This window comes from Kribbella sp. NPDC054772, assembly GCF_053611945.1.
Window position 1 is genome coordinate 1 of sequence record NZ_JBSHBJ010000006.1, and the last position, 56,280, is coordinate 56,280.

55 protein-coding genes (1 of these 55 only partly in view) are annotated in these 56,280 nt (G+C 68.8%); 27 read left to right on the forward strand and 28 right to left on the reverse strand.

Annotated features, from left to right (window positions below; genetic code table 11):
• Positions 1–101: 101 nt before the first annotated feature.
• From ACWGID_RS12130 to ACWGID_RS12140, 3 genes are all read right to left on the reverse strand, one after another.
• Positions 102–1,025 carry an endonuclease/exonuclease/phosphatase family protein gene (locus tag ACWGID_RS12130; protein WP_452196469.1) on the reverse strand — a complete coding sequence of 308 codons (924 nt, stop codon included), beginning with the start codon at positions 1,023–1,025 and terminating at the stop codon, positions 102–104.
• A gap of 111 nt (positions 1,026–1,136) precedes the next feature.
• Positions 1,137–1,862, reverse strand: coding sequence for an HAD family hydrolase (locus ACWGID_RS12135; protein WP_452196470.1), 726 nt, complete (start codon positions 1,860–1,862; stop codon positions 1,137–1,139).
• A 74-nt stretch (positions 1,863–1,936) separates the two neighbouring features.
• The gene (locus ACWGID_RS12140) at positions 1,937–3,154 is read right to left on the reverse strand and encodes a CPBP family intramembrane glutamic endopeptidase (protein WP_452196471.1); all 1,218 of its coding nucleotides are present in this window, start codon (positions 3,152–3,154) and stop codon (positions 1,937–1,939) included.
• A 46-nt stretch (positions 3,155–3,200) separates the two neighbouring features.
• Between ACWGID_RS12140 and ACWGID_RS12145 the strand changes: the two genes are divergently transcribed.
• The gene (locus tag ACWGID_RS12145) at positions 3,201–4,169 is read left to right on the forward strand and encodes a Dyp-type peroxidase (protein ID WP_452196472.1); all 969 of its coding nucleotides are present in this window, start codon (positions 3,201–3,203) and stop codon (positions 4,167–4,169) included.
• Between the two features lie 3 nt (positions 4,170–4,172).
• On the opposite strand, the gene ACWGID_RS12150 is transcribed toward ACWGID_RS12145, so the two are convergent.
• Both ACWGID_RS12150 and ACWGID_RS12155 read right to left on the reverse strand, forming a co-directional pair.
• Positions 4,173–4,817 (reverse strand): hypothetical protein, encoded by a 645-nt coding sequence (locus ACWGID_RS12150; protein ID WP_452196473.1) that lies wholly within the window; start codon positions 4,815–4,817, stop codon positions 4,173–4,175.
• A gap of 21 nt (positions 4,818–4,838) precedes the next feature.
• Complete coding sequence (locus ACWGID_RS12155; protein WP_452196474.1) at positions 4,839–5,096, reverse strand: hypothetical protein; 258 nt, start codon at positions 5,094–5,096, stop codon at positions 4,839–4,841.
• Between the two features lie 93 nt (positions 5,097–5,189).
• On the opposite strand from ACWGID_RS12155, the gene ACWGID_RS12160 reads away from it, so the two are divergent.
• The 5 genes from ACWGID_RS12160 to ACWGID_RS12180 all read left to right on the forward strand — a co-directional run bounded on the left by ACWGID_RS12160 (position 5,190) and on the right by ACWGID_RS12180 (position 9,770).
• Positions 5,190–6,758: an ATP-dependent DNA ligase gene (locus ACWGID_RS12160; RefSeq protein WP_452196475.1), complete on the forward strand. Its 1,569-nt coding sequence runs from the start codon at positions 5,190–5,192 to the stop codon at positions 6,756–6,758.
• On the forward strand, positions 6,751–7,425 hold the full coding sequence (locus ACWGID_RS12165; protein WP_452196476.1) for a class I SAM-dependent methyltransferase: 675 nt from the start codon (positions 6,751–6,753) through the stop codon (positions 7,423–7,425). Before ACWGID_RS12160 ends, ACWGID_RS12165 begins: the two co-directional genes overlap by 8 nt.
• A 4-nt stretch (positions 7,426–7,429) precedes the next feature.
• Positions 7,430–8,047: an O-methyltransferase gene (locus tag ACWGID_RS12170; RefSeq protein WP_452196477.1), complete on the forward strand. Its 618-nt coding sequence runs from the start codon at positions 7,430–7,432 to the stop codon at positions 8,045–8,047.
• Between the two features lie 446 nt (positions 8,048–8,493).
• Complete coding sequence (locus ACWGID_RS12175) at positions 8,494–9,288, forward strand: hypothetical protein (protein WP_452196478.1); 795 nt, start codon at positions 8,494–8,496, stop codon at positions 9,286–9,288.
• 302 nt (positions 9,289–9,590) lie between these two features.
• On the forward strand, positions 9,591–9,770 hold the full coding sequence (locus tag ACWGID_RS12180) for a hypothetical protein (protein WP_452196479.1): 180 nt from the start codon (positions 9,591–9,593) through the stop codon (positions 9,768–9,770).
• A 502-nt stretch (positions 9,771–10,272) separates the two neighbouring features.
• Here ACWGID_RS12180 and ACWGID_RS12185 read toward each other — a convergent pair.
• On the reverse strand, positions 10,273–10,977 hold the full coding sequence (locus ACWGID_RS12185; protein WP_452196480.1) for a hypothetical protein: 705 nt from the start codon (positions 10,975–10,977) through the stop codon (positions 10,273–10,275).
• A gap of 185 nt (positions 10,978–11,162) precedes the next feature.
• Between ACWGID_RS12185 and ACWGID_RS12190 the strand changes: the two genes are divergently transcribed.
• Together ACWGID_RS12190 and ACWGID_RS12195 are read left to right on the forward strand one after the other, a co-directional pair.
• Entirely contained in the window at positions 11,163–11,588 is a 426-nt protein-coding gene (locus ACWGID_RS12190; RefSeq protein WP_452196481.1) for a hypothetical protein, read from the forward strand.
• Between the two features lie 158 nt (positions 11,589–11,746).
• Entirely contained in the window at positions 11,747–12,619 is an 873-nt protein-coding gene (locus tag ACWGID_RS12195) for a helix-turn-helix domain-containing protein (RefSeq protein ID WP_452196482.1), read from the forward strand.
• 17 nt (positions 12,620–12,636) lie between these two features.
• On the opposite strand, the gene ctaD is transcribed toward ACWGID_RS12195, so the two are convergent.
• From ctaD to ACWGID_RS12210, 3 genes are all read right to left on the reverse strand, one after another.
• Positions 12,637–14,370 carry an aa3-type cytochrome oxidase subunit I gene (gene ctaD, locus ACWGID_RS12200; protein WP_452196483.1) on the reverse strand — a complete coding sequence of 578 codons (1,734 nt, stop codon included), beginning with the start codon at positions 14,368–14,370 and terminating at the stop codon, positions 12,637–12,639.
• 75 nt (positions 14,371–14,445) lie between these two features.
• Positions 14,446–15,246 carry an LLM class flavin-dependent oxidoreductase gene (locus ACWGID_RS12205; RefSeq protein ID WP_452196484.1) on the reverse strand — a complete coding sequence of 267 codons (801 nt, stop codon included), beginning with the start codon at positions 15,244–15,246 and terminating at the stop codon, positions 14,446–14,448.
• Positions 15,246–16,073, reverse strand: coding sequence for an alpha/beta fold hydrolase (locus tag ACWGID_RS12210; protein ID WP_452196485.1), 828 nt, complete (start codon positions 16,071–16,073; stop codon positions 15,246–15,248). Before ACWGID_RS12210 ends, ACWGID_RS12205 begins: the two co-directional genes overlap by 1 nt.
• Positions 16,074–16,156: 83 nt before the next feature.
• Here ACWGID_RS12210 and ACWGID_RS12215 point away from each other — a divergent pair, with 83 nt between their 5' ends.
• Positions 16,157–17,029, forward strand: a complete 873-nt coding sequence (locus ACWGID_RS12215) for a LysR family transcriptional regulator (RefSeq protein ID WP_452196486.1) — start codon at positions 16,157–16,159, stop codon at positions 17,027–17,029.
• Here ACWGID_RS12215 and ACWGID_RS12220 read toward each other — a convergent pair.
• Positions 17,026–19,041, reverse strand: coding sequence for a glycoside hydrolase domain-containing protein (locus ACWGID_RS12220; protein ID WP_452196487.1), 2,016 nt, complete (start codon positions 19,039–19,041; stop codon positions 17,026–17,028). The two genes, ACWGID_RS12215 and ACWGID_RS12220, sit on opposite strands and share 4 nt — an antisense overlap.
• A gap of 178 nt (positions 19,042–19,219) precedes the next feature.
• On the opposite strand from ACWGID_RS12220, the gene ACWGID_RS12225 reads away from it, so the two are divergent.
• Together ACWGID_RS12225 and ACWGID_RS12230 are read left to right on the forward strand one after the other, a co-directional pair.
• Positions 19,220–19,795, forward strand: a complete 576-nt coding sequence (locus ACWGID_RS12225) for a TetR/AcrR family transcriptional regulator (RefSeq protein ID WP_452196488.1) — start codon at positions 19,220–19,222, stop codon at positions 19,793–19,795.
• A gap of 70 nt (positions 19,796–19,865) precedes the next feature.
• Entirely contained in the window at positions 19,866–21,059 is a 1,194-nt protein-coding gene (locus tag ACWGID_RS12230) for a Cmx/CmrA family chloramphenicol efflux MFS transporter (RefSeq protein WP_452196489.1), read from the forward strand.
• 186 nt (positions 21,060–21,245) lie between these two features.
• Here the strand turns inward: ACWGID_RS12230 and dnaE are convergent, their stop codons facing one another.
• A complete protein-coding gene (gene dnaE / locus ACWGID_RS12235) occupies positions 21,246–24,752 on the reverse strand; it encodes a DNA polymerase III subunit alpha (protein WP_452196490.1) in 3,507 nt (1,168 codons plus the stop codon).
• A gap of 113 nt (positions 24,753–24,865) precedes the next feature.
• Between dnaE and ACWGID_RS12240 the strand changes: the two genes are divergently transcribed.
• Positions 24,866–25,783, forward strand: a complete 918-nt coding sequence (locus ACWGID_RS12240) for a LysR family transcriptional regulator (RefSeq protein WP_452196491.1) — start codon at positions 24,866–24,868, stop codon at positions 25,781–25,783.
• 67 nt (positions 25,784–25,850) lie between these two features.
• Positions 25,851–26,504 (forward strand): transcriptional repressor LexA, encoded by a 654-nt coding sequence (lexA, locus tag ACWGID_RS12245; protein ID WP_452196492.1) that lies wholly within the window; start codon positions 25,851–25,853, stop codon positions 26,502–26,504.
• Here lexA and ACWGID_RS12250 read toward each other — a convergent pair.
• The 4 genes from ACWGID_RS12250 to ACWGID_RS12265 are packed head-to-tail and all read right to left on the reverse strand — an operon-like array spanning position 26,501 to position 28,943.
• On the reverse strand, positions 26,501–26,953 hold the full coding sequence (locus ACWGID_RS12250) for an SRPBCC family protein (RefSeq protein WP_452196493.1): 453 nt from the start codon (positions 26,951–26,953) through the stop codon (positions 26,501–26,503). The genes lexA and ACWGID_RS12250 overlap by 4 nt on opposite strands.
• A 27-nt stretch (positions 26,954–26,980) precedes the next feature.
• A complete protein-coding gene (locus tag ACWGID_RS12255) occupies positions 26,981–28,171 on the reverse strand; it encodes an RNA polymerase sigma factor (RefSeq protein ID WP_452196494.1) in 1,191 nt (396 codons plus the stop codon).
• A 1-nt stretch (position 28,172) separates the two neighbouring features.
• On the reverse strand, positions 28,173–28,517 hold the full coding sequence (locus ACWGID_RS12260) for a YciI family protein (protein WP_452196495.1): 345 nt from the start codon (positions 28,515–28,517) through the stop codon (positions 28,173–28,175).
• A 27-nt stretch (positions 28,518–28,544) separates the two neighbouring features.
• Complete coding sequence (locus ACWGID_RS12265) at positions 28,545–28,943, reverse strand: VOC family protein (RefSeq protein ID WP_452196496.1); 399 nt, start codon at positions 28,941–28,943, stop codon at positions 28,545–28,547.
• Between the two features lie 88 nt (positions 28,944–29,031).
• Here ACWGID_RS12265 and ACWGID_RS12270 point away from each other — a divergent pair, with 88 nt between their 5' ends.
• Positions 29,032–29,670, forward strand: coding sequence for a class I SAM-dependent methyltransferase (locus ACWGID_RS12270; RefSeq protein ID WP_452196497.1), 639 nt, complete (start codon positions 29,032–29,034; stop codon positions 29,668–29,670).
• 6 nt (positions 29,671–29,676) lie between these two features.
• Here ACWGID_RS12270 and ACWGID_RS12275 read toward each other — a convergent pair whose 3' ends face one another.
• Genes ACWGID_RS12275 through ACWGID_RS12285 form a run of 3 tightly spaced genes read right to left on the reverse strand, consistent with a single transcriptional unit; the run spans position 29,677 to position 32,179 of the window.
• Positions 29,677–30,174 carry a hypothetical protein gene (locus ACWGID_RS12275; protein WP_452196498.1) on the reverse strand — a complete coding sequence of 166 codons (498 nt, stop codon included), beginning with the start codon at positions 30,172–30,174 and terminating at the stop codon, positions 29,677–29,679.
• A gap of 56 nt (positions 30,175–30,230) precedes the next feature.
• A complete protein-coding gene (locus tag ACWGID_RS12280) occupies positions 30,231–30,863 on the reverse strand; it encodes a response regulator (protein WP_452196499.1) in 633 nt (210 codons plus the stop codon).
• Positions 30,860–32,179 carry a sensor histidine kinase gene (locus tag ACWGID_RS12285; protein ID WP_452196500.1) on the reverse strand — a complete coding sequence of 440 codons (1,320 nt, stop codon included), beginning with the start codon at positions 32,177–32,179 and terminating at the stop codon, positions 30,860–30,862. Before ACWGID_RS12285 ends, ACWGID_RS12280 begins: the two co-directional genes overlap by 4 nt.
• 105 nt (positions 32,180–32,284) lie before the next feature.
• Between ACWGID_RS12285 and ACWGID_RS12290 the strand changes: the two genes are divergently transcribed.
• Complete coding sequence (locus ACWGID_RS12290; protein ID WP_452196501.1) at positions 32,285–33,958, forward strand: ABC transporter ATP-binding protein; 1,674 nt, start codon at positions 32,285–32,287, stop codon at positions 33,956–33,958.
• 188 nt (positions 33,959–34,146) lie between these two features.
• On the opposite strand, the gene ACWGID_RS12295 is transcribed toward ACWGID_RS12290, so the two are convergent.
• Positions 34,147–34,587, reverse strand: coding sequence for a YybH family protein (locus ACWGID_RS12295; RefSeq protein WP_452196502.1), 441 nt, complete (start codon positions 34,585–34,587; stop codon positions 34,147–34,149).
• Positions 34,588–34,679: 92 nt separating this feature from the next.
• On the opposite strand from ACWGID_RS12295, the gene sigJ reads away from it, so the two are divergent.
• Entirely contained in the window at positions 34,680–35,585 is a 906-nt protein-coding gene (sigJ, locus tag ACWGID_RS12300; RefSeq protein WP_452196503.1) for an RNA polymerase sigma factor SigJ, read from the forward strand.
• Here the strand turns inward: sigJ and ACWGID_RS12305 are convergent.
• Together ACWGID_RS12305 and ACWGID_RS12310 are read right to left on the reverse strand one after the other, a co-directional pair.
• On the reverse strand, positions 35,548–36,783 hold the full coding sequence (locus ACWGID_RS12305) for an FAD-dependent oxidoreductase (protein ID WP_452196504.1): 1,236 nt from the start codon (positions 36,781–36,783) through the stop codon (positions 35,548–35,550). The two genes, sigJ and ACWGID_RS12305, sit on opposite strands and share 38 nt — an antisense overlap.
• Positions 36,780–37,646, reverse strand: coding sequence for an AurF N-oxygenase family protein (locus tag ACWGID_RS12310; RefSeq protein WP_452196505.1), 867 nt, complete (start codon positions 37,644–37,646; stop codon positions 36,780–36,782). Before ACWGID_RS12310 ends, ACWGID_RS12305 begins: the two co-directional genes overlap by 4 nt.
• A 100-nt stretch (positions 37,647–37,746) precedes the next feature.
• On the opposite strand from ACWGID_RS12310, the gene ACWGID_RS12315 reads away from it, so the two are divergent.
• Entirely contained in the window at positions 37,747–38,298 is a 552-nt protein-coding gene (locus ACWGID_RS12315) for a Chromate resistance protein ChrB (RefSeq protein ID WP_452196506.1), read from the forward strand.
• 5 nt (positions 38,299–38,303) lie between these two features.
• Entirely contained in the window at positions 38,304–39,428 is a 1,125-nt protein-coding gene (locus ACWGID_RS12320) for an MFS transporter (protein WP_452196793.1), read from the forward strand.
• Here ACWGID_RS12320 and ACWGID_RS12325 read toward each other — a convergent pair.
• Positions 39,403–40,029: an SAM-dependent methyltransferase gene (locus ACWGID_RS12325; RefSeq protein WP_452196507.1), complete on the reverse strand. Its 627-nt coding sequence runs from the start codon at positions 40,027–40,029 to the stop codon at positions 39,403–39,405. The two genes, ACWGID_RS12320 and ACWGID_RS12325, sit on opposite strands and share 26 nt — an antisense overlap.
• Positions 40,030–40,183: 154 nt before the next feature.
• On the opposite strand from ACWGID_RS12325, the gene ACWGID_RS12330 reads away from it, so the two are divergent.
• From ACWGID_RS12330 to ACWGID_RS12345, 4 genes are read left to right on the forward strand one after another with little or no spacing between them, the layout of a single operon-like run.
• Positions 40,184–41,092 carry a DUF929 family protein gene (locus ACWGID_RS12330; RefSeq protein WP_452196508.1) on the forward strand — a complete coding sequence of 303 codons (909 nt, stop codon included), beginning with the start codon at positions 40,184–40,186 and terminating at the stop codon, positions 41,090–41,092.
• A 1-nt stretch (position 41,093) separates the two neighbouring features.
• Entirely contained in the window at positions 41,094–41,573 is a 480-nt protein-coding gene (locus tag ACWGID_RS12335) for a vitamin K epoxide reductase family protein (RefSeq protein WP_452196509.1), read from the forward strand.
• A 28-nt stretch (positions 41,574–41,601) separates the two neighbouring features.
• Positions 41,602–42,264: a DUF6766 family protein gene (locus ACWGID_RS12340; protein WP_452196510.1), complete on the forward strand. Its 663-nt coding sequence runs from the start codon at positions 41,602–41,604 to the stop codon at positions 42,262–42,264.
• Positions 42,264–42,881 (forward strand): UdgX family uracil-DNA binding protein, encoded by a 618-nt coding sequence (locus ACWGID_RS12345; protein WP_452196511.1) that lies wholly within the window; start codon positions 42,264–42,266, stop codon positions 42,879–42,881. The genes ACWGID_RS12340 and ACWGID_RS12345 overlap by 1 nt, the downstream gene beginning before the upstream one ends.
• Here ACWGID_RS12345 and ACWGID_RS12350 read toward each other — a convergent pair.
• Entirely contained in the window at positions 42,844–45,240 is a 2,397-nt protein-coding gene (locus ACWGID_RS12350; RefSeq protein WP_452196512.1) for a phosphoketolase family protein, read from the reverse strand. The two genes, ACWGID_RS12345 and ACWGID_RS12350, sit on opposite strands and share 38 nt — an antisense overlap.
• A 243-nt stretch (positions 45,241–45,483) precedes the next feature.
• On the opposite strand from ACWGID_RS12350, the gene ACWGID_RS12355 reads away from it, so the two are divergent.
• A complete protein-coding gene (locus tag ACWGID_RS12355) occupies positions 45,484–47,637 on the forward strand; it encodes a DEAD/DEAH box helicase (protein ID WP_452196513.1) in 2,154 nt (717 codons plus the stop codon).
• Here the strand turns inward: ACWGID_RS12355 and ACWGID_RS12360 are convergent.
• Complete coding sequence (locus ACWGID_RS12360) at positions 47,629–48,243, reverse strand: DUF1684 domain-containing protein (protein ID WP_452196514.1); 615 nt, start codon at positions 48,241–48,243, stop codon at positions 47,629–47,631. The two genes, ACWGID_RS12355 and ACWGID_RS12360, sit on opposite strands and share 9 nt — an antisense overlap.
• A gap of 11 nt (positions 48,244–48,254) precedes the next feature.
• Positions 48,255–48,914: a transglycosylase SLT domain-containing protein gene (locus tag ACWGID_RS12365; protein WP_452196515.1), complete on the reverse strand. Its 660-nt coding sequence runs from the start codon at positions 48,912–48,914 to the stop codon at positions 48,255–48,257.
• A 163-nt stretch (positions 48,915–49,077) separates the two neighbouring features.
• Here ACWGID_RS12365 and ACWGID_RS12370 point away from each other — a divergent pair, with 163 nt between their 5' ends.
• Positions 49,078–49,779: a GAF and ANTAR domain-containing protein gene (locus ACWGID_RS12370; protein WP_452196516.1), complete on the forward strand. Its 702-nt coding sequence runs from the start codon at positions 49,078–49,080 to the stop codon at positions 49,777–49,779.
• On the opposite strand, the gene ACWGID_RS12375 is transcribed toward ACWGID_RS12370, so the two are convergent.
• Both ACWGID_RS12375 and ACWGID_RS12380 read right to left on the reverse strand, forming a co-directional pair.
• A complete protein-coding gene (locus tag ACWGID_RS12375; protein WP_452196517.1) occupies positions 49,776–50,720 on the reverse strand; it encodes a helix-turn-helix domain-containing protein in 945 nt (314 codons plus the stop codon). The two genes, ACWGID_RS12370 and ACWGID_RS12375, sit on opposite strands and share 4 nt — an antisense overlap.
• A 94-nt stretch (positions 50,721–50,814) precedes the next feature.
• The gene (locus ACWGID_RS12380; RefSeq protein ID WP_452196518.1) at positions 50,815–52,224 is read right to left on the reverse strand and encodes an alkaline phosphatase; all 1,410 of its coding nucleotides are present in this window, start codon (positions 52,222–52,224) and stop codon (positions 50,815–50,817) included.
• Between the two features lie 156 nt (positions 52,225–52,380).
• On the opposite strand from ACWGID_RS12380, the gene ACWGID_RS12385 reads away from it, so the two are divergent.
• Complete coding sequence (locus tag ACWGID_RS12385) at positions 52,381–53,031, forward strand: VOC family protein (protein ID WP_452196519.1); 651 nt, start codon at positions 52,381–52,383, stop codon at positions 53,029–53,031.
• 149 nt (positions 53,032–53,180) lie between these two features.
• Here ACWGID_RS12385 and ACWGID_RS12390 read toward each other — a convergent pair whose 3' ends face one another.
• Positions 53,181–54,059, reverse strand: coding sequence for a helix-turn-helix transcriptional regulator (locus ACWGID_RS12390; protein ID WP_452196520.1), 879 nt, complete (start codon positions 54,057–54,059; stop codon positions 53,181–53,183).
• Positions 54,060–54,162: 103 nt separating this feature from the next.
• On the opposite strand from ACWGID_RS12390, the gene ACWGID_RS12395 reads away from it, so the two are divergent.
• On the forward strand, positions 54,163–55,557 hold the full coding sequence (locus ACWGID_RS12395) for an MFS transporter (protein WP_452196521.1): 1,395 nt from the start codon (positions 54,163–54,165) through the stop codon (positions 55,555–55,557).
• Positions 55,554–56,280, forward strand: the 5' portion of a protein-coding gene (locus ACWGID_RS12400; protein ID WP_452196522.1) for an aldo/keto reductase. It continues 143 nt past the right edge of the window; 727 of the gene's 870 nt are visible here — the first part of the coding sequence; the start codon lies at positions 55,554–55,556; its stop codon lies off the right edge, out of view. Before ACWGID_RS12395 ends, ACWGID_RS12400 begins: the two co-directional genes overlap by 4 nt.

The following is a 56,280-nucleotide window of genomic DNA, read 5'->3' on the forward strand; positions in this document are numbered from 1 at the left end:
CCCACGAGATCTCCACCCCAAAGATCGTCTGCAGCGTACTTTGTTTAGATGAGACAGATTCTGGGGCCGGCCCCTCAAACGTCGCACGGGGTGCCGGAAGGTCAGCCGAGGTTGATCCAGGATTCGACCGGGAGGTGGTCGCTCGGGAACTGGCCGTCCTTGCTGAAGGTGTTGATGTTCGCCTTCGGCACGCGGAGGCCAGGCGTGGTGAGGATCCAGTCGATCCGGTCACCGTTCGGCGTCAGTGGCTTGTACCCGTGGAACGTCGCGAACAGCGGGCTACGCTGCTCGGCGGTCACCCAGCTGTCCGCGAACTTCCCGCTCGTGACGAGCTTGTCGTACACGGTCAGCCCGGGCTTCGCGGCCTCGTTGTAGTCGGCCGTCAGGACGACCGGGAGCGCCGGGTCGAAGCCGGCGATCCGCTGCAGGATCAGATCCGCGGACTTCGACCGCGCGGTCGCGTCGTACGCCTCCAGGTGCGTGTTTACGGCGTAGAACTCCTTCGCCGTCGCCCGGTCCTTGAACCGGACCCAGGTGACCATCCGCGGGCAGCAGCCGCCCCACGTCTGGGAACCGATCACGTTCGGGGTGTCCGACAGCCAGAAGTGGTCGTACTCGAGCGGCTGCAGCCGGCGCTGGTCGAAGAAGGTCATCATGAACTCCCCCTTGCTGCCGCCCTCCCGCCCGACACCGATCGAGTCGTACGACGGCCCGAGGTCGGACCGGATGTCCTGGAGCTGCGAGTACAGACCCTCCTGGGTGCCGAGCAGCTGCGGACGAGCCTTCCGCAGTTGCTCACGCATCACCGGTCGCCGCTCGGCCCACGAGTTCGGCGGGGTGGCGCTGGCGTAGCGCAGGTTGTACGACATCACGTGCAGCGGTCCCCCGGCGGTCGTCGTACTGGCCGCTGTGCTGGCTGTCGTACTGGCTGAGGGCGGTGCGGCCTGGGAGATGCCGCTGGTGAGCGTCAGACCGGCTGCGGCCGCCGCGACGAGCGCGGCGAACCGACGGCGCGTGGTGAGCATGTGAAGAACCTCCAAGGGCGGTTTGGCAGGAGGTTGGACGTTAACCAGACTCGGTGACGCGTCGCTAGCCGTAGCGCGTCGGGCGCATGACGTAACGGTGCTAGACAGCTCTCAGGCTGCGGCCTCGTTCCAGCTGTCGACCAGGGCGATCAGTTCGGTCAGGCGTTGGACGGTCGCGTCCGGCGTACCTTCCGTGTGGCCGATCTGCTCGGTCGGGATCGCGCTGTGCGGCAGGTGCGCCGCGCGCATCCCGGCGTTCTGCGCTCCCCAGACGTCGTCGAACAGCCGGTCGCCGACGAAAAGGCACCGGGACGGCTCCGCCACTCCGACCGCCTGCATCGCGGCCAGGAACGCCTCCGGGTGCGGCTTGGTGTGCGCGATCTCGCTGGTGTACACCGCCCCGTCGAGCAGATCGAGTACGCCGTCCCGCGCGAAGACCTCCTCGTGGCGCCGACGCGGCCAGATCGTGTTCGACAGGACACCGATCTTCAGCCCGCGGGACTTCAGCGCGGCCAGGGTCTCCATCGCGTCCGGCTCCAGCACGGTGTGCGGATCCCACTGCCGCTCGTACTCCGCACGAGCCGCCGACGTCAGCTCGACTCCTGCCAACGCGCACACCTCCTCGAGCGTGCTGCTCCGGTGCTCGTCGCGTGACCGCCGCCAGACCGATCCCTCGGCCGCAACCAGCCGGGTCGCCAACTCGTCGGCCTCCGCGGAGTCCGACGCGTCGAGGTGGCCGGTCACCGCCCGCCAGGTGTCGTACAGGGAGATGTCGTGCCAGGTTGCCAGGGTGCCGCCCCAGTCGAACAGGACGGCCTCGATCTTCGCGTTCGTCACGCCGCACAGCCTGCCAGAGCGGACCGACAGTTCTCGCCTGCTTTTAGCCGAGCCTGCTTTTAGCTGAGCCTGCTTCAGCTGACCCGGGCGATCTCTCGCCGGCGCGCCAGCCAGGTGATCGCGAACGCGTAGAACGCCAGGCACGGGATGTCCGAGATCAGCAGCGTCCACGGCGCGCCACCCTGCTGGTCCCAACCGGACAGCTGACCAGTTGCCGCAGGCAACATGAAGGCCAGCAGGTTGTTCAGCGCGTGCAGCGCGATACCGGCCTCCAGTCCCCCGGTCCGTACCGTCAGCCAGCCGACCGTCACCGCAAACAGGAAGATGTCGGCCATCGCCCAGCCGGTGTACCCGTGCGCCGATACGAACGCCGCACCGCCGACCACGATCCCCGGCCAGGGCGACCGGAACAGGACCCGCAGCCAGCGCGCCCGCCCGTTCGGGTTGTCCGGGCCGTACGCTCCGACCGCCTGGATCAGCCACCCGCGGAACATGAACTCCTCCGCCGCCGACTGGAACGGCACGAGCAACAGGATCACCAGCGCCGGTACGACGAACGCGCTGAAGCCGACCCACGAACCACCAGAGGATCCGGTCGCATCGCCGGCCGGGAACAGCGCGTCGACCAGCACACTCATCCCGTACGACAGCGCGAGGTACCCCAGCGCCGGCACGCAGCACAGCAACAGCCAGCGCCAACGGATGCGGTTGAGCACCGACGCGACGCTCCAGAACGGCCGGCGCTGGACCAGCCACGCGGCCAGACCGACGCACGGCGTGAGGACGCCGAGCATCACCAGGGTGAGCGCGAGGTTCTCGGTGTCGCTCGGGAAGATGTTCGTTCCCCTGGGCGACGGGAACGGGCCGGCGAGGACCCGGTGCGCGATCGCCCAGGCGACCACGACGGCCGACGTCAGGAAGAAGACGCAGGCGCCGAGCAGCAGTGTCCCGAGCAGGGGGCGCCACCAGGTGTTCTTCGGCGTACGGGCCAGGCGATGGAACGGCGTACCTGGTGGGGCCGGGACGATGCGGGGCTCGCGGTAGGCATACGGAGCCGGGTACGGCGCCGGCGCGCCCCAAGGCTGCGGATACGGCCACGGCTGCTGCGGATGCGGGCCCTGCTGGGGATGCGGGCCCTGCTGCGGATGCGGGGCCTGCTGTGGGTAGGGGCCTTGTTGGGGGTATGGACCCGGTGGTGGGTAGGGGCCAGGGCGGGGCGGCGGCGGTGGCTGCTGTCCCGGCTGGGAGTATGGGCCCGGTCGCGGAGACGGCCCGGGCTGTTGCGGGTCCATGACTGGACTCTAGAAGATCGGGCCAACTGGACGGAGGGAGAACACGGTGGTGACTGAACCGGTGCCGGCGGCGGACAGGTCGACGGACGCGCTGCCGCAGTCTGTACTGATGCCGTTGAGCGGTTCGGCGATCTTCTTGATCGTGCGGATCGAGGAGGGCGGCGAGGCCCAGGCCCGCGACCTGCTGGAGCGCCTGAGCGGTCTCGTCCGCTCGGTCGGGTTCCGCGTCCCGGCCGGCAATCTGTCCTGCGTCACCAGCATCGGCTCGGACGTCTGGGACCGCCTGTTCAGCGGCCCCCGCCCCGCCGAGCTGCACCCGTTCGTCGAGTTGCAGGGCGCCACTCACCACGCGCCGTCGACACCCGGCGACCTGCTGTTCCACATCCGCGCCGCGCACCAGGACCAGTGCTTCGAGCTGGCCGCCCAGATCATGAATGTCCTCGACGGCGCCGCCACGGTCGTCGACGAGGTGCATGGCTTCAAGTACTTCGAGATGCGCGACCTGCTCGGCTTCGTCGACGGCACCGAGAACCCGACTGGTTCCGAGGCCCAGGCCGCCGTACTGATCGGTGACGAGGACCCCGACTTCCAGGGTGGCAGCTACGTGATCGTGCAGAAGTACCTGCACAACCTGAAGGCGTGGAACGCGCTCAGCGTCGAGCAGCAGGAGCTCGCCGTCGGCCGGACGAAGCTCGACGACATCGAGCTCGACGACGCGAAGAAGCCGGGCAACGCGCACATCGTGCTCAACGTCGTCGAGGACGAGGACGGCAACGAGCTGCAGATCCTGCGCGACAACATGCCGTTCGGGACGATCGGCGAGCAGGAGTTCGGCACGTACTTCATCGGGTACGCCAAGACACCGTCGGTCACCGAGCTGATGCTCCGGCGGATGTTCATCGGCGTACCCGAAGGCAACCACGACCGGCTGCTCGACTTCTCGACCGCGGTCACCGGTTGCCTGTTCTTCACGCCGACCGCGGACTTCCTCGACGACCTGCCACCGGCGCCCTGAGACCTATTCGCCGAACAGCGGGGCGTCCACGACGCTCGCCCAGCTGAAGTTCACCGGGTCGCTGAAGGTCGCGGGGACCTTGCCGAGGCTGTTGATGACCGTCGCAGTCCCGTTGGCGTGCCCAACGGCGTACAGGTATCCGGAGCCGGTGTCCTTGTCGATGCCGAGCAGGAGTGTGCCGTACTGACCACAGCGGCTGGTCAGCAGCGTCTCGAAACCTTGCCAGGTGCTGCTGCGCACCGTCTTCACGATCGGCTTCATCGGCGAGGTCAGCGGGATCCGGATGGTGTACAGCGCACCGCCCTGGGTCGTCGCGAGCAGCGTGTCGTACGACGACGTACGGCTGAGCAACGCGACGGTCTTGACCGCTGAGAAGCCCGCATACGACCCGGCCGCGCGCCAGACCTCCTTGCCGGTCTTGTCCAGGCTGACGAACCAGCGCAGCAGTACGCCGTCGTTGCGCAGCGCGTACGTCCGCCAGGTCGGCTGGTCGAGTGACCAGGACCTGGTCAGCGTACGGAAGCTGCCCCAGCCGCCACCGATGCGGTTGAGCGTGCTGCTGACGACCTTGCCTCCGGTGCCCTTCTGGACCAGCTGGCCGGCTTGGTACAGCGCGCCGCCGGTGACGATGTTGCCGCTCAGGGACATGTCGTCGCCGAAGTCGTCGTCTCAGGTCCACTCGCTGCTGAGCGAGACCGCGCGGTCGCCGTACGGCGCCTTGGCCATCGTGGAGACCGGCTTGACCGAGATCGGCGCGGTGGCGTTCACGTACCGGTCAACCGAATCCTTGCCGGTCGTCAGCGCCCCGGCCTGTACGTAGCAGGCGTTGGCGGTCTGTGTCGTTGGTGTAGCTGAGGCTGGGCTGATCGTTGTCAGGACAGGCAGCGCCAGCAGGACGCCGGCGGCGGCCGCGAGCGTACGTCGCATGTTCTCCCCCAGGGTGGATCGACGGGCTAAAGCTCTCGTACAGCTCGATGCCTCTGCGAGGGCGAAAGTTCTGTCCGTAGTTCTGTCCGTGGGATGAGCAAGACTGGGTGCATGTTGCTCACCGAGGTGGTCGAGACGTCGGCCGCGCTGGCCGGGACCCGGTCGCGGCTGAAGAAGGCCGAGTTCATCGCGGGTTTGTTGTCGAAGGCCACCGAGCCCGCCGAGATCGAGATCGTCGTGACCTACCTGTCCGGCGAGCTGCTGCAGCGGCGGACCGGGGTGGGCTGGCGGACGCTGATGGAGGCCCCGGAGCCGGCCGCCGAGCCGTCGTTGACGGTGTCGGAGGTGAACCAGGCGTTCGCGGAGCTGGCCGAGATGTCGGGCGCCGGTGTGCAGGCCCGACGGCGCGCCGCGGTGGCTGCGTTGTTCGGTCGCGCGACCGCGGACGAGCAGCGGTTCCTGCGTCAGTTGGTCGGCGGTGAGCTGCGGCAGGGCGCGCTCGACGGTGTGATGGCGGACGCGGTCGCGCGGGCGACCGGCATTCCGCTCGCGAAGATCCGGGCCGCGGCGATGTTGCGCGGGGCGACGGCGCCGGTCGCGGTCGCCGTACTGACCGAGGGTGAGGCGGGGCTGGCACAGTTCGGGCTCGAGGTCGGGCGCGGGGTGCAACCGATGTTGGCGCAGTCGGCGACGACGGTGGCGGAGGCGCTGGAGAAGACGGGTACGCCGGCCGCGCTCGAGTGGAAGCTCGACGGGATCCGGATCCAGGTGCACCGGGATGGCGAGACGGTGGTCGTCTACACGCGGACGCTCGACGACATCACTGCGCGAGTGCCCGAGGTCGTGAGCGCCGTGCTCGCGCTGGATGCGCAGCAGGTGGTGCTCGACGGTGAGCTGATCGCGCTGCGGCCGGATGGGCGTCCCGAGCCGTTCCAGGTGACCGGGTCCAGGACTGCCACGCGGGCCGCGACCGGGCCGGAGTCGGTACCGCTGACGCCGTACTTCTTCGACATCCTTCACCAGGACGGCGAGGACCTGCTGGGGCTCGACGGTGCGACGCGGCACGATCGGCTCGCGAAGCTCGTGCCTGAGGAGCGGCGGGTGCCGCGACTGGTGACCGATGACGCCGAGGCCGGGCAGGAGTTCTTCGCGGACGCGGTGCGCCGGGGGCACGAGGGCGTGGTGGTGAAGGCGTTGACCGTGCCGTACGAGGCCGGCCGGCGCGGGTCCGGATGGGTCAAGGTCAAGCAGACCCACACGCTCGACCTGCTCGTGCTCGCGGCCGAGTGGGGCCACGGGCGTCGTACGGGCTGGCTGTCGAACCTGCATCTGGGCGCGCGGGACGAGGACACCGGCGAGTTCGTGATGCTCGGGAAGACGTTCAAGGGGCTGACGGACGAGCTGCTCCGCTGGCAGACCGAGCGCTTCCAGGAGCTCGCCGTCGAGCGGGACGACTGGGTCGTGCACATCCGTCCCGAGGTGGTCGTCGAGATCGCGTTCGACGGTGTGCAAACCTCGCCGCGGTACCCGGCCGGTATGGCGCTGCGGTTCGCGCGGGTGATCCGGTATCGCGAGGACAAGGCGCCCGCGGACGTCGACACCGTGCAGGCGGTGCGCGCGATTCATGCCGGTCCCGAGGAGATAGGTTTGGCCGATGACTGAGGACCCGGACGTCGTGTCCCGGCGGATCGCGCGCGAGTCCCTCGACCGCGACGACCCGACCGGCTGGTTCGAGAATCTGTACGCCGCGGCCGCCGACGGCGACGCGGTGGTCCCCTGGGATCGGGGTACGGCGCATCAACTGCTGACCGACTGGATCAACGAAGCGGAGCCCGACGGCACCGGGAAGACCGCGCTCGTCGTCGGCGCCGGCACCGGGTGGGACGCCGAGCTGATCGTCGACCGCGGGTACGACACGACCGGGTTCGACATCTCGCCGAGCGCGATCGAGACCGCGCATCGCAATCACCCGGACTCGAAGGCGCACTACCTGGTCGCCGACCTCTTCGCGCCGCCCGCCGACTGGCACCGGGCGTTCGACCTGGTCGTCGAGATCTACACCGTGCAGGCCCTGCCGATCGCGCTCCAACCACAAGCCATCAAGCAGGTCACCGAGCTGGTCGCGCCCGGCGGAACGCTCCTGGTCATCGCCGCCGCCCGAGCTGACGACGTACCCGACGACCAGGTCCAGGGCCCACCCTGGCCCCTGACCCGCGCCGCCATCCAATCCTTCACCGCCCCAGACCTACACCTCATCCAACTCGACCAATCCCCCAGCCCCGCAGCCCCCACCCTCCTCCGCTGGCGCGCCGAATACCTCCGCGACTAGCCGCATGGCCGCAGGAGGCACCGCCGATCTGCCACCGCTGGTCAGGCGTGCGCGGGAAGCGGCCATCGAGATCGGGATGCCACTGGCCCGCGCGGGCACCGGCCCGTCGTGCTGCTCGCCGGAGGCGGGGCGGTTCCTCGCCGTGATGGCGGCGGCCTGCGTCGGCGGCCGCATCGGCGAGATGGGCACCGGTGTCGGCTTCGGCACGGCGTGGATGGCGTCCGCCATGCCTGCCGACTGCCACCTGGTGACGGTCGAGCTGGACGAGGCGCGTGTCGCGGCAGCTCGCCGAGTGCTCGCCGACCAGCCCCGCGTCGAAGTGGTGCATGGCGACGCGTACGACGAGTTGTCCCGCCGAGCGCCGTTCGACCTGGTCTTCGCCGACGGCGGTGGGCACTCGCGCGAACTGGTGGAGCTGCTCCGGATCGGCGGGCGGTTGGTGGTCGATGACGTGACGCCGATCGCGGCGTTGCCGGTGGATTCGCCGTACCGGACGCATGATCCGAAGCGGGAGGTCTTCTTCGGGGACCGGCGGCTGGTGGCGACCGAGGTGGTACTGCCGGACCTGCAGAACTCGCTGCTGGTGGCGACCAGGATGCGTCATGTCTCAGGACAGCGGTGACGAATCTGTACCAGGACATCGGTGAAGCTTCCGGGGCGCTTGGTGTGACACTTCTGCGGCCCGACGTGCAAGGCATATCCTTCCGGATCTGCCGATGTCAGTGACACTCCCGCCGTGCGGGTCACTGGTATCTAGAGCGTGATGGCCTCGGCAGCGCCCTCGAAACGCATGCTTGCTCCGACAACTGTCAGGGCACCAAGCGTGGCCCTAACTTCGCAGACCAGTGCGGCTCGGTCCGGCGAGCCATCGAACTCGAGGTCTAGGTTGGAGCCACCAAGTCCGGTGCCGGCCACCCGGCATCGCGTCAGCGGATCCCATCCCGCACGCTCGGCGTAGCTCAGCTGACTTTGCTGGAATGACCATCAGCAGCGTCGGCGGGGAACGATGGGCGCGCTTTTACAGAAAAATGGTGGTCCACGGGTGCCGGCGTTGGCAGACTCCGTCGGGTGACGTCGGCGGAGGTGCTCGGGATTGGTGTCGATGAGGCCCTGATCGACCGGTGGCGCGACTGGTTCGCTCCGTCGGTACAGCCCTTCCGGACCGACGTGCTTCCGCCTCAAGTCGCTGCCGCTGTCCCCTTCAGGCAGGTCGAGCCGACACCGGAGTGGACCGACACGTTCTTCATGTACAGCGGAACCTGGACGTGGCTCTGCGAGGAAGAGTTCGATTCGCTGCGCCCGAGCCTTCGACGCAGCCTGCTCGCCGCTCGGCGGCGAACGGTGCACCCCAAGTTGATGCCCGTATGGCCGTCGGAGTTGGCGCGATCCGGCGACGATCTGATGTTCCGATGGGTTGCGTCGGGGGCGGTCCGACCGAGTCGGCACCGAGATGTGCCCGGCGGAGTGTGGGGTCGCGCTCAGGCGGTACTGCCACAGGCCGAGCGACTGGCCGGTACCTTCCCGACCAGCGGTTCAGGACCCAACTGCTTCGGCACCGTGCTGGCCGCCGCCGGCCTCGATGTCACCGACGGCCTGATTGCCCCAGATAGGTTTCGGGTCTGGCTGGACGAGCACACCGAACCCATCAACAGCACCGAGTGCGATGACGACCCGGGCGTCGTGTTCGTCTGGACAGAGCACGGAGACCTCGCCCACGCGACCGTGACCATCGGTGGCGGTTGGATGCTCACCAAGCCGTCACAGTCCTGGTCGAGTCCCCGATTGATCTACACCGTGCGAGAAGCCGTCAACTCATGGCGGTTCCCTGACACCAGACTGTCTCGCTACCGACTACTTCGGTGACAGGCAGGTCGGGGCCGAACGAGAGAGCCGACAGCTCGCCTGTCCGTCGAAGGATCCCAACCGGCCGCGAGCGCGGTGCCGTCGGCCACAAAATGCTCTCTTGATCACGACCAAGAATCAGCCAGGGACTGATTGAACTGCTCGACGATGTATGAGAGGTGGCACGAATTGGCAGCCCTTCGCTGAACCTCGGCAGGAACGCCAATGCGGGCCATCAGCACAAGGCTGACGAACATGATGTTGATCTCGAGGACGTAGTAGGACTTGCCAGCGTCCTGGGGCAATAGGGGGTCCCGGATTGCGTGCGCAACGCCGTCGCGGGCGTCGCGTACGAGCTTCGTGACGTGGACCGCATCTATGTCTTCGACCAGGGCCACATCGTGCAGCAAGGCGACTACCACCAGCTGCTGCAGCGGTCCGGCCGCTTCGCCGAGCTGCTCTCCGAGCAACTAGCCGGCACCCAGTCGCTGCCATCGGGATGACTGATCCGAGTCCGGACACCCAGTGCGCAAGCCGGTCGCCGGCCCGCCCGGTCGGGGCCGCCCGCGAGCCGCCCGGTCAAGGAGCCCTGCTGCGTGATCACCGGGCGCCCGTCCATCCATTTTGCCGAGCCCGGATCCGGATCCCCTTTCGGCACACCCCGGCCGAAGGCAGAGACGGGTGCTCTGTCGGTCGGTCGAGGACGTGACTGCGACGGCCCTGCGCACGTTCGTCTTGCATAGCTATGCAGAGCCGCCGCAGCTCTCGAACATCCGCATCTGCCGCGATCCGCGGGACTGCCCCGACGCGTGGCCGCCAACCATTTACTCACCGGAGAGCACCTGAGCCGAGTCCTCGGCCGACCACCGCGGATGCCGCGATCCGCACGTCCGGATTTGGCGCGGACAGTAAGGCGCTGTCATGCCGATGAGCGGTCGTGTCACTTCGGCTCGCCCAGATGGACGCAATCTTTGTATCGGGGCTGCCGCGTGGCGGGAACGGTTCCTAGGCAGCGCCGACCTTCCTTGGCGTCAGAACCAGCCGTACCCCGGTCACCAGCAGCCACACGAGCCAGGCGGCGTAGCCGAGCAGCCCCACGAACAGGATCGGCGAGCCGTCAGCGATCGCGAGGTTGGCCACCCCGGCGGCGATCGCCAGGCTTCCCCCGGCCACGCCGAGCACACGCTGCCACGGCGCCGCCAGCCGACTCGCATGCGCCGCCAGCGCCGCGCCGATGAAGGTGGTGCCGAGCGCCGACAGCGCCAGAGCGAATGCTCCTGCATGCAGCTGCCAGACGAGCTTGAACAGCGGGCTCGGCTCGGCGAGCTCGCCGGCGGACAATACGACTCCGTTCCACAGAACGGCGTAGAGCGCGAGGACCGCCGCGAGAGTCGCGCCCGCGGCCACCGCGAGGCGCGACCAGTCGGCGCCCGCACCCCCGCGACGCCCGACCAGCCCGTGGAGACCGGTCACGAACACGAGCAGTAGCGGCAGGTTCAGCGCCTCTGAGCCGACCGCGATCGCGACCGCGCCCCGGTGAACCGCGTGCCAGGCGAGCACCTTCTCGATCGGGTCGCCGTAGCCGGGCGCTCGGGCCCAGACGAGCACAGCATTCTGAATGACCAACGACGCTACCAATGCGATCGCCGCCGCGCCCACGACCCGCTCCCCGAGCGCCGGGGTCGGCGCCGTCAGCGAAACCTTGTTCACGGCCACAGCATGCGCCTGTGTAGCCGCAATCATCAACGGGGATCACCCCGATCTACGCCCTGGCCCACCCTGGCGCTGCTGTGGCGCTACTAAACGCTGACTCGGGAAACGCACTCATCTGCCGCGATCCGCGCAGTCGTGCCGTCGAGTACGCTTGTGCGGCGATCCCTGGCAGTATCGGCGCTGTGAGTGACGCTGCCCGGTTGCCAGTCCTGCTCGATGACATGGAACGACGCTTTCTACGGGCCGCGTTGCTGGACTGGGGCGGCCCCGCGCAGCCCACGGATGAACTCGCCGTCGCCATAGGCTTCACAAGCGCCGACAGCCTGTCGAGCGAGGCCTGGGCGCTTTGGAAGCGGATCGAAGCAGGCCAGACGATGACAGCAGACGACTGGAGACGAGTCCTGCTATCAGTCGAGATCGTGTTTGCGAGCGATGTCGTCGGTTCCGGCCTCGACTGGCGGATCACGTCCGGCATCTCGGACGAGGAGTCCGTCGGCCTTCTCCGAGGGCTTCAGCGCAAGTTGCCCAGATGGCGCGGCAGCGTGCAGTTCACAGTGCAGGAGAGCGGCCGCGTCGATATCACGGACCCCGAACGCCCCGATCTCTAACGCACTGACATGCCGCCGAGCGAGCGCGTCCGGGTCAGGCCGAGCAGATGCCTTGGTTGACCATGAGTCTCACCGATGTCCTGAGACATCACAGTGGCGACCAGGAGAAGCTGAGATCGCATGGGAACATTTGTTCGATAATGATGTAGGCTTGGGGTATGGCGGGGCGAAACGTGGTGGGGCCGACGGCCTTGCGGATGATGTTGGGGAGTCATCTGCGGGAGCTGCGGGAGCGCGCCGGTGTGAGCCGTACGGACGCGGGCTGGGCGATCCGATCCTCGGAGTCGAAGATCAGCCGGCTCGAGCTCGGCCGGGTCGGGTTCAAGGAGCGTGACGTCGCCGACCTCCTCACGCTGTACGGCGTGCAGGAGGCCCACGAGCGTGACCGTCTGCTGCAGCTCGCCCGCGAAGCCAACGACCCCGGCTGGTGGCATCGGTACGGCGACGTCACGCCGGACTGGTTCGATGCCTACCTCGGCCTCGAAGCGTCCGCCGAGCTGATCCGGACGTACGAGATCCAGTTCGTGCCCGGCCTCCTGCAGACCGCCGACTACGCCCGCGCGGTCGCGCAGCTGTCCCAGAACGGAGCGCGGAGCGCCGCCGAGGTCGAGCGAGTCGTCGCGCTCCGCAGGCGCCGCCAACGGGTCCTCGACCGGGAGCCGCCGCTCAAGCTGTGGGCCGTGATCGAAGAGGCGGTGCTGCATCGTCCGATCGGCGGGCTGGAGGTGCTGCGGGATCAGCTCGGCGCGCTGCGCGAAGCCGTCGCCCGGCCGAATGTGACCGTTCAGATCATCCCGCTGGAGAGCGCCGGCCACGCCGCCACTGGCGGCGCTTTCAGCCTGCTCCGCTTCCCGCAGCGGGATCTGCCCGATGTCGTCTATCTGGAGCATCTGACCAGCGCGCTCTACCTCGACAAGCGCGACGACGTCGAGGCCTACACCCAAGCGCTGGACCTGCTCGCCTCCACCAGCCCGTCACCCCAGCACACTGCGCAGGAACTAACCCGCCTCCTCGACCGTCTACCGAGCTGACTACCGGGTCGAGCTGACTACCGGTCAAGCTCACCCTCATCGTCGTCCGGGTCCGCCAACAGGTTGTTCTTCGACGCCCGTACGCCGTTGTGCGCCATCGCGAGATCCGGGTGGTGCATGTCGAACGCCGGCGACTCGGACCGGATCCGCGGCAGGCTGTTGAAGTTGTGCCGCGGCGGCGGGCAACTCGTCGCCCACTCCAGCGAGCGGCCCCAGCCCCACGGATCATCCACGTTCACCCGCGGGTTCCGGCGCGACTTGTACAGGTTGTAGAAGAACGGCAGCATCGACAGGCCCAGGATGAACGCGCCGACACTCGAGACATCGTTCAGCGTCTGGAAACCGTCGTGCGGAGCGTAGTCGGCGTACCGCCGCGGCATCCCCTCGACGCCCAGCCAGTGCTGCACCATGAACGTGGTGTGGAAGCCGATGAACAGCAGCCAGAAGTGCAGCTTGCCGAGCCGTTCGTCGAGCATCCGGCCGGTCATCTTCGGCCACCAGAAATAGAAGCCCGCGAACATCGCGAACACCACCGTGCCGAACACGACGTAATGGAAGTGCGCGACCACGAAGTAGGTATCGGACAGCTGGAAGTCCAGCGGCGGCGAGGCCAGGATGACACCGGTCAGCCCGCCGAACAGGAACGTCACCAAGAACCCGATCGACCAGAGCATGGGTGTCTCGAAGGAGAGCTGACCACCCCACATCGTGCCTATCCAGTTGAAGAACTTCACCCCGGTCGGGACCGCGATCAAGAACGTCATGAACGAGAAGAACGGCAGATTCACCGCGCCGGTGACGAACATGTGGTGCGCCCACACCGCGATCGACAGGGCCCCGATCCCCATCGTGGCCGCCACCAGACCGACGTACCCGAAGATCGGTTTGCGGCTGAAGACCGGCAGGATCTCGGTGATGATGCCGAAGAACGGCAGCGCGATGATGTACACCTCGGGATGCCCGAAGAACCAGAACAGGTGCTGCCACAGGATGGGCCCACCGTTCGCCGCGTCGAAGACATGCGCGCCGAGTCTTCGGTCCGCCTCCAGGACCAGCAACGACGCCGCGAGAATCGGGAAGGCGATCAGCACCAGGATCGACGTGACCAGGATGTTCCAGCAGAAGATCGGCATCCGGAACATCGTCATCCCGGGAGCGCGCATGGTGATGATCGTGGTGACGAAGTTGACGCCGCCGAGGATGGTTCCCAGACCGGCCATCCACAGACCCATGATCCACAGGTCTCCGCCGATACCGGGTGACCGTTCACCGTTGGACAGCGGCGAGTACGCCGTCCAGCCGAAGTCGGCCGCTCCGCCCGGGGTCAGGAACGCGCTGATCGTGATCAGTCCACCGAACAGGAACAGCCAGTAGCTGAACATGTTCAGCCGCGGGAACGCCACATCCGGGGCACCGATCTGCACCGGCATGATGACATTGGCGAACCCAACGAACAGCGGGGTCGCGAACAGCAGCAGCATGATCGTGCCGTGCATCGTGAAGAGCTGGTTGTACACCTCCTCGTCCACGAACTGCAGGCCCGGCTTGGCCAGCTCGGCGCGGATCACCAGCGCCATCACGCCGCCGATCAGGAAGAACGCGAACGATGTGATCAGGTACAGGTGGCCGATCAGCTTGTGATCGGTCGTTGTGAGTACCCGCCCGAGCAGCCGGCCCAACGGCCGCCGTGACCGAACGGCGTTCGGTCCGGTGCGCTCGGTAACCCCAGCCTGTCCACCAACACTGACCATGCGACCTCTCCCCTGCTACCGCATTCCTTTGATTAGACACCTAGGCCCGCGACAGCAACACCCCGTCACGCCCGGCTACTTCGGAGGACCGGCGGCGATCACCGCACGAACGTCGGCCAGGCGCAGGGTTTCCGGCTCGATGTCTGTGAGGGACCAGGTCGCGCCGGCGTCGGCGTACGGGCGGGGGTCGGCGGACGGGAGAACTTCCACCGCGATGTCATAGTCGTCGAGGTTTCCTCGCAGGTCACGGAGTACGGCGGTGGCCTCGGACAGCTGGTCCACCGACGTCAGGTTGACCGGGAAAAAGCCGTCGTACTTCGCTGCGCGCCGGACCGGTTTGGCGTTGCCGGGGAAGCCCGCGACCCATATCGGAACGCGGCCGTTCACCGGGCACGGCAGGAACTGCACGTCGTCGACCGTGTAGTGCCGGCCGTGGTGACGGACCGGCTCCCCCGTCCAGCCGTCGGTCAGGATGTCGAGGGTCTCGTCCATCTGCTCCGCACGGATCCGGTCATTCAGCTCCTCGCCGGTCTTGGAATACTCCTGCGCGAACCGATCGCTCCCCAGCCCCACCCCGAGCGTCAGCCGACCACCCGAGAGCCGGTCCAGAGTCGTTGTCTCACGCAACAACTTCGTCGGCCGCCGGCGCGCGATCGGCGTCACCATCGGCCCGATCCGCAGGCGTTCGGTGGCAGTCGCCATCGCGCTCATCGTGATCCACGGATCCAGGACCTCGCGGATCGGCGGCCGCCACCACAGCTGGTCCCACACGAAGAACCCGTCCCACCCGGCTTCCTCGGCGGCCGCGGCCAGGCGCGCGACCTCGACCGGATCGGACAACTCGTCGAACAGTGGCAGCCAGATCGCGAACTTCATCATCGCTCCTCGGTGTGTTTGACCAGTGCGTCCACAAACACGTTCCAGTACGGCGCCGACAGTCCGTGCCCCATGCCGCGCAGTACGACGAGCTCGGCCCCGGGCACCGCGTCGCGAATCGCCTCACCGTGCGGCAACGGGAGCAGCGGATCGGCGTCGCCGTGAAGCACCAGCACCGGCATCGCGAGATCCGAGTATCCACCGTTCCGCGGCCCGTCGAATGTCATCGCGTAGTGGTTCGTCAGCGCCGCCTCGTAGTCCCGTGCTCGCGCCATGTCCTGCTGGACCAACGCTCGCGCCGACCCCGCGTCCCACTGTCCCGCCGCCTCGGCCTCGATCGCGCGTACGACGTACTCCTCGACGCCGGCGGGATCGCTGAAGTCCGGCGTACCCAAGTGCGGGAAGTCCGGTGATGGTGACGGGAGTCCCTCGTCGCCGGTGCTGCTCGACACGAACGTCAAGGAGGCGACTCGGGACGGGTGGTCGACGCCGAGGATCAGCGCCGTACCGCCGGACATCGACTGCGCCACCACGTGCGCGCGTTCGACGCCCAGGGCGTCGAGCAGGCCGACGGCGTCCGCGGCGAGGTCGCTCATCGCGTACCCCGGTGCGCCGACGGGGAACGAGGTCGACCGTCCGGTGTCGCGCTGGTCGTAGCGGATCACGAAGCGGCCGTGGGCGGCGAGCTCTGCGCACAGCTCGGCGTCCCACCACAGCATCGACGCCGACGCGCCGTGGATCAGCAAGATCGCGGGATCGGTGCGGTCGCCGTAGGTCTCGGCGTACAGCTCGATGCCGTTGACGGAGTACATCTTCTCGGTGGTCATGTATCGACCGTAGAAGCGGTCGATGATCGTGAAAAGCGATTGATTCTGATCAAAGCGATCGCCAGAGGCGATAGAGTGGGCGGATGTACGAGTTGCGTCATCTGGCGACGCTGGCCGCGGTCGCCGACGAAGGATCGTTCGGCCGCGCCGCGAGCCGGCTCGGGTACACGCAGTCGAGTGTCAGCCAGCAGATCGCCGTCCTCGAGAAGGCGGCCGGTGGTGCGCTGTTCGATCGGCCGGGCGGTCCGAAGCCGGTCCGGATCACGCCGCTCGGCGCCGTCGTACTGCGGCACGGACGCGACCTGCTGCGCCGCGCGGACGAGATGAGCGACGGGATCGAGCGGTTCCGGGCCGGTGACAGCCGGATCGACATCGGCACGTTCCAGACCGTCTCGAACACGTTGCTGCCGCGGGTGATCCGCGAGCTCCGGGACGCCCACCCGGCCTGCGACATCCGGCTGTTCGAGGAGGAGACGGACGACCCCGACCTGACCGGGCTCGACCTGATGTTCTTCGACGGCCGCGGCGGCGAGGGCATCGAGCACCTCAAGCTGTTCGACGATCCGTACGTCCTCGTCGCGCGACCGGGCGACTTCCCCGCCGGGCCGGTCCCGCTCGACAAGCTCGACGCGCTACCGCTGGTCGCCCATCCGCCGATCTGCCACCAGGCGGTCGTCGAGGACTTCCTGCGCGCACGGAGCATCCGTCCGCAGTTCGTGTTCCGCACTGAGGGCAACGAGGCCCTGCTGGCGATGGTCCGCGCCGGTCTCGGTGCGGCACTGGCGCCACGCCTCGCCGCACTCCGGGACGACGAGAGCCTGGCGTTGCACGAACTCACGCCAGAGCTCCCGCCGCGGGAGATCTTCCTGTTGTGGCAGGCCGGCCGCACGCACTCACCGCTCGCGGCGCACGCGATCGAACTCGCGCGGAATGCGGCGGCCGACCTCGCCAGTTAGCTGACCGTCAGGACCTTGGACGCCGTCTGCGTGCCCTGGTGGTCGGCGTCCGCCAGCCACACCACGCGGTACGTGTACGTCCCGCGCGCCGTCGGCTTGATGCTGAACGCGTACTTCCCGTTGGTCGTCAGCTTCCCGGTCGTCACCGCGACCCACGACGTACCGGACCGCCGCTGCAGGTACGCCGTCGTACCGGCGTGCGCGGGGTTCAGGTAGCCGTAGAGCAGCGTCGATGCGCCGAGCTTGATCGCTCCCGGAGTCAGGTACGCCGACAGCGCCGGGTGCACCTGGACCAGCGCAGCGGAACTCCGCGTCCCGAGCAGCCCGGTCGCGCCGTTGTAACCCCACATGTAGTTGGTCGACACCGTCGGCTTCTGCGACGTCGACGCCACACCGTTCGCGTCGGTGGTGAACGAGCCGACCGTCGTCCACTTACTCGCGTTGATCGCCTTCGAGTACAGCACCGCCGGTACGCCGGCCATCTTCGCCGCACCGTCCAGCCGCGTCACGGCCGTCGACAGCGTGACCGCGCCCGTGTACATGATCGATGCCGCACTGGCTCCGATCGTCGCCTTCGTGCCGACCAACCGCGCGTCGACACCGGGGCTGATCTTGCCCTTGCTGTCCTTCACCCACACCCGGTACGCGTAGCTGGCGGAGTTCGAGAGCCCGGTCTGGGTGAAGAGACTGGCAGTGCCGCCGTAGACCGCCGTACCGGATGTCACCAGCGGCGGAGGAGTCGTGCCGGACGCATTGCGCACCATGATCTGGCCGAGCGTCGTGTTCGCCGGCTTACCCCAACGCAACGTCGCAACCCCGGGCCCGCCGGTCACGCTGAAGCTGGTCACGGGCGGCGGCGGAGCCGTCAGATTCAGGTAGTTCTTGTCGACGTTCATCTTCACGCCACCGTTGGTCTCGGTCGCATTCGCGTACTGATGCACCCGCTGGTGGTTGCTCCAGTTCGCGGCTGGGACCGAGATCGTGCCCGGCGTGTTGTTCCACTGCGCGACCCAGATGTTGTCCGGTCGCGTGTACGCCGTGTTCGCGTACGAGGCGACCAGCGCGGCGGCGCCCGACGTCGCATTGACGTACGCACCGCCGAGGTAGCCGCGTGAGTTCAGCTCCTGCGTCCATCCACTCAAGTAGGACACCACCGCGGCGTCGCAACCGGCTGACCGCGTGTAGCTCTCGATGTCGCTGTAGATCGCGCTGCGCTGCGCGAACCCGAGCGCCTGCGCCGCGGTGACCGCGTTGATGGCCGCGTTCTTCCCCTGGATGAACGACGTCGCCGGCACGGCGGACATCCGGCTCTTGAGCGTCGTGCACCCGGTCGGCGCCTGCAGACCGACGTCGATCAACAGGAACTGCCAGCCCTTGGCCGCGTTGGCCGAGACCCAGGACGAGGTCAGGTTCGGCTGCGTGGCGCACGCGCGCAGTCCACCGCTGATGTAGATGCCGACCCCCTGGTACGCCGGGCGCCAGGCGTCCATCGTCGACTGCGTCGGCGCGTCACAGGTGTCGAAACCCTGACCCGCGAAGTTGCCCGTGGCAACCACAGTCGGTGCGACCGCGGCCTGCTGGGCGACGCGGGCCGATGAGGTCTTCGTGACGACCCGGCCGGTGGCGAGGACGTCGTTCGCCGCGCGCTCGTCGCCGGGTGCGTAGTACGCGGTCGCGAGCACGCCGGCGTCGGTGATCGCGCGCCGCAGCAGGCCGTCCGTCGACGGTTGCGCGGTGGTCAGCGGCTCGAGCACCAGGCCGGAGCTGCGGCCGACGAGGTGGGCCGGGCAGTTCGACTGTGCCGTACTGCGGCCCAGGTAGACCGCCGGCTGGTCGAGGCGGACGCATGCCGTCGGGTTCGCCGCCAGGTCGACGACCGGCCAGTCGGACGGAACAGTTACTTGGTAGCCGCGGTACGAGACAGTCTTCGTCTCGCCGGCGGCCGCCGGGCCGGTGGCGGTGATGCCTGCCACCAGCGTGAGGGCGAGTGCGAGCCCCCCAGGTCTTAACAACCTCACAGTGCTCCCCAGTTCATCGTTGGACGGTGCCCCCAAGTGAAGGCGAGCGCCCGCGCTCTGTCGAAGAGCTTCCGGCACTCGCCTCGATGCCCAGATGCTATCGGCGGCCGAGTTCTACGTACCCAGGGCCTGTTTTGGATCGATCGGTCCATAACGTGCTATGCTCGGCGGCATGCCGAGACCGCGGACGTTCGACGAGGATCGCGCCATCGATGCCGCGATGCGGGTGTTCTGGACCTCCGGCTACGAGGCGACCTCGACGCAGGACCTCTGCGACGCGACCGGCCTCGGCCGGAGCAGCATCTACAACACGTTCAGCAGCAAGCGCGATCTGTTCGACCGCGCGCTGCGGCGCTACACCGACCGTTTCACCGCCGACCAGCTCGAGGTCATCCAGGACGCCACGCTCCCGATCAAGGAGCGGATCCGCCGGATCCTCTGGACCGCGGTCGAGCCGGACCCCGACGATCCGTCCGGCTGCTTCGTGATCAACACGATCGTCGAACTCGGCCCGAAGGACGCGGAGATCATCGAGCGGCTCGACCGCGACCACGAGGTCAAGCTCGTTGCGCTGACCACTGCCATCCGAGCAGCGCAGGCAGGCGGCGAGCTCGACCCGGATCGCGACGCGGCCGGGCTCGCGACGTACATCTTCACCGTGCTCGGCGGCCTGCGGGTCGCCGCCCGCCGCGGCGCGGACGCGGACACCCAGCGGGCCGTCGTCGAGGCGACCCTCAGCAGTCTCTGAACTCCCCGCCAGACTTCCCGGTTCACTCCGCCCAGGTTTTGAACCGCTCGATCCACTATGAGAGGACCTCATGCCTCGCGCTGTCTATCTGCTCGGCCTGGCGATCTTCGCCCAGGGCACGTCCGAGCTGATGCTCGCCGGTCTGCTCCCCGAGATCTCCACCGATCTGCACGTCTCGATCCCGGCCGCCGGGCTGCTGATCTCGGCGTTCGCGATCGGCATGCTCGTCGGCGCCCCGATCCTCGCCGTCACCACGCTGCGCTGGTCCCGCCGGGCCGCGATGCTGGCGTTCCTGACGATCTTCGCGCTCACCCACGTGGCCGCCGCGCTCACCTCGTCGTACGGCGTCCTGCTCGCGACTCGGGTCGCGGGCGCCTTCGTGTACGCCGGGTTCTGGGCGGTCGCCTCGGTAACCGCGATCGAGCTCGCCGGGCCCGAGGCTCGCGCGAAGGCAATGAGCATCCTGGCCGGTGGTCTCACGGTCGCCACCATCGTCGGGCTGCCGGCCGGCACGCTGCTCGGCCAGCACCTCGGTTGGCGGTCGGCGTTCTGGGCGGTCGCGATCTTGTCGACGCTGTCGATCGCGGGCATCGTCACCACAATCCCGAAGGGCCGCAGCGAGAACGTTCCGCAGCTCCGGCAGGAGTTCCGGAACCTGGCGAACCCGCAGCTCTGGCTCGCGTACGGCACCACGGCGCTGTCGACCGGCGCGATCCTGGTGATCTTCAGCTACCTCGCTCCCCTACTCACCGAGATCACAGGGCTGTCCGACGCGTGGGTGCCGGTCATCCTGGCGTTGTACGGCGTCGGCGCGCTGATCGGCATCACGATCAGCGGACGGACCGCGGACCGGCGGCCGTTCGGCACGCTGGTTCTCAGCCTGACCGGAGTCATCGGCGCGGCGGTGGTGCTGGCACTCGCCACCGGCACCCCGTGGCTCGCCGTACCGGCGATCATCGGCGTCGGGACGTTCGGCTTCGCGACCAACCCGGCGGTGAACTCGCGGGTGTTCAGCGTCGCGGGTTCGGCGCCGACGTTGGCTGCCGCGTTCAACATCTCCGCGTTCAACGTCGGCATCACGGTCGGCCCGTGGCTCGGTGGGCTCGCGCTCGACGCCGGCGCCGGGTACTCGTCGGTCGGCTGGATCGGCGCCGGTCTCGCAGTCCTTGCCTTCGGCACCATCCCACTCGCCCTCCGCGCCGCGGGCCAGGCGCGGGCTGGTCAACCGGCGTACGAAACCGCCAGTTCGATCACCGGCGCGTAAGCCGCTCGCCGGGCGCCGGTCCAGGTGCCGCCACACACCGAGCAACGGCCCGACCAGCTCGACCTACGCCGCACGTCCATCAACCGCAACCCTGAGTAGGTCGTCCTGCCGCCGAACATCCGTCGCCCCAACGAGCAACTGCCAGGGTGATGGGTAAGAGGCAGAAGGATGGGTGGGGTCTACCGCTCAGGTGGAGTGGCGGCGGGCGTGGACTGTGGCTACTTCGGCTTTTAGGTCGGACCAGAACTCTGGGCCGGCGGTGACGCGGAAGGCGAGGCGGTAGACCGTTGTCTTCTTCGGCCCACGGACGCGTAGTTGCACCTCGGAGCGGCCCGGGTGAGCCGCGAGGACGTCGCGCAGGAGGTTTACCGTGCGGGGTACGACGTTGTGCTGTGTCATCTCCAGCTCGACCACCCCGACCGTCGTCAGGTCCGGGACCTGCACCTCGGACCCGATCAACCGCGGTACGTCGTCCCGCTTGTCCACGCGCCCCGTCACAAAGACGACCGCATCCTGCCGCAGTCGCTCGGCCACCAACTGATAAGTCGCCGGGAAGAACAGGCACTCCACCGAGCCGGCCAGGTCCTCGACCGTCGCCGTGGCCCACGGATCGCCCTTCTTCGTCACCCGGCGCTGCAGTCCCGAGATGATCCCGCCGATCGTCACGACCGCGCCGTCGGGACGATCGGCGAGCTGGGAGATCCCGACGTCCGCCCGCTCGGCCAGCGCACTCTCGAGCCCGAACAGCGGATGGTCCGAGACGTACAGCCCGAGCATCTCCCGCTCGCGGGCCAGCAGCGTTGCCTTGTCCCACTCGTCCGGCGCGAAGTTCGCGTCGAGCGTGAACACCGGCGCATCCGTCGTACCGAACAGGTCGAACTGGCCCTCGGCTTCCTTCCGCTTCACGGCGACCGCGTTCTCGACCAACTCCTCGTGCCGTTCGAGCAGCCCCATCCGGGTGTGCCCGAGGGTGTCGAAGGCACCGGCCTGGATCAGTGACTCGACCGCACGTTTGCTGCAGGCAACGGTCTCGACCTTCGCCAGGAAGTCCGGGAACGACGCGTACCGCCCACCCTCCCGCGACCGGATGATCCCCTCGACGACCCCGGACCCGACGTTCCGGACGGCGGACAGTCCGAAGAGCACCACGTCCTCGCCCTGCGCCGCGAAGTTCGCGAGCGACTCGTTGACGTCCGGCGGCAGTACCTTGATCCCCATCCGCCGGCACTCGTTCAGGTACACAGCGGACTTGTCCTTGTCGTCCTTCACCGAGGTCAGCAACGCGGCCATGTACTCGGCCGGATGGTTCGCCTTCAGGTACGCCGTCCAGTACGACACCAGCGCGTACGCCGCAGCGTGCGCCTTGTTGTACGCGTACCCGGCGAACGGCACCAGGACGTCCCACACCGCCTGCGTCGCCACGTCCGAGAATCCGTGCTTGCGGCAACCGTCCCGGAACGGCCCGAACTCCTGGTCGAGCACTTCCTTCTTCTTCTTGCCCATCGCCCGGCGCAACAGATCGGCCTGCCCGAGGCTGTACCCGGCGAGGATCTGCGCCGCCTTCTGCACCTGCTCCTGATACACCACGAGCCCATACGTGATCCCGAGGATCTCCCGCAACGGTTCCTCGAGCTCCGGGTGGATCGGCGTGATCTCCTGCTGCCCGTTCTTCCGGAGCGCGTAGTTGTTGTGCGAGTTCATCGCCATCGGCCCCGGCCGGTACAGCGCGGTCACGGCGGTGATGTCCTCGAACTGGTCCGGGCGCATCAGCCGGAGCAGCGCGCGCATCGCCGTACCGTCGAACTGGAAGACGCCGAGGGTGTCGCCGCGGCCGAGCAGCTCGAAGGTCCGGGTGTCGCCGAGCGGCAGCCGGAGCAGGTCGATGTCCAGTCCCTTGGTCGCCTGCACCATCTTCACCGCGTCGTCGATGATCGTCAGGTTGCGCAGGCCGAGGAAGTCCATCTTCAGCAGCCCGAGCGACTCGCAGCTCGGGTAGTCCCACTGGGTGATCGTGACGCCGTCGGTGTGCCGGACCCAGACCGGGACGTGGTCGACGATCGACTCGCTGGACATGATCACGCCGGCCGCGTGCACGCCCATCTGTCGGACCAGCCCCTCGACCCCTTTCGCGGTGTCGATCACGGTCCGGACGTCGGGATCGTTCTCGTACATCGACCGGACCTCGGACGCCTCGTCGTACCGCGGGTGGCTCGGGTCGGTGATGCCGGTCAGGTCGATCCCGGAGCCGCCGACGTCGGCGGGCATCGCCTTGGTGATCCGGTCGCCGGTCGCGTACGGGAAGCCGAGCACGCGGGCCGAGTCCTTGATCGCGTTCTTCGCCTTGATCGTGCCGTAGGTGCCGATCATCGCGACCTTGTCGGCGCCGTACTTCTCGGTGACGTAGCGGATCACCTCGACCCGGCGGCGTTCGTCGAAGTCGATGTCGACGTCCGGCATCGAGACCCGCTCCGGGTTCAGGAACCGCTCGAAGATCAGGCCGTGCTCGATCGGGTCCAGGTCGGTGATGCCGAGCGCGTAGGACACGAGGGACCCGGCCGCCGAACCGCGCCCCGGGCCGACCGCGATGCCGTTCCGTTTGGCCCACATGATGAAGTCCGCGACCACCAGGAAGTACCCGGGGAACCCCATCTGGATGATCACGTCGATCTCGTACTCGACCAGCTTCTGGTACCGCTCGTCCCACCCGTCCGGGTACCGCCGCCGCATACCCCGCAGTACCTCGTCCTGGAACCAGGTCACCTCCGTGAACCCCTCGGGTACGTCGAAGCGCGGCATCAGGTCACGCTTCTCGAACATCCCGCTCGTATCGATGCGCTCGGCAACGACCAGGGTGTTCCGGCAGCCCTCCTGCCAGGCGTCGGACGAGTCGATGGCGTACATCTCGGCCGCGGACTTGAGGTAGTACCCGGTCCCGTCGAACCGGAAGCGATTCTCGTCGGTGAGTGTCTTGCCGGTCTGGATGCACAGCAGCGCATCGTGCGCGGTGGCTTCGGCGGCGTACGTGTAGTGCGAGTCGTTCGTGACCAGCGGCGGGATGTTGAGCTTCCGCGCGACGTCGAGCAGCCCGTCGCGGACCCGGCGTTCGATCTCGATGCCGTGGTCCATCAGTTCCAGGAAGTAGTTCTCCTTGCCGAAGATGTCCTGGTACTGCGCGGCTGCTTCGACTGCTGCGTCGTACTGTCCGAGCCGGAGCCGGGTCTGCACCTCACCGGACGGACACCCGGTAGACGCGATCAGGCCCTCCGACCACTGGGCCAGGCTCTCCTTGTCGATCCGCGGCCACTTCTGCAGCCAGCCCTCCTGGTACGCGTCGGACGAGAGGCGGAAGAGGTTGTGCAGACCGGTCGCGTCGCGCGCCCAGATCGTCTTGTGCGTGTACCCACCGGACCCGGCGACGTCGTCGCGCTTCTGCTGCGGCTGCCCCCAGAACACCCGCTCCTTGGTACGGCGGGATCCCGGCGCGACGTACGCCTCGATGCCGATGATCGGCGTGATGCCGGCCTTGCCGGCCTGGTGGAAGAAGTCGTACGCACCGTGCAGGTTCCCGTGGTCCGAGATCGCGAGATGCGTCATACCCTGCTCGGCGCAGGCGGCGAACAGATCCTTCAGCCGCGCGGCCCCGTCGAGCAGCGAGTACTGCGTATGGACGTGCAGATGTGTGAACGAAGGCACTCGAGCTCCACAACCGTCAGTTGTCTGGAGCCCTCATCCAAGGCGCCGTGGGAGCGTGTGATCAAACAACCCGAGCGGCCGGTCCACAACTGCCGGTTGTACTGTCTGGTCCCGTGAATCTCGACAGCCTGCGGGCGTTCGTGGCCGTCGCCGAGGAAGGCCAGTTCCGGTACGCCGCGGATCGGTTGCGACTGAGTCAGCAGGCGGTGTCGAAACGGATCGCCGCCTTGGAGTCCTCGCTCGGCGTCACGCTCTTCGACCGCGTCCCGACCGGCGCGACACTGACGCCGCAGGGACGGCGGTTCCTGCCACACGCGCATGCCGTACTGATCGCCGCACGGCATGCGGTCGAGTCGGTGCAGAGCGAGGCGCGGCCGCTGCGCGTCGACATCCTCGGATCCAGGCTGCTGCCGGGAGTGATGATGCTCGACTTCCACCAGCGGCATCCGGAGATCGCGCTCAAGACGCTCGTACTGCGCGGTCTGGGCGCGGCGCTGCCGGCCTTGCTGTCGGGCGAGATCGATGCGACGTTCGCGTATCACCCGGAGCCGTTGCCGCCCGGGGTGGAGAGCACGGTCGCGTACCTCGAGCCGCACGAAGTGATCGTCGGCGCCGACCATGCACTCGCGCACCGGACCGCGGTCGCGGTGGACGAGTTGCGTCAGCACACGTTCTGGATCCCCGGGATCATCGACGGCAGCGAGTGGGGCGCGTTCTACCAGGAGCTGTCCGCGGAGTTCGGCCTGACGATCGACTCGACCGGGCCGAACTTCGGGTTCGAGGATCTGATCGGCACGATCGCCGAGTCGAAGTCGGTGATCACCTTCTGGGGCGAGCGGACGCGCGAGGCCGGGCCGTGGCCGCGTGGCCTGCGGAGGCTGCGGGTGGTGGATCCGACGCCCGTCTACCCGTGGTCGCTGATCTGGCTGAGCTCGAACAAGCATCCCGATCTGGCTGCGCTCATCGAGCACGTACGCCGGCAGCCGCAGCCCGACGTCGACGATCTCTGGCTGCCGAAGGCGCTGCGCTAGCTGCTTGCTTCTGGTGACGGGCGGGTCGGAGCACGACGACCGGCGGGCGGCGCTTTAGGATTTCGCGGTGACTGATCTCGACCCGTTCGGCGACCTCGACACCGCCGCTCTTCCGGAGCGGCAGCAGCGGATCCTGGTGGTGATCCGGGACTGGGTGACCCGGCACGGGTACCCGCCGAGCAGCCGGCAGATCGGCGACGCGGTCGGTCTGCGTTCCTCGTCGTCGGTGTCCAAGCACCTGGCCAGCCTCGAGGACAAGGGCTTCCTACGCCGCAGCCCGTCGGTGTCCCGGCCGATCGACGTCCGGATGTTCCTGCAGGAGTCCACGAGCCGCGACACGGGCGGCGAGAACGTTCCGGTCCCCGTGGTCGGCGACATCGCGGCCGGTACGCCGATCTCCGCGGTCGAGCACGTGGACGACGTACTGCAGCTCCCCCGTGGTCTGACCGGGCGGGGCAACGTGTTCGGCCTGCGGGTCCGCGGCGAGTCGATGATCGACGCGGCGATCTGCGACGGCGACATCGTCGTGGTCCGCCAGCAGTCCGAGGCGCACTCGGGCCAGATCGTCGCCGCGATGATCGACGAGGAGGCGACGGTGAAGGTCTACCGCCGCCGCAACGGCCACGTCTACCTCGAGCCGCGGAACCCGGCGTACGAGGTCATCGACGGCGACAACGCCACGATCCTCGGCATCGTCGTCTCCGTACTGCGCAGCGTCTAGCGCTCCAGGTTCGTCTTCTCGAGGTTCGTCTTCAGGCGGGCCAGGTTGTTTTGCATCTCCTTGCGGGACTGTGGCACGACCATCAGCGGTACGAGGACCTTGCCGATGCCGTGGCCCTCGAAGTCGAGGTCGATCGTGACCGTGCTCGCGGCGCGGTCGGCGATCGGCTCGACGGTCACGTTCACGGTCGCGCGGATCGGGCCGTCCTCGCCGCGGACCGCCCACGCGCGGGGCGGGTCGAAGACGGTCAGCCGGGACGTGACGTCGCGTTCACGGCCACCGATCTTGCGGCGGGTCAGGCACTTCGCGCCGATCACCGGTTCGCCGCCTTCGAGGTGGCCGCCGGTGACGTTCGCCTGCCATTCGGGGAAGTGGTCCGGGTCGGTGACGTAGGCGAACACCTCGTCCGCCGGGCGCTCGACCTCGACCTTCGTGACGATCGATCCCATCTCGGTTCTCCTTCGGCTCATCCTTGACTACTTGGCCAGGCGCTCGTGAAGCAGGTCCAGTTGCGCCGGGTTGGTGGTGAGCTCCGCGGCCCGCTCGTCGGCGGCATGCGCTTCGGCATCACGGCCGAGGTCGCGGAGGAACTGCGCCCGGGTGGCGTGGAACAGCGGATAGCTCTGCAGGTCGTCCAGCCGATCGAGCTCTTCGAGCGCCGGCGCCGTGCCGCGTACGTACGACAGCGCGATCGCCCGGTGCAGACAGGTGACCGAGCTCGGTTGGACGGTCAGGAGCATGTCGTACAGCACGAGGATCTGCGGCCAGTCGGTCTCGCCCCAGGTGGGCGCCTCGCTGTGGCAAGCGGCGATCGCGGCCTGCAGCTGGTACGGCGCCGGCGCGTGGAAACGCCGCGCCGTCCGGGTGAGCAGCGCGGTCGCGTCGGCGATCGCGGCGTGGTCCCACAACGTGCGGTCCTGATCCGCGAGCAGCACGAGGTGCGGTGTGAAGCGGGCCGCCGTACGGGCGCGGTGCAGGCGGATCAGGGCGAGCAGGCCGGCGACCTCGGGCTCGTTCGGGAGCAGGCCGTGCAGGAGCGCGGTCAGCCATTCGGCGTCGTCGACGAGGTCGCGGGAGTGCGCGCGTTCCGCCGTACTGGACAGGTAGCCCTCGTTGAAGAGCAGGTAGATGACCGTGAGTACTTCGGTGAGGCGCTCGGGCAGCTCGTCGTCGCGCGGGATCCGGTACGGGATGCCGGCGTCGGTGATCTTGCGTTTCGCCCGCGTGATGCGTTGCGCAACCGCGGACTCGGAGGCGAGGAACGCGGCAGCGATCTGCGCGGTCGTCAGTCCGCAGACCACGCGCAGGGTGAGCGCGACCTGAGCTTCCCGGGCGAGGGCCGGGTGGCAGCAGGTGAAGATCAACCGCAGCCGGTCGTCCACCGGCGGCTGCTCCAGTGGTTCGAGCAGAGCCAACTTGGCACGGTAGTTCTGCTGCCGCCGCAGTACGTCGAGACCGCGGCGCTTCGCGACCATGAAGAGCCACGCGTCCGGCCGCTCCGGGATCCCCTCGACCGGCCAGCGCTTGAGCGCGACCTCGACCGCGTCCTGGACCAGGTCCTCGGCGGCGGCGAAGTCGCCGAGCAACGAGACCAGGGCACCGGCCAACCGGCCCGCGTGGTCACGCACCACCCGGGCCAGCTCGTCCTGCGTCCTCACATCCGTCACATCACATCTCTTGGACCGGCCGGATCTCCACGACCGGGCAGCCCGGCCAGGTCTTCACCATCCGGAGCGCCTCGTCGAGGTCCTCCACGTCGATCTCGGTGAACCCGGACACCACTTCCTTGCCCTCGATGAACGGCCCGTCGGTGGTCAGCACCCCGCCGTCCAGCCGGACCGTGGTCGCGGACTCCGGACCCTGCAGCTTGTTGCCGCGGTTGGTGATCTTGTCGTTGTGATCGTCGAACCACTGGTAGATCCGCCGGTACGCCGCCTCCTTCTCGGCCGGCGCCTGCGCCGCGAACTCCTGCGCGAACTCCTCGGTCTCGATGAACATCAGCACGTACTTCACGGGTAAACCTCCTGGTGACAGTCTGGCTCAGGACGCGGGCAGGTTGGCGTAGAGATCGACACCGTTCCCGGACGGGTCGGCGACGGTCGCGTACCGCATCCCCCACGGCGCGTCGAACGGCTCCTGCAGGCTCTGGACGCCGGAGCTCACCAACTCGGCGTACGTCGAGTCGACCGCCGCGGGACCGTCGTACTCGAAGGTGAGGAACGTCCGGCCGAGCTTCGGCGGGGTCCAGCCCGCGGTGCTCTGGCTGCGCATCTCCTCGGTGTCGAGCATCAGGTGCAGGCCGTTCGGCAGGTCGCAGCCGGCGTGGTTGTCCGGCATGTACGGGTCCGGGACGAACTCCAGGCCGAGGCGGCGGTAGAACTCGATCGCCGCGCCGAGGTCGGACACGACGATGTCGATCGCTTTCACTGTGGTTGGCACGGTGGGTACTCCTTGGTGGTCGAACTGCTGACACCTTGGAGACGATCGGCGCAGGCCCTGATCCGACACGTCTGAGAAACTGGGCCGCATGAATCGACCGGTGTTCGCCCGGATGTACGCGCGGGTCCGCCCGTCACTGGACGAGGTCGGCGCTGCCGATCACCGACGGCGGCTGCTCGCCGGGGTCGCCGGACAGGTCGTCGAGGTCGGCGCGGGCGACGGCGGCAACTTCGCGTACTACCCCGCCGCAGTCGAGCGAGTGCTGGCCGTCGAGCCCGAACCGTTCCTGCGCGCCACCGCCCAGCGCGCCGCGTCCACCGCACCGGTGCGGGTCGAGGTCGTCGAGGGTACGGCGGACCGCCTGCCCGCGGGTGATGAGTCGGCCGACGTCGTCGTGGTGTCGCTGGTGCTCTGCTCGGTGCCTGACCAGTCGGCCGCGCTGGCCGAGGCTCGGCGGGTGCTTCGGCCCGGTGGTGAGCTGCGGTTCTACGAGCACGTCGCGGCCGAGGACGGGAGTCGGCTGGCGAAGGTGCAGAAGGTGATGGACGCGACGGTGTGGCCGTGGTTCGTGGGTGGCTGTCACACGCATCGCGACACCGCGGGCGCGATCACCGCGGCGGGGTTCGAGATCACGGAGCTGGATCAGTTCTCGTTCCCACCGGACCGGGCGACGCCGGCGAGCCCGCACATTCTCGGCCGGGCGGTCCGGCCGGTCAGTGCTAGTTAGTGGCGGCTAGTGATGGTTAGGCCCGTCGTCCGAGGATTTTCCGGACGTCCCGTCGCCTGAACCGTGCTTGCCCGAGGTCGACGTCGTGCCGGACGATGCCTTGCCCGAGGTCGACCTCGTGCTGGTTGGCGCCTTCGTGCGGTTCCCGCCTTTGTCGTCGCCTGGCTCGGCGGTCTTCGTCGCGCCGGGCGTACGCTTCCGGTCGCCGCCGTGATCGTCCGGCGTGGTGCGGGTCCGCGTCGGGGTGATCTGCTCGCTCTGCGGCGTGATCGTTTCGGGGGGTGGGAACCAGAGCGGTGCCGGCGAGTTGCCCGGCGTACCGGGGTCGAAGGCCGACCAGACGGCTGTCCCGCCCGCGACCAGCCCCGCGGCCGCGGCCAGTCCGAGGACGCCGGTGCCGACCCAGGCGAGGTAACGCCGCGAGCGGTGCGCCGGCTCGTCGGCCGCCTGTCCCGACTGCAGCACCACCGGGCGCCGACGCGGGTCTGCTGGCTTCTCGTCCATGGGTCGATCCTGGCCGAAGCGGCAGGCCCGGGACCATCGGACCTTGGTACTAGTACCTACTCGTCCCGCCGCTGCCGCTGGGACCAGAGGGCAGCCTGGGTGCGGTCGGTGACGCCGAGCCGCTGGTAGATGTTGGTGAGATGCGCCTTCACCGTGCGCTCGCTGATCCCGAGCCGCCGGGCGATCGTCTTGTTCGGCAGACCGGACCCGACCATGTCGAGGACCTCCTGCTCCCGGTCGGTCAGCTTCGTGTCCGGACCGGGCGACCGCCGATTCGTCAGCAGCACCCGCGCCGCCTTGGGGTCCAGCGGTGAACCACCCGACACGATCTCCCGGATCCCCGCCAGGATCACCTCGGGCTCACTGTGCTTCAACAGGTAGCCCTCGGCGCCCGCCTGGAGCGCGTCCAGGATCCGCGTCTGATCGCTGAACGAGGTCAGCACCAGCACATGCGCGTCCGGATTCGCGGTCACGATCCGCTCGGTCGCCGTGATCCCGTCCGTCTCCGGCATCGACAGGTCCATCAGTACGACGTCCGGCGCGAGGTCAGCCGCCATCGTGGCCGCCTCGGCGCCGTCACCGGCCGCGCCGACGAGCTCGATGTCGTCCGCCGTACCCAGCAACTGGGACAGGCCGGTCCGGACGATCGCGTGGTCGTCGGCAATCAGCACCCGGATCACCCGGCTCACACTGGCACCTCGGCTTCCACCCGTGTCCCTTGGCCGGGAGCGGCCCGGACGGTCAGTGTGCCACCCGACTCGGCGAGCAGGTCGCCGATCGAGCGTAGCCCGAGGTGCCCGTCGCTGCTGCGTTCCCCGAGCCGCGACTCGTCGAACCCGCGCCCGTCGTCGTCCACCACGAGCACCGCGCGACCGTCCTCACGGCCCGCCTTGATCAGCACCTCCCGCGCCCCACTGTGCGCGGCGACATTCCGTACGACTTCCTGCGCCGTACGGAACAGCAACGCCGCAGCGGCCGTCGGCAACGACTCCGCTCCATCAGTCTCCAGCCGGACCTGTACGCCGGTCCGCTCCAGCCCGGCCGCCAACTCGGCCAACGCCGATGCCAGCCCTTCCTCGGCCAGATTCGGCGGATAGATGTCCACCAGCAACGATCGCAGCGACCCGATGCTGCCCCGCAATCGCGAGGCACTGTCGGCGATCAACTCCGCCCGTTGTCCCTCGGTGGGCTGCCCCAGCCGCATGGCGTCCAGCGCGTAGTTCAACCCGGTCAGCTCCTGGACGACACCGTCGTGCAGCTCGCCCGCGATGCGCCGGCGTTCGGCGTCCGACGCGTCCACGGCGTGCTGCAGCAACCGCTCACGGTCCCGCTGCTGTCGCTGAACCCGCCGCGCCAGCGACCACGCGAACGGGATCTGCACCAGCTCCAGCACCAGCAACGCCCCGAGCGACGGCGGTGCGAACCGCTGCCACGCCGCCTGTCCCGCTTCGGTCACCGCCCGATATTCGAAGTACGCCTCGAACAGCATCGGCTGACCGTTGCTCGCGCGAACGCCGACGTACACCTCGAGGAGTTTCTGGTACGGGATCTCGAATTGGTTCTCGGGTCGGCTCAGGTCGCTGACCTCGGACGCGCTGCTGCCCTGCCGTTGCAAGGCCGCCTGCTCCTCGGCGCCGAGCGGGAACTGGCGGCCGATCAGTCGCGGCTCGTCGGAGTACACGATCTTCCCGTCGGCGTTCCACACCTTCACGCGGACCAGCGAACCCTGCAACACGTACTTCCGCATCGCCTCGTCGAACGACCGCAGCGCGGCCGGCTGACCGGCGACCACGGCGGCGTCCAGGCGCGGCTCGACCACGCCGCGGGCGGTCACGTACGTCACCTGGCGCGCGGACTCGGTCGCCTGCTCGACACCCGCCTGGCGGGCCACGAACGCGATCAAGGCCGCGAGTGAGAGCAGCACGATCAGGCCGGCGGCGGTGAAGCGCACCAGCAGCCCGACCGTCGAGATCGGGCCGCGGTCGGCGCGTCGAAGTCTCCCCATGGCAGGGATCGTAGGGTGCGCGCACCGGTCGGCGGCAGCCCGACAACGGTCGTAGTACCAAGGTGCACTACCGGAGCCGACCAACCGGCGGCGAGCGTTGGCGGCATGAAACTTCCGCTGTCGCTCGCCGTCGCCGGGCCCGCCGCACGAGCAGAGCTCCCCGCTCTCGCCACCGCGGCCGGCCTCGTCGTCGTCCGAGTCGGCGCGGTCCTCCTCCGCCCCTGGCCCCTCGCCCTGGCCGTCGACCATGCCTTCAGCCAGGAACCAACAGTTGATCCGCTGCTGGTACTCGCACTCGCGGCGGCTGCGAGCGTGTTGCTCTCGGCGATTGTCGGGCTACTCGACATGGCCAGCCTGCGGTCGGTCGAAGGGGCCGCCGAGCGGATCGGCGCCTCGCTGCGCGCCACCATGTTCCAGCGCACGATGACCCGCTCCCTGCGCTGGCACGACCGGATGCGCAGCGGCGAGCTCGTCACCAGGCTCACCACCGACGTCGGCCGCCTCCTCGACGCCGTGGTCGCGGTCACCACGTCCTTCCTCCCCGACGCGGTCATGCTCGCCGGCGTACTCGCCCTGCTCGTCGCGTTCGACCCGCAGCTGGCGCTCATCGGACTCACGGTCGCCCCCATCCTCGCCGTACTGGCGGTCCGCCAGCGCCGACGGATCCGCGCCGCGCAGCAGGACGCCCGGACCGAGGCCGGACGGTTGGCGGGAGCAACCACCGACCTGCTCCGCAACGTCCGCGCCGTCCAGGCGTTCGGCCGGATCGACCGCGCCGCCGCGATCTTCGGCACCCGCAACCGCGCCGTCCTCGACGTCGAGCTCCGCGCCATCGACGTCGACGCCCGCTGGACCCCGATGGCCGACGTCGTCCTCGCGGTCGGTGCCGCGCTCGTCCTGGTCGTCGGCGGCCGTCACGTCCTCACCGGAGCGCTGAGCGTCGGCGGCCTCCTCGTCGTACTGGCCTATCTCCGAGACCTCTACTCCCCCGTCCGCGGCCTCACTCGGCTGTCCGTCGTACTCGCCAAGGCCGGTGCCAGTGCCGTCCGAGTTCGCGACGTACTCGACTGCGACGAAGCCGTCCAGGACCGTTACGACGCCCGCCCGGCACCACGTCTCCGCTCCGGGATCCGCTTCGAGCGCGTGTCCTTCGGCTACGAACCCGGCCGCCCGGTCCTCGACCGTTTCGTCCTCGACGTCGCAGCCGGCGAGACCGTCTGTCTGCTCGGCCCGAGCGGCATCGGCAAGAGTACGGCGCTGCACCTCCTGCTCCGCCTGTACGACGTGGACGCCGGCCGGATCCTGATCGACGGCGTCGACCTCCGCGACTGCGACCAGCACAGCCTCCGCGACCGCTTCGCCTTCGTCCCGCAGGACCCGTGGCTGCTGGACGCGACCGTCGCCGAGAACATTGCGTTCGGCAACCAGAACGCGACCCGCGGTGGTGTCGTCGCCGCCGGCCGGGCCGCTCTGGTCGACGAGTTCGCGGACCGCTTGCCCTTCGGGTACGACACTCCGCTCGGCGAGGGCGGCGTACGGCTCTCCGGCGGTCAGCGTCGCCGGGTCGCGCTGGCCCGGGCCGCGGTCTCGTCCGCGCCGATGGTGCTGCTCGACGAGCCGACCGCCTCCCTCGACCCGGTCTCCGCGGCCGCCGTCATCGAGGCCATCCGGACCACCACCGCGCAGCGCACGGTGCTGATGGTCACCCACGATCGCGACCTGGCGGCGATCGCCGACCGGGTCGTCACGCTCGACCACGCACTCACCGGAAGGAGGTGAATTCCATGAAGCTCCAGGACACCCTGAGGATCAAGCCGGTCCTGCACCACGGCGGACGGTCCGGCAGCCGGTCGCGTTCGCGCAGCCGCAGCCGCAGCCGTTCCCGCAGCCGCTCGCGCGGCTGAACCCGCTGCTGATCCCCCAGCCTGCCGCCGGTGGACGACCACCGGCGGCAGGCTCATGCCGGCTCAGGGGGTGAGGTCCATCGCAGCGCGGCCGTCCGGGAAGTGGGTGGGGACGGATACCTGGTCGTGGACGATCATCCAGTGGCCGTCGACCTTCTGCCACGCGGCGGTCCAGCGGAGCCAGTAGTCGATCTTCCCGCCGGTGGCGAGCGCGGAGTTCATGTGATTCACGGCGTACACGACCGCCAACTCTCCGTCGACGAGCACCGTCAGATCGCGGACTTCGTACTCCAGCGGGAGCTTGAAGGCGGTGAAGACGAGCTCCCAGTTCTCCATCTTCTTCGCGGCACCCAGGTGCCGGAGCGGCGGCTGGATGTCGAACGAGACGATGTTCGGCGCGAAGATCGTCCGCAAGGTCTCCAGGTCACCGGTCCGTACGGCGGTGACGAGTGCGTCGACCCGTTCCCGGATGTCGACTTCGGCGATTGCGTTCTGTGTGGTCATGATCGGTACGACGGAACACGCCGGCGAACTGTCAGATCTCACACTCGCGCAGGCTGTCTCGTCGTCCGGGTATGAACGAGGAGAGGACCGACATGACGGACCCGGGTCTGAGCGCGATCATGAGCGAGCGGCGGCAGCTGATCAACCTCGCCTACCGGCTGCTCGGCTCGCTCGCCGACGCGGAGGACGTGGTCCAGGAGACCTACGCCCGCTGGTACGCGATGACGCCCGCCGAGCAGTCGGCGATCGACAACCCGGCCGCGTGGCTGACCAAGGTCGCCAGCCGGATCTGCCTCGACCTGCTCCGTTCCGCCCGCGCCCGGCGCGAGCGGTACGTCGGCGAGTGGATCCCCGAGCCGCTCCCGGAGAGCACCGAGTGGCACAGCGGCCCGACCGGCTCGGGTGAGCTGGCCGACCCGGCCGACCGGGTGACGCTCGACGAATCGGTGAACATGGCGTTCCTGGTCGTTCTCGACGCGATGACGCCGGCCGAGCGGGTGGCGTTCATCCTGCACGACGTGTTCCGGTACCCGTTCCCGGAGGTCGCCGAGATCGTCGGCCGGACGCCGGCGGCCTGCCGTCAGCTCGCGTCCTCGGCGCGGCGCCGGATCCGGGACGCGGAATCGCCGACGCCGCCGTCCGCGCGGCGGGCCGAGCTCGTCCGCGAGTTCAAGGCCGCCTGGGAGGCGACGGACATCGCCGCGCTGGTCACGCTGCTCGACCCGGATGTGCTGGCGACCGCCGACGGTGGCGGCGTGGTGACCGCCGCGCTCGAGCCGGTGCGCGGTGGCACGCAGGTCGCCGAGTACTTCACCGGTCTGCCGGTGTTCAACCTCGGACGCCAGATCGTCGAGCGGACGGTCAACGGTCAGCCGGGCCTGGTGATCGAGTTCGAGGGTGTCGTCGAGACCGTGATCGCGTTCGACGTCGCCGGCGACCAGATCACCAAGATCTGGGCGATCAGGAACCCGGAGAAGCTGCACCCCTGGACGCACTGACCAGCGTCATCACGGTCTCCTGGGCGCAGGCCTTGTTCACGCCGATCCCGCCGCGCGCACCGCGTTTGATCCAGCCCGCCACGTAGTGGCCCGGCCGGTCGACGACGGCGCCGCGGACGTTCGGTACGACGCCCCGCTGCACGTCGAACGGCAACCCGTCGACCGGCTGCCCGACGAACCCGATCGCGCTGAACAAGTTGCCCGCCGCAATCGTCTCGCCGGTGTCCAGCGTCAGCCCGTCCGCACCCCACCCGGTCGGCCGCGCGTTGTACCGCAGCTCGACCCGGTCACCGGCGGCGTCCAGTAACTCCCGCAACGCCGACTCCGTGTACGCCGCTTCCTCGGGCCCGCGCCGTCCGAGCAGCACGACCTCCTTGATCCCGCGCGCACCGAGCGCCCGCCGTACCTCAGGCGTCACGTCCATGGCGCGCAGCCGCTCCTCGTCACTCAGGAGCAGGCGTGCCAGATCGAGCGCGACGTTCCCGTTGCCGACGACGACTGCTCGCGGACCGATCAGTTCGACGGGCAACGTCGTACCCGGTCGTCCGTTGTACCAGGCAACGAACTGCTCGGCGGTGCACTCGCCCTCGAAGCCGAGTCGGCGGCTCTCATAAGCGCCGACGGCGTGGATCACCGCGTCGTACCCCGTCATCTCGGAGGCCTCGGTGCGCGGGCGCCAGCGGACCCGCGGGTGCTGCACGATCCGCTCGAAGGTGGAGATGATCTGCTTGGTCCGCGGATGATCCGGCGCAACACCGAACCGCACCAGCCCGCCGACGTGGTCGAACCGGTCGACGAGCGTCACCTCGGCCGTGGTCCGCAGCAACAGTTCACGTGTCGCGTACATCCCGGCCGGTCCCGCGCCGACGACCAGCACGCGTCGCGGGCCGCCGCCCCAGGTCTCGTACGTCGTCGGCTCCCACGCGTCCAGATCGAACGCGTTCAGCGGCTCCCGATCAGCGAAGTACGCCGCGTTCCGCTCGACGTCCTCGGGCGCTGACTGGTCGGCGGGCTGCGCCGCGTCGACCGGGCAGATATCGGCGCACGCACCGCAGTCGATGCAGGTCCGCGGATCGATGAACAGGCTGGCACCGGTCCCGAACCCGGGCTCGCCCGGCGACGGGTGGATGCTGTTCATCGGGCAGACCGCGACGCAGCTCGCGTCCGAGCAGCACTCCCCCGAGATCGCGTAGCTCACAGCAGCCCGGTCCGCCGATACACGCGGGCCGCGGCCGGCGTCAGCAGGCCGACCTCCCGGAGGAAGTCCATCAGGTTCGCGCAGCTGGTTCGCAGCAGCGACCGGTGGTGCTCGTTGCGCCGCGCTTCACGGACCGCGCGGTCGGGGTCCAGGCCGACGTTCTTGTACACCTCACGGCCCACCATGCTGGACACGATCATGTCCGCCGCGATCGCGATCACCAGCGCGCTCACCCAGCGCCGGCCGCGCGACGCACCGGCCAGCCGCTCGCGCGTCTCCTCGCGGGCGAACACCATGTGCCGCGACTCCTCGACCACGTGGATGTGGTTCACGGTGCGCACCATCGGCTCGACCCGGCGGTCGCGCATCCAGTCGCGCTGCATCACGTCGAGCACTTCCTCGGCGACCAGAATCGCGGCGTACGCCGACTCACCCGTGGCGATCGTCTTGAACGCGCGACCCAGCTCACGCGCCAACAGCCGCGGCCGGTACGCCGGCTCCACCAGCTTCTCGGTCGCGCGGGCGAACATGATCGAGTGCCGGCACTCGTCGGCGATCTCGGTCAGCGCCCACTGGAACTCCGCGCTCCGGGCCGGCTTGTCGTACACGTCGCGGAGGATCAGCTGCTGCAGGATCAGCTCGAACCAGATCCCGGTGGTGGCCACCGACGCCGACTCGTGCCGGGTCAGCTCCCGCCGCTGCTCCTCGGACAGCTCGTCCCAGTACGGCGTCCCGTAGAGCGTGCTCCACTCCGGGGACAACCCGTACCCGTCGCCGACCGGCGCGTCCCAGTCGATCTCCGTCTCGGGATCCCGCGACAACCGGGTCGCGGATCCCAGCAACCGCTGCGCGGTCTGGTCCATCGCTCACCTCCGGCGATATGACATCGTCTATGTAACATAACTGATGTACCCAAAATCTGTCGAGATGCACATCTCTGTAACGCGCGCTACATTGAGCGCTGTGACGGATCGATGGCTGGTACTCCTCGTACGCATCCCGGCGGAACCCTCGCGGCATCGCGTGGCCGTGTGGCGCGAGCTCCGGAAGGCGGGCGCGCTGTCGCTCGGCCAAGGCGTCTGGGCGGTTCCGGAGCTCCCCGTCTTCGAGGCCGCGGTGCAGCGGACGACCGAGCTGGTCGCCCGTGCCGAGGGCGAGGTGACGATGCTCGAGGCGGCCGGCAAGGACGCCGCCGACGGCGCTCGCCTGCGCGGCCTGTACGACGAGGCGCGGCGCGCGGACTGGACCGAGTTCCTCGCCGACTGCACGAAGTTCGAGGCCGAGATCGCCAAGGAGATCCGGATCGAGAAGTTCACCCTCGCCGAGCTCGAGGAGGAGGAACAGAGTCTCGAACGCCTCCGCCGCTGGCACCGCGACCTGACCAGCCGCGACGTCTTCGGTACGCCGCAAGCCGCCGAGTCGACCGCCCGGCTCAAGGACTGCGCCGCCCGCTGCGAGGAGTACGCCGAACTCGTGTTCCGCGCACTGCACCAACTCCCGGGAGAAGCGCAGTGAAGACGATGTGGCCGCTCTACGCGGCAGGCTTCACCACGGCCTTCGGCGCGCACGCGATTGCGGCGAATCTCGGCGGCTCGTCGTCCGACGCCGTCACCTCACTGCTCACCCTCGGCTTCCTGCTCGCGTTGTACGACGGCGCCGAGGTGCTGCTCAAGCCTGTGTTCGGCACGATCGCGGACCGGGTCGGCGCGCGGCCGGTGCTGCTCTTCGGACTGGTCGGCTTCGCCGTTGCCTCCAGCACCTATGTGATCGCGGACCGGCCCGGCTGGTTGTGGGTAGCGCGACTCGGTCAGGGCGCGGCGGCCTCGGCCTTCTCCCCCGCCGCGTCGGCGATGGTCGCCCGGTTGAACCCGGCGGCGAAGCACGGCCGGGCCTTCGGGAGCTACGGGTTCTACAAGAGCCTCGGGTACACGGCCGGTCCGTTGCTCGGTGGCGCGTTGGTGTGGCTCGGTGGATTCCGGCTGCTGTTCGGTGTGATGACTGTTCTTGCCATCGGTGTCGCGGTCTGGGCGCTGATCGTCGTACCCGTGGTGCCGCCGTTGCCGAAGACTCGACAGACGGTGTTGGATCTCGCGAAGCGGATCACGGATCCGGTGTTCTTGCGGCCGACCGCAGCGCTGGCGGCAGCGACTGCCGCGTTGTCGGTCGGGGTCGGGTTCCTGCCGGTCACCGGCGCTTCGGACGGGCTCGGGACCATCGCCACCGGGGCAGCGGTCTCGTTGCTTGCCGCGACGGCAGCGATCGTGCAGCCCCGGACCGGGCGCGCGCTCGACGCGGGCAAGTTGTCGTTGCAGAAAGGAATCGCACTCGGGCTTGGCCTCGCCGCGGCCGGCTTCGTCTGCGCGGCCCTGCCGGGTGTGGTGTTCCTGTTGATCGCGGCCGCGTTGATCGGGGCGGGAACCGGCGTCATCACGCCGCTCGGCTTCGCGGCGCTGGCGTCGAGTACGCCGCCCGAGCGGCTCGGGCAGACGATGGGCACCGCGGAACTCGGGCGTGAGCTCGGCGACGCGGGCGGTCCGATCCTGGTCGCTGCGGTCGCGACGATCGCCGTACTGGAAGTCGGTTACCTGGCGCTCGCCGGACTGCTGCTGCTCGGGCTGTTCATACTCCGCCCGGCACGAAACTGAACAGGCTCTGACCCTTCACCAGCGGCTGCGGTACGCCGGTGAAACGGTGCACGCCGACGCCGAACCCGGTGTCGGCGTCCGACAGCCACACCTGCTCGAACCCGCGCGCCTCGAACCACTCACAGATCGTCGGCACCAGATCGGGCTCCCCGCGGTGGCGGGTCCAGATCACCGTGGCGCCGGTCCGGCAGAACTGCGGAGCCGAGTCGATGGTGCGCCGGATGTCGTCGGCGTTGATGTTGCCGAAGATCCCGCAGAGCAGGACCAGTTCGGCCGGCACCAGGCCGTCGTAGTGATCGGTCAGCGAGGCGTCGCCGGTCACCACGTCGACGTACTCCAGGCCCGCCGCTCGTTCGCGGGCGGACGCTGCGAGATCAGGATCCAGCTCGACGAGCCGCGCCCGTACCTCGGCACCCCGCGGATGAGCAGACAGTACGTCGAGAAGGTCGCGCCCCTGCCCCGCACACAGGCTGACCACTGGGACCGGACCCGCCGGCGCGCGATCGAGCGCCATCCGGATCTGCTCCTGCACGGCCTCCAACCGCCGCGACAACGCCGACTCGGGATCCTCGTACGCCTGATGCCACGCGCGCCAGTCCATGTCAGGAAACATTAGGCCGCCCGAAGCTCAACCGCTGACCTCCTTTCGGCGCCCGCTGTGCGGATCTGTAATCTCACGGTGACAGACAGGCAGGAACTTCTGGGACCGATGCATAGTTGTCCTTGAGGGACCTGGGGGCGAGTGGAGGAGAGTCATGGCACGGCGCGTCGAACAGAAGGCTGCGGCCCGTGAGCGCATCGCGGCGCAGCTGGCGGCTCAGCAGCAGGCGGAGCGCCGACGACGCCTCCTGCTCGCGGTCGGCGCCGTCGTGCTGGTGGTGGTGATCGTCGGCGGGCTGATCACGATCCGGCTGGCCGGCGGCGGGAAGAAGACCGCGACCGGCGCGTCCGGTTCCGCCGACGCCGGTCTCGTCACCGCGCTCTCCTCGATCCCGGACTCGACGTTCGCCGCGGTCGGCACCGAGGGCGTCCAGGCCACGCCGTCCGCGATCACCGCGCCGCCGCTGACCGCCGACGGCAAGCCGAAGGTGCTCTACATCGGCGCCGAGTTCTGCCCGTACTGCGCCGCCGAGCGCTGGCCGGTCTCGGTCGCGCTGTCCCGGTTCGGCACCTTCAGCAACCTCGGGACGACGCACTCGTCCGGGAGCGACGTCTTCCCGAACACGGCGACGCTGTCGTTCCACGGAGCGACGTACACGAGTCAGTACGTCGCGTTCACGGGTGTCGAGACGACGACCAACGAGCAGGTCGGGAACGGGTACAAGCCGCTCGACACACCGACGGCCGAGGACCAGAAGACGTTCGACACGTACAACAAGCCGCCGTACGTCTCGAGTGACGGGTCGATCCCGTTCGTGGATCTCGGCGGGAAGTACGTGTCCTCCGGGGCGACGTACAGTCCGCAGGTCCTGGCCGGGAAGTCGCAGACCGAGATCGCGAACGCGCTCAAGGACCCGTCGAGCCCGATCGCGAAGGCCGTGATCGCCTCCGCGAACGTCTACACCGCCGCGATCTGCAAGATGACGAACAACCAGCCCGCCAAGGTCTGCTCGACCGAGGCCATCACCGCCGCGGCCTCGAAGCTCGGCACCGGGAAGAGCTGACGTGAGCGACACGGCACAACGGTCCTCCCAGACCTCGTCCACCGGTCTGGGAGTCATCCCGTGGGCGACCCTGCTGGTGTCACTGGCCGGCGTCGCGGTCGCGGCGTACCTGACGTATGAGCACTTCACCGCGGGTACGACGCTCGCGTGCCCGGATACCGGCGTGGTCAACTGCGCCAAGGTCACCAGCAGCCAGTACTCCAAGCTGTTCGGCATCCCGGTCGCGCTCCTCGGGCTCGCGTTCTTCGTCGGCATGACCGCGCTGTCGCTCCCCCCGATGTGGCGCACCTCGTCCCCCTGGCCGGGCCGCCTACGCCTGGCCGGCGTCCTCGCCGGCGTCGTCTTCGTCTGCTACCTGATCTGGGCCGAGCTCTTCCAGATCGACGCCATCTGCCTGTGGTGCACCGTCGTCCACGCCCTCACCCTCGTCCTCTTCGCCTTGGTCATCATCCGCCAGGCACTGATCCCACCCACGTCATGAATTAGCCCCGGGCGGGTACCGGACCGGTATGCGATGGCTGAGACTCCGGGGGCTGCTGCTCGCGAACCTCGTCTTGTTCCTGGGGTTCCTGATCGGGCTCATGTTCGTGGGTCACGCCCAGCAGAACGCCGAGCTCACCTCTCACGGCCGGGCCGCGGAGAGCCTGACGCAGTACCTGGGCTCGTCGTCGTTCGGCGAAGCGGTCTTCGAGAACTGGGAGTCCGAGTTCCTGCAGATGTTCATGTACGTCCTGCTCACGGCGTACCTCGTGCAGAAAGGCTCCGCCGAGTCGCGCCCCCTCGACGAGCCGGCACCGCAAGACGCGGATCCCCGCGACCACCGCGCCGACCGCGACGCACCCTGGCCGGTACGACGTGGTTCCGCAGTAGTCCTGAAGCTGTACGAGAACTCGCTGGCGATCGCCTTCGGGCTCGCGTTCCTGCTGTCCATCTGGTTGCACGCGGCCACCGGCGCGGCGGCGTACAGCCAGGACCAGGAGTTGCACGGGGGCGGTGCGGTGACGACCTGGCAGTACCTCGGGACTTCGCAGTTCTGGTACGAGTCGCTGCAGAACTGGCAGAGTGAGTTCCTAGCGGTGGCGGCGATCATCGGTGGGTCGGTCTACCTGCGGCAGCGACGGTCGGCGCAGTCGAAGCCGGTGCATGCGGCGCACTCCGAAACGGGTGGGTGATGAACAAGTACGCCGGGGCTGAGGAGTGGGTACCGCGGGACGGTGGGATGCGGAAGGTCCGCGCCGTCATCGGGGATTGTCGCGGGTGCGACCTGTGGGAGGACGCCGAGCAGGCGGTGCCGGGTGAAGGGCCGGTGCGGGCGCGGATGATGCTCGTCGGCGAGACGCCTGGGGATCACGAGGACAAGGAAGGGCACGTCTTCGTGGGGCCGGCCGGGCACCTGCTGGACAAGGCGCTCGTGGAGGCGGGGATCGAGCGGTCGGAGGTCTATCTGACCAACGCCGTGAAGCACTTCCGGTTCGAGCGGGACGGGAAGCGGCGGATCCACAAGACCCCGGCCGCCGGGCAGATCGTTGCCTGCTCCCCCTGGTTGCATCGCGAACTGGAGATCGTGAAGCCGGACGTCGTGGTGGTGATGGGCGCGGTCGCCGCGCGGGCATTGCTGGGTACGAGCTTCCGGGTCACGCAGCACCGCGGTGAACGCGTCGAGCTCGCGGACGGGCGCGCGGCCGTCGCGACGGTGCACCCATCGGCCGTCGTACGGTCTCAGGAGTTCCGTCGCGACCTCGAGCGGTTCGTCACAGACCTCCGAGGTGCGGCCGCGCTTCTCGAGTAGCCCAGCGCCACTCGCGGACCTCTGGGAGGTCCTCGCCGTACCGCGTCACGTACGTGTGATGACGGGTGCGCTGGTCGGCGAGGTACTGCCGAGTCGTCACCGCGCGCGAGCCGAGGGACGGCACCCGGTCGATCACGTCCATCGCGAGGTGGTAGCGATCGAGGTTGTTGCGGACGGTCATGTCGAACGGCGTGGTCGTCGTACCTTCCTCGATGTAGCCGCGGACGTGCAGGTTGGCGTGCCCGTGCCGGCGGTAGGTGAGGCGATGGATCAGCCACGGGTAACCGTGGTACGCGAAGATCACCGGCTTGTCCGTGGTGAACAGCGCGTCGTACTCCGCGTCCGGCAACCCGTGCGGATGGTCGGTCGGGTCCTGCAACCGCATCAGGTCGACAACGTTCACGACCCGGATCCGCAGCTCCGGCAACTGCTCGCGAAGCAGGTCGACCGCCGCGAGCGTCTCCAGCGTCGGCACGTCGCCCGCGCACGCCATCACCACATCGGGTTCGCCCTCGTCGTTGCTGGCGAAGTCCCAGACGCCGACGCCCCGCGCACAGTGCAGCGCGGCCTCGTCCCAGCTCAGCCAGTTCGGCTGCGGTTGCTTGCCGGCGACAACGACATTGATGTAGTTCCGGGTCCGCAGGCAGTGGTCCATCGTGGACAGCAGCGTGTTCGTGTCCGGCGGCAGATAGACGCGGACGACCTCCGCCTTCTTGTTCACCACGTGGTCGATGAACCCGGGATCCTGATGCGAGAACCCGTTGTGGTCCTGACGCCACACATGCGACGTGAGCAGGTAGTTCAGCGACGGCACCGGACGCCGCCACTCGAGCCGGTTGATCGTCTTCAGCCACTTCGCGTGCTGGTTCACCATCGAGTCGACGATGTGCACGAACGCCTCGTACGACGAGAACAGCCCGTGTCGCCCGGTCAGCAGATAACCCTCCAGCCACCCCTGACAGGTGTGCTCGCTGAGGATCTCCAGCACCCGGCCGTCGGCCGCGAGGTGGTTGTCGCCGTCCCGCCGCTCGGCCAGCCACCGCTTGCCCGTCTCCTCGTACACCGCCCCGAGCCGGTTCGACTCGGTCTCGTCCGGGCCGAAGAGCCGCAGATTGTCCGGGTTCCGCCGGAACGCGTCCCGCAGGAACGCCCCGAACACCTTCGTCGGCTCCCCGTCGTCCGCCCCCGGCACAGCCACCGGTACGGCGTACTCCTCGACCGCGGGCAACTCGAGATCCCGGCTCAGCACCCCGCCGTTCGCGTGCGGACTCGCTCCCATCCGACGTGCCGGATCGGGGACCAACTCCGTCAGGCCGGCGACCGGACGCCCGTCGTCGTCGAACAGGTCCTCCGGACGGTAGCTGCGGAGCCAGGACTCCAGTTGGTGCAGATGGTCCTGGTTCGTCCGCACGCCGGACAGCGGGACCTGATGCGACCGCCAGGTGTCCTCGACCTGCTGGCCGTCCACGGTGTGCGGACCGGTCCAGCCCTTCGGGGTGCGCAGCACGATCATCGGCCACGCCGGCCGCTCCGGCGTACCCGCCGCCGACCGGGCCTCGCGCTGGATCTCGTCGATCCGGTCGAAGCAGGTGTCCAGCGTCGCCGCGATCGCCTGATGAACCGTCGCCGGGTCCGAGCCTTCGACCAGGTGCGGCTCGTACCCGTATCCGCGCATCAGCGCCGACAGCTCCTCGTCCCCGATCCGCGCGAGTGCCGCCGGGTTCGCGATCTTGTACCCGTTCAGGTGCAGGATCGGCAGGACGGCGCCGTCGCGCGCCGGGTTCAAGAACTTGTTCGAGTGCCAGGACGCCGCGAGCGGTCCCGTCTCTGCCTCGCCGTCGCCCACCACACAGGCCACCACGAGGTCCGGGTTGTCCGCGGCGGCGCCGTACGCGTGACTCAGCGAGTACCCGAGCTCGCCACCCTCGTTGATCGACCCCGGCACGTCTGCCGCGACGTGACTCGGTACGCCGCCCGGGAACGAGAACTGTTTGAACAGCCGCCCCATCCCCAGCTCGTCCTGTGTCGTGTTCGGGTACGCCGCCGTCCAGCTGCCCTCGAGCCAGGTGTTCGCCACCAAGGCCGGCCCGCCGTGCCCGGGCCCGGTCACGAACAGCACGTCGCGGTCACGCTGCCGGATCACCCGGTTGAGGTGCGCGTAGATGAGGTTCAGCCCCGGCGTCGTACCCCAGTGCCCGAGCAGTCGCGGCTTGACGTGCTCCGGTCGCAGCGGCTCCCGGAGCAGTGGATTGGCGAGCAGATAGATCTGCCCGACGGACAGGTAATTGGCGGCCCGCCAGTACGCGTCGAGGGCCTGCAACTCGTCGTCACCCAGCGGTTTTCCGTCGATCTGCTCCACTGTCGACCCCTCGCGATGTGGGGAGCTTTCCGGTGCGCCGACCCTGGTACCCGATCCCGGTCTGCAACATTCAGGCTAGTGCGGGTAGAGTTGCTTCTCGATCGCGCACACAGGAGCGGTGCATTCTGAGCCGTGTTCCTGGGGGACCCTCTGGACGGCTCCGCGCGGCGTTTCGCCGGCGGGTCGGTTCTCGTGCGGTCTGGCATTCCGCCATGGCTCGGCCGTGGCACGACACAGGAGGAAATGTTGGCCCGACGAGGTCAGCGCCAGCCCGGCGCTACCCGTTCCGCACCCCGTCGCAAGCGGCGCGTCCGCGACGGTGAGTCAGACGGTCTGATCCAGGTCCTCGCACAGGCCGTGCGCGAGGTCGAGTCCGCGGTTACCCGGGGCGCGACCAAGCCGTCGACCCGGACGAAGTTCCAGATCGTCGCCCTGCTGGTCCGCGAGGAGCGGGCCCGGGTGAACGCGGCCGAGTCCGCCACCGAGGCGTACCGCACCGAGCAGCTTCGGAGGCTGGACGGGATCGCCACGATCCTGGCCAAGACCGCCGCGCTCGAGCCGTCGCTGCTCGGTCTGCTGGCCGAGGACGCGGTGCTCTCCGAGGCGGCTGCCGCGCTCAAGCGGCAGATGCTCGAGGACGCCGGCCTGGAGGCCCCCGAGGAGCCGGAGCCGGTGCAACCGGTCGCTCCCCAGGACACGCAGACTCGCCGGGTGGTGCCGCAGGCGGTGGTCTCACGGCAGCTCGCGAACCCGTTCCTCGCCCCGGACTTCTCGGCCCCGCCGTCCCGGCCGGCCCGCCCCGGGCGGCTGGCGGGCTGGGAGCTGATCGGCCCGCTGTTGCGCTCCTTCGAGCAGGCGGCCGCCTCGGCGAGCATGAGCCTGCCCGACCCGACCTCGCTCCGGCTGACCGGTGGGATCGACGCGCTCCGCCTCCGCGGCCTGGAGTTGATGCCGCACCAGGCCGGCCTGGTCGCGGCCGCCGCCGACGGTCACCGGACGTTCCTGCTCGCCGATGAGCCCGGCCTCGGCAAGACCGCCCAGGCGCTGCTCGCCGCGCAGGCCGCCGAGGCCTACCCGCTGCTCGCCGTCGTCCCGAACGTCGTGAAGACGAACTGGGCCCGCGAGGCCGGCCTCTGGACGCCCCGCCGTACGCCGACTGTGATCCACGGTGACGGGGACTCGATCGACGGGTTCGCGGACATCGTCGTGGTGAACTACGAGGTGCTCGACCGGCACGTCGGCTGGCTCGGCGACCTCGGCTTCCGCGGCATGGTGGTGGACGAGGCGCACTTCATCAAGAACAAGAAGTCGCAACGGTCCCGCAACGTGCTCGAGCTGGCCAACCGGCTCCGGACCCGGACCGCCCGGCCGCTGCTGATGGCCCTCACCGGTACGCCGCTGATCAACTCGATCGAGGACTTCACCGCGATCTGGGAGTTCCTCGGCTGGGTCGACGAGAAGTCGCCGCGGTCCGAGCTGATGGAGAAGCTCGACGCGACCGAACTGACCCCGGCCGACCCGGGCTTCGCGGCCGCCGCGCGGGCCAGCGTGATCGACATGGGCATCATCCGCCGCCGCAAGGTGGACGTCGCCGCGGACATCCCGGCCCGCCGGATCGCCGACCTGCCGGTCGAGCTGGACGGCGCCGTCGGCCGCTCGATCCGGGCCGCCGAGCGCGAGCTCGCCGATCGGCTGGTGGCGCGCTACCAGACCGCTCTGGAGACCCGCCGCTCCGGCGTCACGGTCGAGGGTGTCGACCACGACCTGGTTCGTCAGGTGGCGAGCTGGGAGCGAGCCGAGATGGCCGCCAAGAAGACCGGCGACAACGTGTTCAGTCTGTTCCGCCGGATCGGTCAGGCGAAGGCCGGACTGGCCGCGGACTACGCGGCGCAGCTCGCGCAGAACGTCGGCAAGGTGGTGTTCTTCGCCCGGCACATCGAGGTGATGGACACCGCCGAGGAACTGTTCGCCGAGCGCGGCATCCAGTACTCGTCGATCCGCGGCGACCAGACCGCGAGGACCCGGCAGAAGAACATCGATGCCTTCGTCAAGGATCCCGACGTGTCGATCGCGGTCTGCTCGCTGCTCACCGCGGGCGTCGGCCTGAACCTCCAGGTCGCGTCGAACGTCGTGCTCGCCGAGCTGTCCTGGACGAACGCCGAGCAGACCCAGGCGATCGACCGGGTGCACCGGATCGGTCAGGACGAGCCGGTCACCGCGTGGCGGATCATCGCCGCGCAGACCATCGACACGCGGATCGCCGACCTGATCGACGCCAAGGCCGGCCTGGCCGCGATGGCCCTCGACGGCTCCGACGAAGAGGTCGGCTCCTCGGCCGACTTCCAGCTCGAGGCGCTGATCGCCCTGCTCACCCAGGCGCTGGAGCCCTCAGCCTGACAGCTCGCCCACCGGCAACTCGACACCGACGGTGTTGGTTGCCGGTGCGAGCGGGCAGGTCCAGTCCGGGCTGTACGCGCACGATGCGTTGTAGGTGAAGTTCAGGTCGACGACGAGGTGACCTGCGCGCAGGTCGCCACCGAGGTCGGCACCCTTGACCGTGTCGATCAGATAGCGACCACCGCCGTACGTCGACTTGCCGGCCAGCGCGTCCTTCACCGGGACGAACAGCCCACCGCCGTACGACTCGAGCCACCAGACGTCCAGATCCCCCACCGCGGGCAGGTGCAGTACGCCGACCCGCGAGAACGGGATCACCCCGTCGGTGGCCGACACGAACTCCCACTCGAACGGCTCGACGTCGGCGTCGATCTCCGCGTCGAACCGCAACTCCGGCCGGTACGGCGCGACCCGCGCACCGGCGTACGCCGAGCGGTCCTCGGGTGGGACCGGTGAGGCGGGGTGGTTGGTCAGCAGGTCGTCGCGGCCCGCTCGCCACAGCTCGTGGGCGACGGCCGGATCGGACTCGTCCCGGACGGACCGGTAGAGCGCGAACACCTGCCGCCGCCAGTCGGCCACGGCCAGCGCGGGTGCCCTGAATTCCACGGTGTCTCCTGTCAGCTCTTGATCGCCTCGCCGGACTTCACCCAGTTGCGGTGCAGGCGGTCGAGGTACGACGACGCCTGGGGACCGGCCTTCCGGCCGCGGGCGAAGATCCGCATGTTCCCGCCACCGGCGTTGTAGCCGAGGGCAAGCAATTCGTCCTTCGTGTAGAGGTCGGCGCGCTTGCTCGGGATGCGCTTCGCGAGATCGTGCAGGTGCCACGCCGCGGCCTCGATCGCCAGCGCGGGGTTGTCCGGCAGCTCGTCCCACCTGCGCTTGGCGAAGTCCCGGCCGCGTTTCGTCTCGTCGAACGCCGCCTCGTGCATGTTCGCGATCCCGAACGCCGGGTCCGAGTCGACCTCGGCCCACTGCCGCTCGAACTTCGGGTCGTGCGGCTTGTAGTCCTCGTTGTACAGGATCGCCATCAGCAGCTGCGGGTTGATCCCGGCCGCCTTGGCGTAGCGGCGTACCTGCGGCGCGAAGTGTGCCGGGTCGTAGTCGTCGTACCAGGGCTTCGCGCTCGTCTTGGTGGGTGATGGCTTCACCACAGGCGGTGGTGAGGTCTTCGGCGCCGCGGCCGGCTTGGTGGTCTCGGACTGGTCCGAGCAGGCTGCCCAGACGCCGACCAGGAGCACTCCCACGGCCACCCATGACCAGCGCTTCGGCACCTGCACCTCTCCAAACTTATCCGTAGGACGAACACCGGCCTGTCCGCAGAACGCCAATTCTGCGGCAATAGGCCGGATTCGCGCGTGCGCCCCACACCGTCGACGCATGATTAGCACCACGGCGGCCCGACGGCGGGCACTTCCGCCGCCAGGCTGCCAGGAGAAAGAGATGACCTTGATCGACCCGGTGAACGACACCGATGCGTCGGCCTTCGCGCGGCTCGCGGTCGAGCTGCACGACGCACCCGGGATCGAGGAGACCCTGGACGCGGTCGTCCAGTTCGCTCTCCAGGCGCTGAACTGCACGTACGCCGGTGTCGTCTTCTCCAGCCGTGGCTCGCGGACGGAGATCGCGGCCGTGACGGATCCGGTGGTCGCGGAGGTGTACGAGCTGCAGATCAGCAGCCAGGACGGTCCGCTCGTCACGTCCCTGCGTCTCGGATCGCCGGTCTTGATCCGCGACACCGGCACCGACGACCGCTGGCCGCTCTGGGCCTCCAAAGTCGCCGCACTGGGCGTGCGGAGCGTCCTCGACGTACCGCTGGTGACCGGTCAGGAGCAGTACCGGACGGTCGGCGTGCTCGGGCTCTACAGTCCGCTCCCGGACGCGTTCACGGCCGACGACGAGGCGGTGGCGCACATCCTCGCCCGGCACGCTTCGGTCGCACTCGCGTCCGCGAAGCACGAGGCGACGCTGGCGCAGGCGGTCGACGCGCGGAAGCTCGTCGGTCAGGCGATGGGCATCCTGATGGAGCGCTTCGACGTCGACGCCGACCGCGCGTTCGCGATCCTGAAGCGGTACTCGCAGGACACCAACACGAAGCTGCGGGACGTCGCCCAGCAGCTCATCGACACCCGGAAGCTGCCCTAACGATCCAGCGTCGCACTCGGCAGTTCGCCGTAGACGTCGTGGTACGCCGCGGACATCCGCCCGTGATGGTGGAAGCCCCAGCGGGCCGCGACGCCGGCGACGGTGCACTCCGCCGGGTCGGCAGCGAGCAGGTCGGCCCGCACCTGTTCCAGCCGGAGGCGCCGCAGGTACGCGAGGGGCGACGTACCGAGGTGTCGCTGGAACGCAGTCTGCACGGCGCGCACGGAGACTCCGGCGAAGGTTGCGATGTCCGAGACGTCGATGGCTTTGTCCAGATTCGACTCGATGAATGCCACAGCGCGCTTGATCGTCGCCGGGCGGGCATCCCGGCTGTCCGCTCTGTGGTCAGGCGTCGCAGTATTTGGAAATGCCTCCAGCACACTGGCGGCGAGCAAATGCGAGACCGACGCGACCAGCAATGGTGACGACTGGACGGCGGGATTCGGCAGCACGTGGTCGCCCAGATAGGCGATCGTCCGGGACAGGTGCCGCGCCGCCTCCCGCGAGCGCGGCCGGTGCGCGACCAGCCGGACCGGCGCGTTGTCCCGGCGGTTGACGCCGGCCACCCGAGTCAGCAGCGACTCGTCGAACATCGTGATCGTGTACGCCGACCTGCGCACCGTCCCGGCGTACGGCTTGTCCGGCGGGGCGAAGTACGCGAGGTCCCCTGGGTGGAACTCGTCCCGCCAGCCGTCGGTCGCGTGGTCGCCGATGCTCCCGGAGTGGACCTCGCACAGGCAGATCTTGCCGAGCGGATTCGCGTCGTAGCTCATCTCGAAACCGATCTCGATCCGGTCGATGCTGATCGACTCGGCGGCCGCCCGCGAGATCCGCGCCCGGACGTCTTTCGGCGTACCGCCGATCTGCATTTTCGTGTACGCCCGGTTCAGGAATTCCTCGGTCCGCCCCAGGTCCCGGCTTTCGAAGATCACCGACTCCATGGGCACATCTTGGCACTGCCGCCGGCGGATTTCACGACAATGCGCGTGGCCCCCGGTTCGCGTGAACCGGGGGCCACTCAAGGTAGCCGGCCGACTACTTCCCCTGCAGGACGTCGAACAGGTGGGTGTGGTCGTTGGTGCCGAGAACGGCGTCCGCGCCCGGGCCGTTGGCCCAGACCGGAACGACCGCCCCGGTGTGCTGCTGGCTCGGACCGGCCGCGACCGGGGCCTTGCCGTCGCCGCCGAAGCCGGCGGTGCCGTAGGTCAGCGTCAGGGTCTGACCGTCCTTCGTGGTCAAGTTGGTCGAGTAGCCGGTCGGCAGACCGGTGCCGGAGGCGTCCTCGCCGACGATCTGGCTGGTGTGCGAGTGGTCGGCGGTGACGACGATCAGCGTGTCCGGGTGCGTCTTCTGGTAGTCGAACGCGACACCGATCGCCTTGTCGAAGTTCACCGTCTCACCGATCTGGCCGCAGGCGTTGGTGGCGTGGTCCTGCTTGTCGATCGAGGCGCCCTCGACCTGCAGGAAGAAGCCCTTCTTGTTCTCCAGCAGGCCGATCGCCTTCGAGGTCATGTCGGCGAGGCTCGGCTCGGTCGACGGACGCTGGTTCTCCTGGCAGGACTGCGGCGCAGCACCCTTGCCGAGGGCCGCGGACGGGCCGCTCCACTCCAGCGACATGTTGCTCTTGTTGAACAGGCCGAGCACCGGCTTGTCACCCTTGACCGACTTCAGTCCGGCCGCGTCGGTGACGTACTGGATGCCGTTCGCCTTGGCCTGGTCGACCACCGTCTTGCCGGCGTACGGGCCGCCGGTGATCTGCTGCTCGAACCGCGCCCGGCCACCACCGAGCAGTACGTCGACCTTGTGGTCCACCTCCTGCTCCGCGATCGAGCCGAGACCGCCGGCCGCCTTGGTCTCCTTCGCGCAGTTGGCCATGTCGGCCGGGCCCTGGCAGCCGCGCAGCGACATGTGCGAGGCGAGCACCGCCGGGGTCGCGTCGGTGATCTCCGCGGTGGAGACGTCGCCGACCTTCAGGCCGCGCTTCTGCGCCAGCTCGAGCACGGTCTGGTAGTTCGTACCCGGGACGTTCTCGGCGCTGCTCGGGCCCTGCGAGATCCGCTCGTCGATCGTCTTCTTGCCGGTCGCCCAGCTCGAGCCGGTCGACGCCGAGTCCGGGTCGTAGTCCGGCAGGTACGGCGCCTTCGCGGCCGGCTTCACCGACCACGTGGTGTCGAACCCGGTGTAGCGGGCCCGGTCCACGTTCAGCTTGTTCCGGACACCCTGGTAGTACCGGGCGGCGGTGATCTCCTGGGTCCCCATCCCGTCACCGAGGAAGAAGATCACGTTCTTCGGGCCGCGCTGCGGCTGGTGGGCGGCGGCGTCCGCGGCCGCGTCGCCGGCCTGGGCCGTGCTGAACGCTCCGCTGGCGGCGGCCGAGGCCATCCCCGCCGCAGCGATCACCGTGGTCGCGGCGAGCGCGGCGACAAAAGCCTTTTTCCTGATCATTACGGGCCTTTCTGGTCGGTCAAAACATCGGGAACGTATGCGTCTCCCCCGGACTCCAGGTGACCGCCACGTGACCACCAGGTGACGGCACACCCCGTCAGATCGCGGAGACTCTCCGTCGCGACACGATCGGAAAGCGCTTGCTATCGTGGTTGGGTGATCTACGAGCTGAACCATGTCGGCGGACCGGTACGGGATCTCGAGGCGAGCTTGTCGTTCTACGGCGAGCTCGGGGCGGAGGTGGTCGACCGGCTGTTCATGCAAGGTCCCTGCGTGCACCGCGTGCACATCCAACTGGCCACCGGCCTGGTCGAGCTCCTCAACTCCGAGGAGCCCGGCGCGCAGGCGACATACGGGCTGAACCATGTCGGCTTCATGACCGACGATCTCGACGGCGACTACGCGCGGCTGATCGCGCTCGGGTACGCCGAGATCTCGGCCCCCCGGGTCGCGGGCAGCGGCCAGGGCCGGCTCGCATTCCTCTCGGACCCGAACGGCGTACGCGTCGAGCTACTGCAGCGCACCGAGGAGTTCCGCGTCCCGCCGATCACCACCGGCCCGGTCCGCCAGTTCGCGTACGTCGGCCTCGCCGCCCCCGACCTGGACGCGGCAGCCGAGTTCTACGGCACCCACCTCGGCATGGAACGCGTCACCGACGACACCTTCCGCCTGGGCCTCGACGCCATCAAACTCTTGCCCTCTGCAACAACCACGATCGCCCAACTAGGCCTCGCCACCACCACCCCAGCCTCCGACACCCAAGACCCCGACGGCACCCACCTGACCTTCATCCCGTCGGCGGGTTGAGTCGGCAGCTCGACAGGTAGTGCACCCGCGAGACGGCGTACGCGCGGACCGGTTCACGCTCAAGTGCACTACCCCGGGGCCCGACACCTCCTGTCGAAATGCAGATCCGCGACGGTTCGTGTCCAGCCGGGGCTGGTCGGTGTGTGGGATCAGCCTTGGTGCTCGGGCAAGGCCTGCTCTGCCGGCGTACCGGTGCGGCTTACCCAGCTGGAGAGGAAGCGGAGGGCTTCCGTGGCGGGACTGCCAGGTTCGGCGGTGTAGGTGATGATGACGAGACCGTCGCCGGGTAGTTCCAAGGCCTCGCCGGTGAGGTCGATGTCGCCGACCAAGGGACTGTGGAGTCGTTTCGCGGCGGTGCGGTGGTGTTTGACGTTGTGCCGGGCCCACCGGACGCGGAACTCGTCACTTCGGGTGGCCAGCTCGCCGACGAGATCGGTGAGGCTCTTGTCGTGCGGGTTGTGACCGGCTTCGACCCGCAGTGCGGCGACGGAGTCGTCGGCGACGGTTTCCCAGTCGAGGAAGAACGCGGGAGCGCGCTGGTCGAGGAACAGGAATCTCGCCAGGTTCAGCGGCATCCTGTCGCGGTCCAGAATGTCGCCGTACAGGGCGAAAGCGAGGTCGTTGGCGGCGAGGATGTCCGTGCGGGCGTTGCGCACGTAGGCGGGCGTGGTCAGCGATTCCAGGATCCGGTGGATGCCGGGGCGGACCTTGGAGACGGCGGTACGGCGTGAGCCGCGCACCGGGCCGGTGGCGGCGCGGGCCAGGTCGAACAGGTGGGCACGTTCGGCGTCGTCCAGGCGCAGTGCGCGGGCAAGTGCGTCCAGGACCTGTTCCGAGACACCGGAGAGGTTGCCGCGCTCGAGGCGGGTGTAGTAGTCGGCGCTGACACCGGCAAGCAGCGCGACCTCCTCGCGGCGGAGGCCGGCGACGCGGCGCTTGTCGCCGAACGTGGGCAGCCCGGCCTGCTCCGGCGTCACGTTGGCTCGCCGACCGGTCAGGAACTCCCGTACGTCGTCCTTGTTGCTCACGGTGACCACGGTACGGCGGGGTCTGGCCGGCCTGGGAGGGTCTGCTGGTACCTGGTACAGCGGGAACTCTCACTCAGGGGCCGTGCGCTTGTTTCCTGGAGCCATGACCATCACTACCGCGTCGGCACCGGGTACCGAGACGTCGTTCGACCGCCGTCAGCTCGCCACCGTCGGCGGGGCGATGCTCGGCTTCTTCGTCGTGGCCCTCGACGCGCAGATCGTGAACGTCGCGCTCCCGGACATCGGCCGGACGCTCGGCGGTGGGCTGTCCGGGCTGCAGTGGGTGGTCACCGGCTACACGCTCACCTTCTCGGCGCTGATCCTGTTCGCGGGGTCGGTATCGGACCGGATCGGAGCACGCCGTGCCTACGGCGTCGACATGCTGATCTTCGCCCTGGCGTCGGCACTGTGCGGCTTGGCGCCGGGCCTCGGGACGCTGATCGCCGCGCGGCTGCTGCAGGGGGCCGGTGCGGCACTGGTCACACCGACCTCGCTGGCGCTGATCCGTGAGGGCTTCAGCGATGCACGCCGGCGTGCTCGCGCGGTCGGGCTGTGGGCGGTCGGCGGCTCGGTCGCGGCCGCTGCCGGGCCGATCGCCGGTGGTGCCTTGACGCTACTGAACTGGCGGCTGATCTTCTGGGTCAACCTGCCTGTCGCGGCGCTTGCGCTCGTGTGCATCTCGCGGACCGCGGCCTCACCGCAGCGACCGGCCCGCTTCGATCCGGTGGGCCAGGTCTCCGCGGTCGTTGCCCTGGGGTCGCTCAGCTACGTAGTGATCGAAGGTGGCAGCCGCGGCTGGACAAGCCCGGTCATCGTCGGACTCGCGGCGACCGCAGTCATCGCCGCCCTCGCTTTCGCGACGGCACAAGCCCGGGGACGGCAACCGATGGTGCCGCTGTCTCTGCTCAGGTCCCGCCAACTGTCGATCGCGTTGGCCATCGCGTTCACCTCGATGGCCGCCTTCTACGGCGTTGTCTTCGTTCAGAGCCTGTACTTCCAGCAGCAGCGCGGGGCCTCGGCCCTGCTCACCGGGCTGCTGTTCTTGCCGATGACCGGGCTGGTCACGATCGTCAGCTCACGGGCCGCCGCATTGAGCGCACGGCTCGGTCCTCGTGCCCTGATCATGGCAGGACTGCTCGTGCAGTGCGCCGGACTGGTCCTCATCGTGGCCCTGCCGGTCGGCGTACCGCTGTGGGGCGCGGCTGCCGCGATGGTCCCTGTCGGCGTGGGCGGTGCGCTGACTGTTCCGGCGATCGCGTCCCTGGTGCTCGACCACGCGCCGTCCGAGCTCGCCGGCACCGCGTCCGGTGTGCTCAACACCTGCCGCCAACTCGGCGGATCGCTCGGAGTCGCCGGCGTCGGGGCCGTCGTCGCCGGGCACGGCGTCTTCATGGATGGGCTACGGACCGGCCTGATCGTCACCGTCGCCGTCCTGGGCATCACCGCCGCGCTCAGCCTCAGCCTGCGCAAACCCAGCATCTCCACTATCGAAAGGTGAACACAGCCATGCAGACCGTCACGCTGAACAACGGCGTCGAGATGCCGATCCTCGGATTCGGTGTCTTCCAGATCCCCGACGACCAGACCCAGGCCGCCGTCGAAGCCGCCCTCGAGACCGGGTACCGCCACCTCGACACCGCCGCCTCGTACGGCAACGAGGAGGCCGTCGGGGCGGCGATCGCCGCCAGCGGCGTTGCCCGCGACGACTTGTTCGTCACCACCAAGCTGTGGATCCAGCATGCGCCGACCGGCAGCGTCGAGGACGACACCCTGCGTGCGTTCGACGCCTCGCTGCATCGCCTCGGTCTCGACTACCTCGACCTGTATCTGATCCACCAGCCGCTCGGCGACTACTACAGCGAGTGGCGGGCCATGCAGAAGATCCACACCGACGGCCGGGCCCGGGCGATCGGGGTCTCGAACTTCCACGCCGACCGGCTCGTCGATCTGATCGAGCACAACGGGATCACGCCTGCGGTCAACCAGATCGAGACCCACCCGTTCCACCAGCGGGTCGCCGACCAGGAGCTGATGCGCGAGCACGGTGTCCAGATCGAGTCGTGGGGACCGTTCGCCGAAGGCCGGAACAACCTGTTCACCGACCCTGTCCTCACCGCGATCGGCGAGGCAACGGGCAAGTCGGTCGCGCAGGTCGTGCTCCGCTGGCTCGTCCAGCGCGACGTCGTCGTCATTCCCAAGTCTGTCCGCCCGGACCGGATGG

Bases quoted from the DNA above. Each gene is read 5' to 3' on its own strand.
- ACWGID_RS12225 (WP_452196488.1), top strand. From the start codon at position 19,220: ATGCCGAGACCGCGGACGTTCGACGAGGATCGCGCCATCGATGCCGCG.
- ACWGID_RS12275 (WP_452196498.1), bottom strand. From the start codon at position 30,174: ATGGACGAGAAGCCAGCAGACCCGCGTCGGCGCCCGGTGGTGCTGCAG.
- ACWGID_RS12345 (WP_452196511.1), top strand. From the start codon at position 42,264: ATGAACAAGTACGCCGGGGCTGAGGAGTGGGTACCGCGGGACGGTGGG.
- ACWGID_RS12210 (WP_452196485.1), bottom strand. From the start codon at position 16,073: ATGACCACCGAGAAGATGTACTCCGTCAACGGCATCGAGCTGTACGCC.
- ACWGID_RS12310 (WP_452196505.1), bottom strand. From the start codon at position 37,646: ATGGACCAGACCGCGCAGCGGTTGCTGGGATCCGCGACCCGGTTGTCG.
- ACWGID_RS12270 (WP_452196497.1), top strand. From the start codon at position 29,032: ATGAATCGACCGGTGTTCGCCCGGATGTACGCGCGGGTCCGCCCGTCA.
- ACWGID_RS12195 (WP_452196482.1), top strand. From the start codon at position 11,747: ATGGCGGGGCGAAACGTGGTGGGGCCGACGGCCTTGCGGATGATGTTG.
- ACWGID_RS12215 (WP_452196486.1), top strand. From the start codon at position 16,157: ATGTACGAGTTGCGTCATCTGGCGACGCTGGCCGCGGTCGCCGACGAA.
- ACWGID_RS12150 (WP_452196473.1), bottom strand. From the start codon at position 4,817: ATGTCCCTGAGCGGCAACATCGTCACCGGCGGCGCGCTGTACCAAGCC.
- ACWGID_RS12140 (WP_452196471.1), bottom strand. From the start codon at position 3,154: ATGGACCCGCAACAGCCCGGGCCGTCTCCGCGACCGGGCCCATACTCC.
- ACWGID_RS12320 (WP_452196793.1), top strand. From the start codon at position 38,304: ATGTGGCCGCTCTACGCGGCAGGCTTCACCACGGCCTTCGGCGCGCAC.
- ACWGID_RS12285 (WP_452196500.1), bottom strand. From the start codon at position 32,179: ATGGGGAGACTTCGACGCGCCGACCGCGGCCCGATCTCGACGGTCGGG.
- ACWGID_RS12170 (WP_452196477.1), top strand. From the start codon at position 7,430: ATGGCCGCAGGAGGCACCGCCGATCTGCCACCGCTGGTCAGGCGTGCG.
- ACWGID_RS12325 (WP_452196507.1), bottom strand. From the start codon at position 40,029: ATGGACTGGCGCGCGTGGCATCAGGCGTACGAGGATCCCGAGTCGGCG.
- ACWGID_RS12290 (WP_452196501.1), top strand. From the start codon at position 32,285: ATGAAACTTCCGCTGTCGCTCGCCGTCGCCGGGCCCGCCGCACGAGCA.
- ACWGID_RS12155 (WP_452196474.1), bottom strand. From the start codon at position 5,096: ATGCGACGTACGCTCGCGGCCGCCGCCGGCGTCCTGCTGGCGCTGCCT.
- ACWGID_RS12330 (WP_452196508.1), top strand. From the start codon at position 40,184: ATGGCACGGCGCGTCGAACAGAAGGCTGCGGCCCGTGAGCGCATCGCG.
- ACWGID_RS12165 (WP_452196476.1), top strand. From the start codon at position 6,751: ATGACTGAGGACCCGGACGTCGTGTCCCGGCGGATCGCGCGCGAGTCC.
- ACWGID_RS12230 (WP_452196489.1), top strand. From the start codon at position 19,866: ATGCCTCGCGCTGTCTATCTGCTCGGCCTGGCGATCTTCGCCCAGGGC.
- sigJ (WP_452196503.1), top strand. From the start codon at position 34,680: ATGACGGACCCGGGTCTGAGCGCGATCATGAGCGAGCGGCGGCAGCTG.
- ACWGID_RS12370 (WP_452196516.1), top strand. From the start codon at position 49,078: ATGACCTTGATCGACCCGGTGAACGACACCGATGCGTCGGCCTTCGCG.
- ACWGID_RS12250 (WP_452196493.1), bottom strand. From the start codon at position 26,953: ATGGGATCGATCGTCACGAAGGTCGAGGTCGAGCGCCCGGCGGACGAG.
- ACWGID_RS12355 (WP_452196513.1), top strand. From the start codon at position 45,484: ATGTTGGCCCGACGAGGTCAGCGCCAGCCCGGCGCTACCCGTTCCGCA.
- ACWGID_RS12160 (WP_452196475.1), top strand. From the start codon at position 5,190: ATGAGCAAGACTGGGTGCATGTTGCTCACCGAGGTGGTCGAGACGTCG.
- ctaD (WP_452196483.1), bottom strand. From the start codon at position 14,370: ATGGTCAGTGTTGGTGGACAGGCTGGGGTTACCGAGCGCACCGGACCG.
- ACWGID_RS12130 (WP_452196469.1), bottom strand. From the start codon at position 1,025: ATGCTCACCACGCGCCGTCGGTTCGCCGCGCTCGTCGCGGCGGCCGCA.
- ACWGID_RS12205 (WP_452196484.1), bottom strand. From the start codon at position 15,246: ATGAAGTTCGCGATCTGGCTGCCACTGTTCGACGAGTTGTCCGATCCG.
- ACWGID_RS12395 (WP_452196521.1), top strand. From the start codon at position 54,163: ATGACCATCACTACCGCGTCGGCACCGGGTACCGAGACGTCGTTCGAC.
- ACWGID_RS12295 (WP_452196502.1), bottom strand. From the start codon at position 34,587: ATGACCACACAGAACGCAATCGCCGAAGTCGACATCCGGGAACGGGTC.
- ACWGID_RS12375 (WP_452196517.1), bottom strand. From the start codon at position 50,720: ATGGAGTCGGTGATCTTCGAAAGCCGGGACCTGGGGCGGACCGAGGAA.
- ACWGID_RS12340 (WP_452196510.1), top strand. From the start codon at position 41,602: ATGCGATGGCTGAGACTCCGGGGGCTGCTGCTCGCGAACCTCGTCTTG.
- ACWGID_RS12380 (WP_452196518.1), bottom strand. From the start codon at position 52,224: ATGATCAGGAAAAAGGCTTTTGTCGCCGCGCTCGCCGCGACCACGGTG.